Raw genomic sequence first — 42,994 nt, 5'->3', positions numbered from 1 at the left:
GCTGGTGGCAGGTTGAGGGCGCACAGGGATGTGCGCTCCGAGACCGGTCGGCCAAACGGCTCGGTAAAAAGCGCGCGAGTTGAGAGTCCCCGCGCAACGGGACTCTCATCGGACGCCTACGCCGGTAGCTTCATAGAAATGCAAATGCTCGCAGGCGTTCGAAACCTTACGTATAGCTATAATATTTAGATTGTCTTGTATGAACTTCAGTACAGACATACTCGGCGTTCGAAATCTTACACATATCTATCTACATTGCCCAAAAAATCACCGCCAGTAGCTGTGGCGACATAATCCTTAAGAACATCGCGAGTGGATAAACCGTCGCATACGAGAGCGCCGCTGCGCCGCTAGTTGGATGTAGCCCGTTGGCGAAGGCCAACGCAGGAGGATCGGTCATCGAGCCAGCCAGCATGCCGCAGATTGTTAGATAGTTCATCTTCGCCATCGCGCGAGCGAGTATCCCCGCAGTGAGCAATGGAATTGCGGTAATTAATATTCCATAGCCAATCCACGACAAACCGTCGCCATTAAGCAATGTATCAACGAAATTGCCACCAGACTTCAGACCGACGACGGATAAAAACAGTACGATGCCGAGTTCGCGCAGGGCAAGGTTGGCGCTAGGTGGCATAAACCAATACAGCTTACCAATACTGCCGATGCGCCCTAAAATCAGCGCGACCACCAATGGCCCACCGGCTAAGCCTAATTTCAATGCGGCTGGGAATCCGGGGATGAACAAGGGAATGGAACCGAGTAAAACGCCGAGCCCAATGCCGATAAACACCGGCAGCATTTGAACCTGTTGCAGTTTCTGCTGGGCGTTGCCGACGATATCTGCCACGCGGTCGATAGATTCGGGTCTTCCCACCAGATTTAAAATATCGCCAAACTGTAGGCTTGCATTGCTACTCGCGACCAACTCAACACCAGAGCGATTAAGGCGAGAGATCACCACGTCGTATTTCTGTTTTAAATTCAGATCGCGGATTTTTTTACCTAACACCTTCTCGTTCGTCACCACTACGCGACTCACTTGAAGCGCCGTACCGCGTGTAGACAGTGATGTATCGACCTGATCGCCGATGACTAAACGCGCGTTTTCTAAATCCTGTTTTTGCCCAACCAGATGGATAAGATCGCCTAACTCCAGCACCGTATCGGGCAGCGGCACCATGAGATGTTCGCCACGTTTTAAGCGTGAACAGACGATTTCATCACTGTTGATAATAGGGATGCTATGAATCGGCATTCCCGCCAGATTGGGGTTACGCACCGAGATATTCATGGTTTGCAGCAGCTCATGCTTCAAGCCATTTTTAGCGTCAAAATCTCTGGCTTCAGCATCTACGCTGATACGAAATATCAAGCGTAGCAGCCACATCACCAGCAAAATGCCACATATCCCAAACGGATAGGCCATGGCATAGCCCATGCCCATCTTATCGACTAGCGCAGGATCGGAGCCTAAATCGGTCAGAATTTGCTGTCCGGCTCCAAGCGCAGGGGTATTGGTCACTGCACCTGAAAATACGCCCAGTATTACTGGAAGAGGAACACCAAACAGTTTGTGGATCAGCGCCGTCACGACACCGCTCAGCACCACCATCAGAACGGCGAAGCCGTTAAGCCTGAGCCCCGAAACGCGTAGCGAGGAGAAGAAGCCGGGGCCGACCTGAATCCCGATGGTATACACGAATAAAATCAGGCCGAATTCTTGGATGAAGTGCAGCATATCGCCGTTAAGGTCGAGTGCGTACGTCTGAGCAAAATGGCCGACGATAATTCCGCCAAAAAGCACGCCCCCGATGCCTAAGCCAACACCATAAACGCGCCAATTGCCGATCCACAAACCCAGCACGGCAACGAGCGCCAGCAGACTAACCGTAAGGGCGATATCGCTCATCGTACACATCCTTGATTCTACTGCTAATAAAAGGCGGCATCGAACTCGCTCGCCGTTGATCAATGGTTAACGTCTAGCTGCTTACAATTACTGTGGATTCTCGCAAAAGCATCATCGCACATCTGTGGGGTAAGCCACATAACCGTAGTCATTATGAAACGATTCACCTATTACGTTTGTGTATTGGATGTTTTGTCGCCCATTCAAGTCATCGTGATGATGTGTTTGACGTTTTCTGGCGATAGGCAGAAGTACGCTTTGTGCCCAGTGAGCTCTTTAAGATAACTCACTACTAGTTTTAGTGGTTATTATTACTCTATATGTGTATTTTTTTGTTTGATTTAAAACTAAGCAATAACGGTCTGCGTGAATGGATTTTTACACGAGGGGTTGATATGGCATCGCGAGCAGAATTAGAAGAGTTTCAGCGTTGGTGGGATACAGAAGGCGATTGGGTTGAAGAGCCTAATGAGCGCCGCAAAGGCATGAGCGGCGTTCAGCGCATTGAACGTGATGGTAAAACGCTTTATGTAAAACGTCAGGTGATGCACTTATTCCACTCTCTTCGTTATCCATTTGGGCGTCCAACAATTGTGCGCGAAATTCAGGTGATCAACGAACTCTCTGCGGCAGGCGTGATTGTCCCTAAAATCGTATACGGTAAAGCGCTTCAAATTAATGGAGAATGGCGCGCCCTACTTGTAACGGAAGACATGAAGGACTTTGTTTGTATTGGTGATTGGTATACGCAGAAACAGAATCAAGCCTGTGAGCCTGAAGTGATGAATGAACTTCTCAAGCAGATTGCCGTTGCCTTTAAAAAAATGCATAGCGTAAATCGGCAGCACGGTTGCTGCTATGTTCGGCATATCTATGTGAAAAGTCATGGGGATGTTCAGGCTGGATTTTTGGATCTTGAAAAGAGTCGCCGCCGTTGGGTGAGAGAAAAAGCGGTACGGCATGATTTTAAACAGTTAGAGAAATACTTAGAGCCGATCCCTCCCGAAGATTGGCTGCGTGTAAAAGAGCACTACTATTCTTTATAACGTATTCTTTAACGCCTCCTATTCTTCGCTGAAATATGGGCAGACTATCCTGCCCATCGATGATTTATACGTCTAGTTTTTGGCCGCAATCTGAGGGTTGATGCAGTTTTCCTTCACCGTACCGTTTAACGCAGCAATCAGATTATCGACGGCGCACTCCGCCATACCATAACGGGTTTCATGAGTGGCTGAGCCAATATGCGGTGCTAAAACCACATTTTTGAGTTTCATCAGCTCTGAATCATGAGGCAGCGGTTCACGTTCAAACACATCTAAGCCCGCCGCGAGAATGGTGCCGTCTTTCAATGCCTCGACCAAGGCATCTTCATCAATAACAGGCCCGCGACCCGCATTGATTAAAATGGCGCTTTTTTTCATTTTGTCTAGCTGCGCACGTCCAATCATATGGTGAGTTTGTGACGTCAGCGGTAGCGTTATGCAAACAAAATCGGATTGAGCAAGTAGCGTATCTAAATCGCAATGTTGCGCCTGATATTTTTGATTCGCCTCTGGGTTTGGGGTGCGGGTGTTATAAAGCACTTTCATGCCAAAACCAAAGTGAGCGCGCTGCGCCAGCGCCATACCAATGCGCCCCATACCAAGAATACCCACGGTTTTGTGGTGAACGTCTGTTCCGTAATGATCGGCTCCAAGGCTATCATTCCAGTGTCCGTCACGGATCCATGCATCTAATTCTGGAATGCGGCGCGCAGTTGCTAGCATCAACCCCATTAACGTATCCGCGACGGTTTCTGTTAACACGGTGGGTGTATGCATCAGCAAGATGTTACGCCGGGTCATCTCGTCGACGTCAAAATTATCGTAGCCGACTGAAATGGTTGAAGCGGCTCGAAGCTTAGGCGCTTGTGCCAGTAAGTCAGCGTCAATACGCCCGCCAGAACCGATTAATCCTTCTGCGTTTTTTAATGCCTGTAAAAATGCAGGGTAGGTTTGATGAGAAAGCTCGTCAAAGGCGGTAACGCTGAAGTGTTCGTCGAGCTTTTGGCGCAGGTCTGCGGGCAGAGTTTTATAGAGAACGATGGCAGGTTTCATGTTTGCTCCTAGGAGATAGGCGTCAGGATTGGCTGATAATTCAGGCTCTTTCATTTCAGCATAACAGCGAAAGATGCAAACAGGGTTCTGAATTGAGTCTTAATCGTGATGAGTTTTAAGGATTCAGCCAACAAAAAAGGGCGTTGTTAGAACAACGCCCTTTCTCATGAGAGGGGAGTAAACGGATTAACCTAAAAAACTCAGCAGCGCGGCGCATAGCACGGCGGCAAATGCCGTCTGCGATGAGTGTCCGGCGGCGGTAGCGAGCTCAGCACCCTGCGAGATCAAGCTCAGCAATGAATCGATCATCATAACCTCCAAAAACTGTGCCGATGATCATACCGATCCGCGGTGTACTGTGAAAGATCGACATAGCCGATTTTTTGTGCGCCAGATTGTATTTTTATTAACCAGATACAGCACGCTAACAAACCTCTAATGATCGGCTAACGATTACTCCATTCCCAGCTCTTTTAGCTTACGAGTGAGAGTATTGCGTCCCCAGCCGAGGAGGCGTGCGGCCTCTTGCTTATGACCATGGGTATGACGCAGCGCGGTCGTCAGCAAAATACGCTCCATCTCTGGCTGTGCCTCAGACAACAGGTCTTGATGCCCAGATCGCAAGGCATGCTCTGCCCACTGAGCCAAAAGCGCAGACCAATGATCGGGCGAGGCGGTTCCGCTGGTGGACTCCGGTACGCTGGTTTCAAACAGTTCGCTTGGCAAGTCTTGAACCAGCAACTCCTGTCCGGCGGCCATAACGGTAAGCCAACGGCAGGTGTTTTCTAGCTGACGCACGTTACCCGGCCACGGAAGGCGTGTGAGCGCCAACTCGGTATCAGGGTGAAGAATTTTGGCTTCAACGCCTAATTCGGTGGCGGCCACTTTCAAAAAGTAACGCGCGAGGCGAGGGATATCTTCACGGCGCTCGCGCAATGGAGGCAAGTGCACGCGAATAACGTTGAGGCGATGGAATAAATCCTCACGGAATTTTCCTTCCTGCACCCGTTGTTCAAGGTTTTGATGCGTTGCGGCAATAATGCGTACATCGACTTTGACGGGAGCATATCCGCCAACGCGATAAAACTGGCCGTCGGCTAACACGCGCAGCAGACGCGTTTGCACATCGAGCGGCATATCTCCAATTTCATCCAGAAACAGCGTGCCGCCGTCTGCCTGTTCAAAACGGCCCTGACGAATTTGATTCGCGCCGGTAAAGGCTCCTTTTTCGTGGCCAAACAGCTCTGATTCAATGAGGTCTTTAGGGATGGCGGCCATATTCAGCGCAATGAACGGCGCTTTGCCGCGCGGGCTGTGGCGATGTAGCGCGTGCGCTACCAGTTCTTTACCCGTACCCGATTCACCGTTAATCAATACGCTGATTGAAGAACGCGACAGTCGGCCAATAATGCGGAATACATCCTGCATCGCCGGTGCTTCACCGATGATATCTGCCGCCGGATCGTTAATGGGTTCGCTGCGTGCGGGATGCTGCTGTTCCTGATAGTGGCTGATCGCCCGCTCTACAAGGGCGACTGCTTCATCAATATCAAAAGGCTTAGGCAAGTAATCAAAGGCACCTTGCTGATAGGCGCTCACCGCGGCATCTAAGTCTGAATGCGCTGTCATTATGATGACCGGAAGCATTGGATGGCGCTGTTTTATCTGCTTGAGTAACGCTAAACCATCCATGCCTGGCATGCGGATATCGGATAACAAAACGTCCGGCGTTTGGCTGGCTAAAGCATTCAGCACCTCGTTTCCGTTCTCAAACGTGACGCAGCGCAAACCCGCGCCGGTCAGTGCACGTTCCAGCACCCAGCGGATGGAACTGTCATCATCAACGATCCAGACGATTCCCTGTTGCGTTGTCATAATCACCTCTGTTTACGGAAGGCCGCTTAGTGAATGTTGTAAATTACTTGCGAATAGGCAGATAAACCGAAAATTCGGTATGCCCCGGCCAGCTATTAAATTCAATTTTACCCTGATGTTGGTCGATGAGATTTCTGGCAATCGACAGGCCGAGTCCGGTGCCGCCTTCGCGGCCACTGACCATCGGATAAAACAGGGTATCGTGCAGATGGGCGGGGATCCCCGGACCATCATCTTCAATATCAATACGCGCCGCTAAGCGATAGCGCTCCCCATGCAGCGTAAGCTGAAATGCGGTTCGAGTGCGCAACGTAATCGTACCTCCCGCGTTTCCTAGCGCTTGGAGCGCATTGCGGGTGATATTTAGCAGCACTTGTTCAATTTGTTCTGGATCGTGCTCAAGCTCCGGCAAGCTCGGATCGTAATCCCGAACCAGCGTGACGTTGTCGGGGCATTCGAGCGAAACCAGCTGGCAAACACGTTCTGCCACCTGATGAATGCTTTGTGTGACGTGTTGACCGGGGCGCTGAGGGCCCAACAGACGATCGACCAGATTTCTCAGACGGTCTGCCTGCTCGATGATGACCTTGGTATATTCGGTCAGCGAAGGATCGGGCAATGCTTTAGCTAACAGCTGCGCTGCGCCGCGTAATCCCCCGAGCGGGTTTTTAATCTCATGAGCTAATCCACGCACCAAATCGCGGGCGGCGACCTGCTGTGCATGCTGTAGCTGTTCTTGGCTGAGGCGGCGCTGGCTATCCATCGGAGAGAGTTCCAACAGGATAAAGTCATCACTCATGGGTTGTGCCGTGAGCGCCATAATATGAGCATGACCATCGATAACCAGCGTGACTTCATTATCGGTAAACCCCTGTCCGGCGTGCAGGCTATCGTGCATCAGCCGAATATTCAGCGAGAAGTAGCCTAATAAGTCTGGGAGCGGGGTGCCAAATAGTTTGCGAGAACTTTGAGCCAACAGCTGTTGCGCGGCTGGATTGGCGTAATGAACCGCCAGATTGCGATCGAGCAACAATACGCAGGTAATCAGTGAATTGAGAATTTGCCCAGAATCGGGCTGCTTGCGTGCGGTTTGCGCATCGGTCATGGATTGGTCGGCCATATTGCGGGCTCCTGCACTGTTTTGGTGCAAATAAGATAAATGCACTTTAGCATGCTTTCAAAACCGTGGGATTTGGCGAGTAAAAAAATTTCTCCGCGGGTGCCCATCAGTTAGGTGCTCAAAAAAAGTGGAGAAAAAAACCCATCCGAAGATGGGTATAAAGTTTCCACGGCAACAAAAAATCGACGAACCAATTTGAATCTTTTAGCGGCACGCCATAAGACGTGCCAAGCGTATGAGCGTGTTTTAAACGCCGGTTTTAGACGCCGGTTTTAGACGCTGTAGTACAGTTCAAACTCAACAGGATGCGGCGTCATGCGAACACGTTCCATCTCTTCCTGACGCAGTTTGATGTAAGCATCGATCGCGTCATTGGTGAACACGCCACCGCGGGTTAAGAATTCACGGTCAGCATCCAGACAGGCCAGCGCTTCGTCCAGAGAGCCTGCAACGGTTGGGATCTCTTTCGCTTCTTCTGGAGGCAGATCGTACAGGTTCTTATCCATCGCATCGCCAGGATGGATTTTGTTCACAATACCGTCCAAGCCTGCCATCAGCAGTGCCGCGAAGCACAGGTATGGGTTAGCCGCTGGGTCAGGGAAGCGAACTTCAATGCGGCGTCCTTTCGGGCTGGCGATCACTGGAATACGGATAGAAGCAGAACGGTTACGGGCAGAGTAAGCCAGCATAACTGGAGCTTCGTAGCCTGGGACCAAACGCTTATAGGAATTGGTGGTTGGGTTTGCCAGCGCGTTGATCGCTTTAGCATGTTTGATTACGCCGCCAATGTAGTACAGCGCCATTTCAGACAGACCAGCGTATTTGTCGCCTGCGAACAGGTTAGTTCCGTTCTTAGACAGGGACATATGGCAGTGCATACCAGAACCGTTATCGCCAAACATTGGTTTTGGCATGAACGTTGCGGTTTTGCCGAATGCGTGAGCCACGTTGTGAACCACGTATTTGTAAATCTGAATTTCGTCAGCTTTTTTGGTCATGGTATTGAAGCGGGTTGCCACTTCGTTCTGACCTGCTGTTGCAACTTCATGGTGATGAGCTTCAACCACCAAACCCATGTCTTCCATGGTCAGACACATGGTAGAGCGGATGTCCTGTGAAGAATCGACAGGAGGCACTGGGAAATAGCCGCCTTTAACCGCTGGACGATGGCCTTTGTTGCCGCCTTCGTATTTGGTGCTGGAGTTCCATGCGCCTTCGATATCGTCAATGGCAACGTGGGAGCCACGAATGCTGCTGCCGAAACGAATGTCATCGAACAGGAAGAATTCGGGTTCAGGCCCAAACAGAACGGTATCTGCGATGCCTGAAGCGCGCAGGTAATCTTCTGCACGTTTAGAGATGGAGCGCGGGTCGCGGTCATAGCCCTGCATGGTGCCTGGCTCAAGAATGTCGCAACGGATAATCAGAGTCGGTTCTTCAAAGAACGGATCCAGAACCGCAGTGCTTGCATCTGGCATCAGCACCATGTCGGATTCGTTGATACCTTTCCAGCCGCCGATAGAGGAGCCGTCAAACATTTTACCTTCTTCAAAGAAGTCGGCATTGACTTGATGAGCAGGGATCGTAACGTGCTGTTCTTTACCTTTCGTATCAGTAAAACGCAGGTCTACGAATTTGACTTCATGCTCATTCAGCATTGTTAATACGTGTTCAGCGGACATACTCTACTCCCGGTTGCCTAAGGTCGTCGTGGAACGAATCTGTATATATAAATGGTTTCTTCACCATAAATTTATACAAGCTAAAACCATGCCAACTTTACAAATCGCTCGGAAAGCGCATAATTGGCGTATCTGGTGATAGGAGACTATGCACCAGAATCGAATTCCGCACCAGAATGGTGCAGTGTAAGATTTCATATGCACCATTCCAGTGCAAATTGTTCATTCCCGCGCCGTTTGGCATCGTGAATAGGATCACAAACTCACCTTTTTACGGTTGTTTATAAGAGATGCTTGTGATCTTGTTTAGTCCCTCGCTTATTACGTGTACAATAGCGCGCTATTTCTAATGCCTGAGGCAAAGCTGTGATCGAAAATCTGCGTAACATCGCCATTATTGCGCACGTTGACCATGGGAAAACTACCCTGGTTGACAAGTTGCTACAACAATCCGGCACGTTCGGTGAACGTGAAGAAGCAACTGAACGCGTAATGGACTCCAACGATTTGGAGAAAGAGCGTGGGATTACCATCCTCGCGAAAAACACCGCCATTAATTGGAAAGACTACCGTATCAACATCGTGGATACCCCGGGGCATGCTGACTTCGGTGGTGAAGTTGAACGTGTAATGTCTATGGTTGACTCGGTACTGCTGGTTGTTGACGCAATGGATGGCCCTATGCCGCAGACCCGTTTCGTGACCAAAAAAGCATTTGCTAACGGTCTGAAACCAATTGTGGTTATCAACAAAGTTGACCGTCCGGGCGCACGTCCTGACTGGGTTGTCGATCAGGTATTCGACCTGTTCGTTAACTTGGACGCAACCGACGAGCAGCTGGACTTCCCAATCGTTTACGCATCTGCGTTGAACGGTATCGCGGGTCTGGACCATAACGATATGGCCGACGACATGACTCCGCTGTATCAAGCGATTGTTGACCATGTATCTCCGCCACAAGTTGAAGCTGATGCACCTTTCCAGATGCAAATTTCTCAGCTGGACTACAATAACTACGTTGGCGTTATCGGTATCGGCCGTATCAAACGCGGTAAAATCAAACCTAACCAACAGGTTACTTTGATCGATAGCGAAGGCAAAACTCGTAACGGTAAAGTCGGTAAAGTTCTGACCCACATGGGTCTGGAGCGTATCGAAGCTGACGTTGCTGAAGCTGGCGACATCATCGCAATCACCGGTCTGGGTGAACTGAACATTTCCGACACCATTTGTGAAGTGGGTAATGTTGAAGCTCTGCCTGCGCTGAGCGTTGATGAACCAACTGTAACCATGTACTTCTGCGTAAACACCTCTCCGTTCTGCGGTAAAGAAGGTAAATACGTGACCTCCCGTCAGATCCTGGAGCGTCTGCAGAAAGAACTGGTACACAACGTTGCTCTGCGCGTTGAAGAAACTGAAGATGCTGACGCATTCCGCGTTTCAGGCCGTGGTGAACTTCACCTGTCGGTTCTGATCGAAAACATGCGTCGTGAAGGTTTCGAGCTGGCAGTATCTCGTCCTAAGGTTATCAACCGTAAGATTGATGGCCGTATGCAAGAACCGTTTGAAAACGTAACTCTGGATATCGAAGAGCAGCACCAGGGTTCAGTCATGCAAGCCATGGGTGAACGTAAGGGCGACGTTAAAAACATGGTTCCAGATGGCAAGGGTCGTATCCGTTTGGATTACATCATCCCTGCGCGTGGCCTGATCGGCTTCCGTACCGAGTTCATGACTATGACTTCTGGTACTGGTCTGCTGTACTCCACCTTCAGCCATTACGACGATGTACGTCCAGGCGAAATCGGCCAGCGTCAGAACGGCGTGCTGATCTCTAACGGTCAGGGTAAAGCGGTTGCGTTTGCTCTGTTCGGTCTGCAGGATCGCGGTAAGCTGTTCTTGGGTCACGGTGCAGAAGTTTATGAAGGCCAGATCATCGGTATTCATACTCGTTCTAACGACCTGACCGTTAACTGCTTGACCGGTAAAAAACTGACCAACATGCGTGCGTCTGGTACTGATGAAGCAACTACCCTGGTTCCTGCGATTAAAATGTCTCTGGAACAGGCTCTGGAATTCATCGATGACGACGAATTGGTAGAAGTGACTCCGGTTTCTGTACGTATCCGTAAACGTCACCTGACTGAAAACGACCGTCGCCGCGCAGCTCGTGGCCCTAAAGAAGACTAATCTTCTTTAACGATTGTTTAAGTCTGATATGAGGGCACCTTTGGGTGCCCTTTTTTTATATCTAAAAATCAGATCCAGTTTTCATCATCTAGCGTTTCAGCTGCTTTTACTGTTGCTGAGCTTTTTGACGTCGTTGCGGTTTGACCATTAATTTGAAAGACGGCAACGGCCTGCGTTAAGGTTCCTGACAGATCCTCAACGTTCGCCGCTGTGGTTGCGACCTGCTCGACCAAGGCCGCATTTTGTTGAGTGACCTGATCCATCTGGGTGATGGCTACGCGTATTTGTTCTACACCGCGGCTTTGTTCTTCAGAGGCGTAAGAGATGCTGTCCATCATCGTGCTTGCCTTCGAGATAGCGCTGGTCATTTCCGCGATTGTTGATCCCGTTTTATCTGCCAGTTCCGCACCTTCTTGAATTTGGTAAGCAGATTCAGAAATCAGGCTGTTAATTTCTTTGGCTGACTGCGCTGAGCGTTGGGCAAGATTGCGCACCTCGCTGGCGACAACGGCAAACCCACGCCCAGCTTCACCTGCTCGAGCGGCCTCCACGGCGGCGTTCAGAGCTAGGATATTGGTTTGGAAAGCAATGCTGTCGATGACGCTAATGATATCGCCCATCTTTTGCGCATTGGTTTTAATCGTGTGCATTTTGGTGGTCATGTTTTTCATCTGCTGCTCGCCTTCATGAGCGATAGAGGCTGATGTTTGAATCATGGAGGAGGCTTGCACGGCGTTATCCGCGTTGAGCTTAACCGTAGACGATATCTGCTCCATGCTGGCGGCTGTTTCTGCTAGCGCGGATGCCTGCTCTTCCGTACGGCTGGAGAGGTCGGTGTTACCGGCTGCAATTTCTTGAGTGCCAATATTAATCGACTCTACACCGTCGCGAATAGACTTCACGGTTTCAATCAGCTCATATTGCATCTCTTGCAGCGCAGCACATAACTTACCGATTTCATTATTGTTTTCAACGTCAATCGGGTGACGAAGATCGCCTTTACCAATTTGAGCAAAATAGCCGGATACCTTGTTCAATGGTTTCACCAAGATGCGATCCAACCAGAAGTAAGCAATGATAAATAGCACCACCACGGCGGCTAAAATAGCGCACATGATTTGAATGGAGAACGTGTAAGAGGCTGTGCTATCGGCACTCGCCTTGACCAGATTTTCCTGACGTAGGCTCACATAGTTTGTGTACTGATCATCATATTCTTTACGTACCTTTAGGCGAGATTCTTGATGGCTTGTCATCGACTGTTGGAGCTGTTCTGGTGTGGTGAAATTCTCCAATAAGCCAATATTTGCCAACGCGCTTGAAACCTGATCCGCCTGCGCTTTCTCCATAATTCTACCGATTTCTGGTCGGCTCATGGTTATGCCAGGGATCTTCATAAACAAGTCAAAGTTAGTCTGCGAGGTTTGTAATTCTTGGCGCAGTGCTTTGACGACCTGAGGCACATTAACCGGCATATTATTGGTCAGTTGGATAACCGTGCTGTCAATAATCGAACGCAGGCGTAAGACAGCATCACGTGAATCAGAGAGCGCTTTTTGTTCGCTTGCGGTGACTTCCAGAAAGTTAACGTCTTCATCGTTCTGGTGAAGAAAATACATCCCGATTCCACTGGACGTAAATTGAAGTAAGGCAAATACGGCCAATAAAATGAGCAGCCCTGTTCTGATTGTTAGATTTTTAAACATAATTTCCGGCCTTATTTTGGGTAATAAATATGCGATGTTTGATTTTCTATCGGCGGAAGTTAGAAAATTCTTATACCCACAGGGAAATAAAGGTTTTGCTGCTATTGAAATAGTCATACGTAGTGAGGAATTGTGATCTATGTCCAATTTTTGCGCGCTTTAGTAGGGAGTTCTACTATCAGGGTGTTGTGCAAAGCTTCAGAACAGCGGATTTTGAATGTTCTGTATTCGTTGCGGCGTTTAGAGACGGTGCCTATTTCAGCGCACGATTTCAGGTTAAAGTAAAAATTCACAAAAAAATCAGGAGCGGCACATGTTGTACATCTTTGATTTAGGGAATGTGATTGTAGATATTGATTTTAAGCGCGTGCTCGGTGTTTGGAGCAAATATAGCGGTGTGCCGCTGGCAACGCTGTCCGAAAGGTTCAAAATGGGCGAAGTTTTCCAGCAGCATGAGCGTGGTACGATTACCGATGAAGAGTTCGCGCACAAACTCTGTGCTGAAATGGGGATAGCACTCAGCTTCGAACAGTTTGAGCTAGGCTGGCAGTCGGTATTTGTTGGTCTACGTCCAGAAGTGATTGAGCTCATGAAAAAGTTGCGTAGCTACGGTAATCGCGTGGTTGTGCTCTCCAACACCAACCGCCTACACAGCAACTATTGGCCAAAGCATTATCCTGAAGTGGAAGCTGCCAGCGATCACATGTACCTCTCTCAAGATCTTGGTATGCGCAAACCTGACGCGGAGATTTACCAGCACGTGTTGGCTCAGGAACATTGTCCAGCCAGCGATGCGGTATTCTTTGATGACAACGCTGAAAACGTTGCGGCCGCGGCGGCGTTGGGAATTAAGTCTATCCTCGTCACGGATAACCAAGTGGTGCCCGCGTATTTTGCCTAACCTATCTATGGGGTAGGCAATAAGAGGGGCAGGTAATGGGATAATTCGTTTTATCCTTCGCATTTTTTTGCGCAACCCCAAGAAAACGTTAACATTAAAAGATGTTTAACCGCTCAGGCCGTAATGTCATGGTCTGAGCGTTGTTTTCAGGAGGGGGCATGACCCTTTTTTCTTGGCAGTCAGCAAAGTCCTGCGTCTCATTTGGGCGTCTCTTGTGGGCTAGAGTCAATCACGACCGAGTGAGCATGATGGCGGGTAGTCTGGCCTATGTTTCTTTGTTATCTCTTGTTCCTCTCGTTACGGTGGTCTTCTCGCTGTTTGCCGCTTTTCCCATGTTTGGCGAAGTTTCTGAACAGCTCAAACACTTTATTTTTACCAATTTCGTTCCCGCTGCCGGCGATGTCGTGCAGTCTTATATCGAACAGTTTGTCGCAAACTCCAGCAAGATGACCGCCGTGGGTGCCGTTGGGCTGATTGTCACAGCTCTGCTGGTGATATCCTCCGTTGACGGTGCGCTAAACCATATTTGGCGTAGCCGTACCCAGCGGCCAATCGTCTATTCATTTGCGATCTATTGGATGGTCTTAACCCTAGGACCCATTTTAGTGGGGGCTAGCATGGCGATTAGCACCTATCTGCTTTCTATTCGCTGGCTGGCAATGACCGGCGTGTATTCGCTGGTGGATCAGGTACTACGGATTTTCCCCCTATTGTTGTCCTGCGCCAGTTTCTGGCTCATTTATTGCGTCGTGCCCACGCAGCGAGTCCCCGCCAGAGATGCGCTTATCGGCGCGGTGGTGGCAGGGCTATTGTTCGAACTGGGTAAAAAAGGCTTTGGGCTATACGTCACGATGTTTCCATCGTATCAATTGATTTATGGCGTACTGGCCGTGATACCGATACTGTTTGTCTGGGTCTACTGGAGCTGGTGTATTGTGTTATTAGGCGCAGAGATTACCGTCTCGCTAAGTGAATACCGAGCCATGCATCAGCGCGCAAAACGAGAAGAAAACCAGAGAATTCAAGCGACATCGCCAGAAAACGATAAGGAAGAGAAGAACTAAATGATAGCGTTAATTCAGAGAGTAACTCATGCCAGCGTTGTTGTTGAAGGCACAAACGTGGGCGAAATCGGCCCAGGTCTGCTGGTCTTACTGGGCGTTGAAAAAGAAGATAACGAACAAAAAGCCCAACGACTGCGTGACAAAGTATTGGGCTATCGCATTTTCAGCGATGAAAATGACAAGATGAATCTTAACGTTCAGCAAGCCGGTGGCAGCGTACTGGTAGTTTCCCAATTTACCTTAGCCGCAGACACCCAAAAAGGGATGCGACCAAGCTTTTCAGGTGGCGCCGCTCCCGATGAAGCAGAACGCCTGTATGAATACTTCGTGGGTCAGTGCCGTGAAACCGGCATCAACACCCAAACTGGGCAGTTTGCAGCCGATATGAAGGTTTCACTACTCAATGATGGACCGGTTACGTTCTGGCTCCAAGTTTAGGCTATCTTGCTTGCCATTTTGAGGTTGGGCAGTGCTCAGAATCCTCACGTACTATTGTACGCTCCGGTTCTTGCGCGCTGTCCGCTCTCAAAATGACTGCGCCGATAACGCCTAAACCACGATGACTATCTGTACCTTTGCGATTGTACGATGAGAGAGAGCAAGTTATGTATCACCTGCGAGTTCCGGTTACAGAGCAAGAGCTAAAAGATTATTACCAGTTTCGCTGGGAAATGCTGCGTAAGCCGCTGCATCAACCGGTGGGATCGGAGCGTGATGCCTATGATGCAATGGCGCACCATCAAATGGTGGTTGATGAGTCGGGTAAACCGGTTGCCATCGGGCGCTTATATATCAATGCCGATAATGAAGCCTCTATCCGCTTTCTGGCGGTTGACCCAACCGTACAGGCCAAAGGGTTAGGAACGCTGGTGGCGATGACGCTGGAGTCTGTAGCGCGTCAGGAAGGGGTTAAACGCGTGGTGTGTAGCGCACGTGAAGATGCGGTGGAGTTTTTTGCCAAACTGGGTTTTGAAAATCAGGGTGAGATTACCGCGCCGCAAACCACGCCGGTGCGTCATTTCCTGATGATTAAACCAGTAGCAACGCTCGATGATATTTTGCATCGTCCCGATTGGTGCGCTCAGTTGCAAAAAGCATGGTACGAAAACATCCCACTAAGTGAAAAAATGGGTGTGCGTATCAGCCAATATACCGGCCAGCGTTTTGTGACCACCATGCCGGAGTCAGGCAATCAAAATCCACATCAAACGCTGTTTGCAGGCAGTCTGTTTTCACTGGCGACGTTAACGGGTTGGGGGCTGATTTGGCTGCTGCTACGTGAACGCCATTTAGGTGGAACCATTATTCTTGCCGATGCACATATACGCTATAGCGCACCGATTACCGGTCGGCCGCGAGCGGTTGCTGATCTCAGCTCCGTCAGCGGCGATCTGGACAGGCTTGCCCGTGGGCGCAAAGCTCGCGTTCAGCTTTCCGTGAATTTATATGGTGATGAGCATCCAGGTGCGGTGTTTGAAGGGACGTATATGGTACTGCCTGCGACCGAAGATGATGATGAGGGCAGTATTCAGTAAGGCTTGGTGATAGCCCCACCCTAACCCTCCCCTTCGCAGGGGAGGGAACCGCTCGGTGATGCGTGGAATTTCTCCGCGCGGCTTCGACCAATGCGAAGGGCGGCCAAATTATGCCGCCTGCGGCATTCCGACCTGTTTGTTACGCAAGAATAGCACCACAAGCGTTAGCCAAATAATACCGCTCATCAGGTTAAATAGGCTGAACCAGCTATTGCCGCCGAGCAGATAAGCGTGTTTGGTTAACTCAATGCCGACGGTAAAAATCAGCATGCTCAGCATACCCATTGCCGCCGACACGGTGCCTTTGCTCATATCGCTGGAAAACAGCGTTAAACGATATAACCCTGCGTTAGCGATTCCGATCCCGAAGGCATAGATACTCAGCCCCGCCGTCATCCACAGATAAGCATGAGAAGCGTGTACCGTTGCAACCGCCGCGATTGCCAGTCCCAGCATCATTGGCCATGCGCCTAGTTTTATCAGGGCGCGAACGCTGCGAGTACTGGTCAGCTTCGCCAGCGTAAAGTTGCCCAGAATCAGGGCGCCAAACACTGGAACCTGTAGAAGTCCGTAGTCATAACTACTTAAACCTTCGCCGCTAATTATGATGACCGGAGACTGCGCGATCCAGGCTAAAAGCGGCAAACTGGCGAAACCGGTCGCGAGCGCACCACACAGAAAATGGCGGTTCGATAGCACCTGTTTATAGTCTTGCCCTAGCGCTTTCAGCGACAGCTTTTCACCGCGACGCGTCGCGGTTTCAGGCATCGCGCGCCACAATCCATAGAAAGAGAATGCGGCGAGTGCGGCAAACATCACAAACATCATTTGCCATGGCAAAATATGCACCCAAGCGGCACCGGCTAATGGCCCCAGCAGGGGAGCAATCAAAGCCACGTTTGCCATCAGCGCGGTGATTTTTATGCACACCGATTCTTCAAAAGACTCTTGAATGGCGGCATAGCCTACTGCGCCGATAAAGCACAGGCTCACACCCTGCAAGAAGCGCAGCAGCGTAAATTGCTCAATCGTCTGTGCCAGCAAAATGGCTAAACACATCACGACAAAATAGGCCACGCCCGCCAACATAACTGGACGACGCCCGATGCGATCCGACAATGGCCCCAGCAGCCATTGCAGGAACATGCCGCCAGCCAGATAAGCGGTCATTGACGTTGGTACCCATTCTTGGCCAACGTTAAATTCTTGCACCACGGTCAACATACCGGGCTGGATCATGTCGTTGCCGATATAGGTGGTGAATTCATACAGAACCAGACAAAGCGGAAACAGCAGCGCCTGTCGGCCCAATCGCCCTGCGGCGGAGAGAGACTTTTGCATATTTATTAGTTATTTGTTTATTCAGAAAAGGGAAAAAAAACCGGCGATGTGTCGGTGAACAGATTATGTTTTACGAACAACGTAAGGCTGAGTGGCTATTTTGCCGTCAATTATCACGCTTGGCAATCAGTGATGTGTAACTCAAAAATATAAATCACGATTAGCTTAGGCATTCTTCTGATTGCTGACGGAGGGGTCGGAAGGTTAACCTGTTTTTAACAAAAACACCGTCGGTGTTATACGGAATTCTGGTAAGGGCTTGGCGCAAAACATGAGTCAGAAAATCATTTGGATCGATAACTTACGCGCCACGGCTTGCCTCATGGTAGTGATGATCCATTCAACAACCTACTATGTCACCAGCGGTTTTAGTATTGGCCAAATAAATTGGGATGTAGCTAACCTCCTTAATTCGGCATCTCGGGTATGTGTACCCTTATTTTTCATGATTTCTGGCTATCTATTTTTTGGCGAGAAGTCAGCTCAAGGGCGGCATGTGCTGCATGTTTTGCGTTGTTTGCTTTTTTACAGCGCGCTAGGGCTGCTGTATATCAGTTTGCTAACACATATTAATCCGTGGCTTTCTATTCGATATTTCCTCGTGAAGCCGGTGTTTTATCACCTGTGGTTTTTCTATGCGATATTGGCGCTGTATATCATTTCTCCATTGATTAGCGTACGTGCGGTGAGTGCGCGATATTTGGCGATAGTGGTTGCTGTGCTAGCGGTTATCGCAAACCCTAATTTGCCGCAATACAGCTATCAAGGGATCAAGCTGTTCCCTATTAATCTGCATATCTCTGGCGACATGTTTTACTACCTGCTTTATGCGCTGATAGGCCGTTCTCTTGGGATGTTACATACTGAGCAGCGGCGTGTCTCTTGGGCTGCCGTGCTAACCTTTGTCGGCTGTGTGGCCGCGATTGCATTTTCTACCTATCGCCAAACACAGCACAACGGTGGATTTGCTGATACCTACTATATGTATTGTGGCCCGCTGGTGTTTATTGCGAGCTGCGCCATTTTTCTATTCTTTAAGAATAACTTTAACCAATCCCAATCTCGGTGGATGGCGTTTATTTCGCGCCATTCGTTGGCAATTTATGGATTCCATGCCTTTTTTATCCACTTCATTCGCACCCATCACCTAGACGCACGCAGCTGGCCGCTGATGGATATTTTTATGGTGTTTTTCTTAGCGTTGGCGGGAAGTTTGCTGTGCAGTTGGGCTCTGGGGAAAATCGATAGAAAGGGCTGGGTTTCATAACATTTATACCCCATTCTCACGGTGGCAAGAATGGGGGCTAGATTGCTTTGGCTACTTCTCTAAAAAATGAAGTTTCCACGACGCCAACGTTCTTGGCATCATTTTTTCATCCTTATTTTTTGAGCTGTAATAGCGCATGGCCAGTTGGCCATTTTTGTCTGGCACAATCAAACCTGCCCACATATCGCCTTCTGGCGTGTACATGATGATAGCGGCTTTATTATTTGATGCGCCACGCACCCACATCGAAATGACTCGTGCGCCAATGTTGTCGAGATCTTCACTATAAATATAGACGTTCGCGGTATCGACAAAGCGCTGGTAATCATTACCCACAAGCTCACGGAATTGCTGGTCGCGAGCGGCTTCCGTAATAATGCCAATGGATAACAAGGAAGGCTTTGGACGAGGATCCTTGGTGGCTTTTGTATATTTCCCATCGATGAATACGCCATCAGGCATAGACATTCTGCATCCCCAGTCGGCATTGCTATGAATTTGCAGCGAGCCATCCTTTTTAGGAATCAGCAGCAGTTTACAACTGCTGGTATCCGTCACGCGATCGACGATACCGATGCCGTAAAGCTTACGGGCTTCAGCGGTATATTCATCACCGTTCATACCTGTCCAGGCATGGATATCAATGTTAAAGCCCCATTCGTTATTGCGACTGAACTGAACGGTGCCCCCGCTCATATTACCCGCGCTGAGATTCCACCACTGCCCATCCCATTGGAAGTTAGTATCGGCATCAGAAAGGGTGCTGATACCCTCATAATAAGCGCGCTCTATACAATTATCGCTGGTGCATTTTTCGAGCGATTTTTCCCAGTTTTCGTACTGGCTATGCACTTTCAGCGAATCTTCTTTAACCAGCATGGCACGATAAATAATGGTCATCGTGGTGTCTAGCCAATGCAGGCCATCGTTACTACAGATGGTATTTTCCAGCGGCGTAGTAGCACGCTGGCAGTTGACTGCCATGGCTTGGCAACTGGTCAAGCCAACGAGCAGAACCCAGAAAAACTTAATTAATGTGTTTCTAACACACATATTAAAACCTAATGAGAGTAAATCGGATTAATCAGCGCCAGTATATTTGGCAAAACATTAACCAACAAATTATTTATCATCTTTGTGTTTATTTTTTGCGCTTAAGATTTTTCTAACTCATGTCGCTTTTCATAAATGTTCTTTCTTTTATTGCTTGAGGGTGTCATGAGAATAGAAAGTAATAATTTTGCTTACTTATCAACTGAACTTATATCTCAGAATCAAAACGAAATGACACGGAAGCCGCTCGGGATCCAGCGAGCAAGCGGACATGAATGTCCACAAACTGGGGTATGGCGGATGATGAATTCATCTTCACATCCTGTTCTAAATATCCGAAAAGGCACCATTATGCCTTACTACCAAGGTTCGCCCGTTAATTGGCAGTTAGCTGATTATATCTTGAGTGACGAGATAGACAGATAGCTGTTCCCGCCGCTTTGATATTAACGCCAATTCATTTTGGCTGACTTTAAAAGCGGCGGTTTCAGTCAGAGATGGCTAAGATTTTTCTTATCAAGTTACTGTTTTATTCACCAATGTTTCGTTATCCAATATTGTCACCAAAGCGATCGCGATAATCCTTCGGCGTCATGTTGTATCCCTTCTTAAATACTGAATAGAAATATTGCAGCGACGGATAACCGCACATCTGAGAAATTTCATTGATCGATAGCGAAGTGGCGATTAAGAGATTGCGGGCGCGATCCAACTTTTCTTCATGGATCACGGCATGAATGGTTTGCCCTGTTTCATCTTTAAACCGCTTCTCTAGATTTGAACGAGACATGCCCACGGCATCCAAAACCTGCTCAACCTTGATCCCTTCACAGGCATGGTGACGAATAAAGTGCATGGCTTGAATCACAGACGGATCGCTTAGCGAACGGAAATCGGTCGATCTCCGCTCCACTACCTTTATTGGCGGGACTAGAACACGTTGAGGAACCGACGGTTTTCCGCTTGATAGCAGCTGATGCAGCATTTTAGCTGCGCGATAACCCATCTGGCGCGTGCCCTGTGCGACCGACGAAAGCGCTACGCGCGACAAATATCGCGTGAGCTCTTCGTTATCGATACCGATAACGCTGATTTTTTCAGGCACGGCAATATCAAGATGCTCGCATACCTGTAATAGATGACGAGCACGCGCATCGGTAACGGCAATAATGCCGGTTTGTGGCGGCAGCGTTTGCACCCAGTCAGCCAGCCGATTCTGTGCGTATTGCCAGTTATCTGGCGTGGTTTCCATTCCTTGATACACCACGCCTTGGTATTGCTCTTTGGCGACCAACTGGCGGAAAGAATACTCTCGCTCTTGCGCCCATCGTTTATCGCTGCTGGTTGGCAGGCCATAAAAAGCGAAGCGATTGATGCCTTTTTCTTTGAGATGCAAAAATGCGCTTTCAACCAGCGCGTGGTTATCGGTGGCGATGTAAGAAACCGGTGGATAATCCTCTTCGCGATGATAAGAACCACCGACGCCGACAATCGGTACTTCAAGGTTGTTCAGCAACGCTTCGATTTCGCGGTCATCAAAATCGGCAATCACGCCATCGCCCAGCCAATCTTTGATATTGTCGATACGGCAACGAAAGTCTTCTTCGATGAAAATATCCCAATCACACTGAGAAGCCTGTAAATACTCACCCACACCTTCCACAACCTGACGGTCATACGCCTTGTTGGCATTGAATAACAATGTAATACGATAGCGTTTGGCAAACATGCTGACTCCATTAAACGATGATGAGTAAGGCGCAAACAGGGAAGCAAAATCGGGTGTGAAGGGGAGAGTTCATTATTTCAGAGTACTCATCCGACTTTACGCCGGATGAGTATGAAGGATTTTAGATTTTAATGTCTTGATCCTGTGAGCGAGGACGATGAGTCCACAGCGATTCGAGTTCCTCGAGTGATTTTCCTTTGGTTTCTGGAACATATTTCCACATGAATAATGCGGCGAGAATGCCCATGACGCCGTAAATCCAGTAGGAAAATCCATTATGGAAATGCGCCACCAGATAGGAGTTTTTATCCATCATTGGGAACGTCCAAGAGACAAAATAGTTGGCTACCCACTGAGCCGCCACGGCGACTGCTAGGGCTTTGCTACGGATTGCATTAGGGAATATTTCTGCAAGCAGTACCCAACAAACCGGCCCCCACGACATGGCAAAAGCCGCTACGTAAAATAGCATTGATGCGAGCGCCACCACGCCAGAAAGCTGGGCATAGAAAGCGGTACCTAAGCCAAACATCCCAAGCGACATACCCAACGCGCCGATAATCTGCAAAGGTTTACGACCAAATTTATCGACCGTCATAATAGCTACGACGGTGAAGGTTAAATTGATAACCCCAACGATGATGGTTTGTAGCAGGGCGATATCCGTGCTGGCACCCAAGGTTTTAAATACTTCTGGCGCGTAATACAGCACCACGTTGATCCCAACGAACTGCTGGAATACTGAAAGCATGACGCCGATAACGATGACTCCCGCACCAAACATCAGCAATCGCGCATTGGCATGTTCTGGATTATTGAGTGAGCGAGTAATTTCTTTCAGCGCGGGTTCGGCCTGTAATTTCCCCATGATGCGAGTCAGAATATCGCCTGCCCGCTTGGTTTCACCACGAGCGATGAGCCAACGAGGACTCTCTGGCACGGAAAACAGCAAACCAAAGAATAAAATTGCCGGAATAGCCTCTGACGCAAACATATAGCGCCAACCGATACTATTGAGCCATAACGCATCGCCAGAGCGCGCGATAAAATAGTTAACGCAATAAACCATTAGCTGACCAAAAATAATAGCAAACTGGTTGAATGAAACTAATTTACCTCTTATTTCTGCCGGTGCAATTTCCGCAATATACATAGGGGATAGCATTGAGGCCAACCCTACACCAACACCGCCAATGATTCTGTAAATAACAAATTCAGGGATGTAACCTGATAAATAAACGGGTATGCCTCCATCTGGATTAATAGTGCTTAATCCTAATTCTGGCCACCCAGAACCGATAGCAGAAATAAGGAAAAGCAGCGCAGAGATCATTAATGAGTTTCGACGACCAAAGCGATTGCTGAGATAGCCACCCATTGCACCGCCGATGATGCATCCAATCAGCGCACTGGCAACACAGAAGCCCAGTAGTGAGTTTGCTGCGGCTTCGCTGAGGCCTTGCGGCTGTACAAATACTTGATTTATCGAATCAACCGTACCTGATATGACCGCCGTATCATAGCCAAAAAGGAGTCCTCCCAGTGTGGCAACCAGCGTGATTCTAAAGATATAGGATGAGTTATAGTGCTGTTTCATAGTAATTGCCCTGCCTTACTTTTTAGACATGCAACATCTGATTTCTAATAAAAAAGCTCTTTTTTATTTCTATCCGTAGAGTGATACTGAACTTCTAATAAAAATCAGATAAGAGGTTTAGCCTGAAGATAAAACGGAGTTAATCCTCTAGTGGCAATCGTTTTAAAACAATTGTCATATTTTGCTTCTGAGTTATGAATTGTGTTTTTTATGACAAACATCATACTTCACCCCTTTGAGGATTATTTTTTGAGACTTTGAGATATAGAGCACAATTAATAATTCTCTTAATGGCGGTGTGAGATTTCGTAATTGATATGGTGAAGTGAGACTTCCAAGATGGTGACGTCAACGCACACTGAACCTACTTAGAGGGTATCGCCATGCAATCGTATTTTGATCAACTAGAACGTGTTCGTTTTGAAGGAACTCATAGCACTAATCCTTTAGCTTTCCGCCATTACAATCCAGACGAAATTGTTCTTGGTAAACGCATGGAAGAGCACTTGCGCTTTGCGGCGTGCTACTGGCATACCTTCTGCTGGAATGGTGCGGATATGTTTGGCATCGGTTCATTTAACCGCCCTTGGCAGCAGCCCGGCGAAGCGCTGGAACAGGCCAAGCGCAAAGCCGATGTCGCCTTTGAATTCTTCCACAAGCTGAATGTGCCGTATTACTGTTTCCATGATATCGACGTGTCGCCCGAAGGCGCTTCGCTTAAAGAATACGTTAATAACTTTGCTGTGATGACCGACGTGCTGGCTGAGAAGCAAGAAAGCAGCGGCGTGAAGCTGCTGTGGGGTACGGCAAACTGCTTTACGAATCCGCGCTACGGCGCAGGTGCGGCCACTAACCCAAATCCAGACGTTTTTGCTTGGGCTGCCACACAGGTTTGCCAAGCGATGCAGGCGACCAAAAAGCTGGGTGGTGAAAACTACGTGCTGTGGGGCGGGCGTGAAGGCTATGAAACTCTGCTGAACACCGATTTACGCCAAGAACGCGAGCAGTTAGGGCGTTTCATGCAGATGGTGGTCGATCACAAACACAAAATTGGTTTCCAAGGCACGTTGCTGATCGAACCTAAACCACAAGAGCCAACCAAACATCAATATGACTATGATGTTGCGACGGTTTATGGATTCTTAAAACAGTTCGGTTTAGAAAAAGAGATCAAGGTGAACATCGAGGCCAACCACGCCACGCTGGCGGGTCATACGTTCCACCACGAGATTGCCAGCGCAATTGCACTGGGTATTTTTGGATCGGTAGATGCCAACCGAGGCGATGCACAGCTCGGCTGGGACACCGATCAGTTCCCGAACAGCGTAGAAGAAAATGCGCTGATCATGTTTGAAATCCTCAAAGCAGGCGGCTTCACCACCGGTGGTCTGAACTACGACGCTAAGGTTCGTCGCCAAAGTACGGATAAATATGATCTGTTCTACGGCCATATTGGAGCCATGGATACGATGGCGCTGTCGCTGAAAATTGCGGCCAAAATGATTGAAGACGGTGAGCTCGATCGTCGCGTTGCGAAACGTTATTCCGGCTGGAACGGCGAATTTGGTCAGCAAATCTTGCAGGGAAAACTCTCTCTGGATGGTATTGCGCAGTATGCACAGCAAAACCAGCTCGCGCCGCAGCACCAGAGCGGACATCAAGAGCTGCTGGAAAATGTGGTTAATCGTTATATTTTTGGTTGATACTTTCCCCTGCTAACCTCCCCCTCTATTGGGGGAGGAACCGTTTGAGAACAGGAGCTACGCCATGTATCTGGGTATTGATTTAGGGACCTCCGGCGTAAAAGCCATTTTGCTCAGCGAAGAGGGCGAAGTGATAGCCAGCCATGGCGAGCCGTTACAGGTTAATCGTCCACATCCATTATGGTCTGAGCAAGATCCCGCATCATGGTGGCGTGCCACGGACGCGGCGGTGCTGGCGCTGGGGCAAAAGCATTCACTGAGCAACGTGCGAGCGGTAGGGCTGACAGGCCAGATGCATGGGGCTACGCTGCTCGACAAACAGCAAAATATTCTGCGACCGGCAATTCTTTGGAACGATGGGCGCAGCGCGCAAGAGTGTGGAGAATTAGAGGCCAGTGTGCCCAACTCTCGTCAGATTACCGGTAATTTGATGATGCCGGGCTTTACCGCGCCGAAGCTGAAATGGGTGGCAAAGCATGAGCCCGATGTGTTTGCTCAGATAGATAAGGTGCTGTTACCCAAGGACTACCTCCGCTGGAAGATGAGCGGTGTTTTTGCCAGTGATATGTCCGATGCAGCAGGAACGATGTGGCTAGATGTAGGCCTGCGTGATTGGAGTGATGAGCTGCTGACGGCAACGGGGCTTAATCGCAGCCATATGCCTGCGTTGTTTGAAGGCTCGCAGATCACAGGTGAATTACTGGCATCCATTGCGCAGCGTTGGCATATGCCGGTTGTGCCAGTGGTGGCGGGCGGTGGTGATAACGCCGCGGGTGCCGTGGGCGTGGGTTTATATCGTTCAGGTCAGGCGATGCTTTCGCTTGGCACATCCGGCGTCTATTTTGCCGTCAGTGATGGTTTCTTAAGTAATCCAGAAAGCGCGGTACACAGTTTCTGCCACGCCTTGCCGAATACGTGGCACCTGATGTCAGTGATGCTCAGCGCGGCATCGTGTTTGGATTGGGTCGCGAAACTCACGGGGCTTAGCAGCGTGCCTGAGCTGCTAAAAGAGGTGGAAAGCAGCGCTCCGGCAGAGGCTCCGCTGTGGTTTTTACCTTATCTCTCCGGTGAACGTACGCCGCATAATAATCCTGAAGCCAAGGGCGCATTTTGGGGACTGACTCATGAGCACCAGCGTGCCGATTTATGCCGAGCTGTATTAGAAGGCGTGGGCTTTGCGCTAGCGGATGGGATGGATGTTTTGCACGCCACGGGCTTAAAACCACAGGGTATTACTCTGATCGGCGGCGGTGCACGCAGTGCATATTGGCGGCAGATGCTGGCTGATATCAGCGGCCAAACCCTTGAATACCGAACCGGCGGCGACGTTGGCCCCGCGCTAGGCGCTGCACGTCTAGCCCAAATCGCACTACATCCGAGCACGCCGCTTGCCGAACTGCTCCCCGAACTTCCGCTGGAACAGGTACATCAACCTGATGCGGCACGATATGAGAGTTATCAAGAAAGACGACGTGTTTTCAGAGAGTTATATCGGGCGTTGGAGGTGTTTACATTGCCTAAAATCTAGGGTGAATATTTGCAGAGTGAGAAGCGTGATTTCGTCCGCCGGTCAGATTCGATATTTATATGCAAATATTATTGTTGGCGTCCGACGAAAGGTCGCTAGCGCGCGACCTCTCGACTCTCGCGCTTTTGTCCTGCGTTGTTAGGCCGACCGGTCTCGGAGCGTGCATCCCTGCACGCCCTCAACCTGCCGCCATCTTCCTGACGGCGGCTCTATATTGAATTTTACTTGAAGCTTTGGTAGGAAGAGCCACGCAGACAGGACGTCTGCGTGGAGTTTGGGGCGGCCTGGATGGCCGATACCAAACCGGAGCGGAGATGGCGTCGCGGATAAAAGCGCGCGGGTGTTGGGTGCGCGCGCTGGCGCACCCGACTCGAACGCCTTCGAATGAGGCTAAATGTGCATGCCGTAATTGAGAGGCGGTCGAAACCTGACATCATCCGCTTACAAGATATAAGCTTATTAAACAAAACCTAAGCCAACGTCCCCACAATACTCAAATCACTATCATCCGGCACTTCGTTATACGAAAGCACCTGCAACCCTACGGCGAATAGGCGTGCGTAGCGTGAAAGGATAGGGCGAAGCTGCGGAGCAACCAGCAAAATAGGCGCGTGCCCTTGTGCCTTCATCTGCTCGTGGATCATTGGCATGGTATTTTGTAACTGCGACAAAATATTTGGATCAACTGGGAAGCTATCTAGCGCCACTTTGCCTGCCTGTTGAGACTGATTCAGGGCACTCAGCAGCAAGTTTTCCAATTCATTATCAATGGTATATACCGCTAGAGAGCCTTTATCACCATTGACGCTATTAATAATGGCGCGGCGTAATGCGTAGCGCACGTCTGCGGTCAGCAAGATAGGGTCTTTGGTTACCGCGGCGCTTTCTAACAGCGTCGAGGCAATGGTGACAATATCTTTTAGCGAAACGTGTTCGGTCAGTAGCTGACGATAAATTCGCAGCAGTTGGCTGAAGTTAAGCGCACCAGCCAGATCTTCCGCCAGTTTGGGGGCCTGTAAGCCCAAACGCGCATGAAGATGGGTGATGTCGTCATAGTTGAACAAATCTGGCAAATAGTGACGCGCCACTTTATTCACGTGGGTCGCAACCACGCTGGCGCAATCCACAACCTGATAGCCCAGATTTAACGCCTTGGCTTTTTGTTCTGGCACGATCCAGATGATCGCCATGCCGTAGGCCGGATCGGTATCTAATACGCCGTCAATTTCGCCATACAGTTCAGCGCCCGGAATAGCCATTAACTTGTCGGAGTGAACTTCGCCGGTTGCCACTTTTATCCCGTTGATATGAATGGCGTATTGGGCTGGCTTCAGGCGGAAGTTTTCGCGAATCCGAATTTCGGGTAGCAATACGCCACAGGTTTCAGATATCACCTGTCGAACACCGCGAATACGCTGGGAAAGCGGGCTGCCTTTGGCGGAATCAACCAGCGTGACCAGCTTATATCCTAAGTTCAAACCGATAGGCTCGATAAGCGGGATACTATCCCAGCTCACGACCGGCGTATTGTCTTTGGAAATGGCTTCGCTGATAGCCTCCATATCGGTGACCGGCTCGGCTTTTTGCACCTTCTTGCTCTGTTTCCATCCGGCGAACAACAGCAAACCGGTGAAGCTGAGGAAGGCAATATGCGGCATGCCTGGCACCACGGCCAGAATGAACATCACAAACGCAGCGGTATAGAGAACGGTCGGTTTTGCTAACAGCTGAGTTTTGATTTCATCGCTAACGTCTTCACCATCGCTCACGCGGGTCACGATAATTGCAGCGGCGGTCGCCAACAGCAGGGATGGGATCTGACCGACCAGACCATCACCAATCGTCAGCAGAACATATTGCTGGAACGCATGGCTGGCATCCAAATCGTATTTAAAGATACCAATACAGATACCGCCGATCACGTTGATAATCAGGATCATGATCCCAGCAACGGCGTCACCACGAACAAACTTCGATGCACCGTCCATCGCACCGTAGAAATCGGCCTCGTTGGCAACGTCTTTACGGCGTGCTCTGGCCTGTTCCTGATTGATCAAACCGGCGTTCAGATCGGCGTCGATAGCCATCTGTTTACCCGGCAGGGCGTCTAGCGTAAAGCGAGCAGAAACCTCGGAAATACGTTCAGCACCCTTGGTAACAACCACGAAGTTGATGATCATCAAAATAACGAAGACCACAAAACCTACGACGAAGTTACCGCCAATCACGACCTGACCAAAGGCTTCGATAACCTTACCGGCAGCGCCTACGCCTTCATGACCGTGAAGTAAAACCACACGGGTTGATGCCACGTTTAGCGTCAGTCGCATCAGCGTGGTTATCAGCAAAATCGTTGGGAAAACGGCGAAGTCGAGTGGACGCTTACTGTTGACCGCAACCAAGAGCACCAACACCGCCAGCACGATGTTGAAGGTGAATAGGATATCCAGTACCAGCGGTGACAAAGGCAAAATAACCATTGCCAGTACGCACAGCAACAGGATCGGGACGCCGACGTTTCCCTGCCTTAATGTTGTAAAAGCCAGCTTTAACTTACTGTTTGCCATGCGTCTTTAGCACCTCTTTCGGGATCTCGATTTGCGTATTCAAACGGGGTTTAAATTCGGTTTGGCCTGAACGCCAAGATTTAATCTGCATCACATAGGTCAATACGTGAGCGATAGCGCGGAACAGCTGCGCTGGGATCTGTTGATTCACGCGGGTGGTGTGATAAACCGCACGCGCCAGCGGCGGAAACTCCACCACTTCAATGTTATTGGTCATCGCCACTTCACGGATATAAAGCGCAATATCATCTACGCCTTTAGCGACAATAAAGGGCGCTTGGGCTTTATCGGGGTCATACTTTAACGCCACCGCATAGTGCGTTGGGTTAGTCAAAATCACGTCGGCGGTGGGTACGGTTTGGTTAATCTGTCCCATTGCCATTTGCCGCTGTAGCTGACGAATACGCCCTTTAATTTGCGGATTACCGTCGTTATTTTTGTACTCTTCTTTCACTTCCTGCTTGGTCATGCGCATCTTTTTGGTGAACATGAATTTGCTAAGCGGCACGTCAATAAAGGCAAATATGACGATAATGGCCACGAAATAGCTGAGAACGTGATGCAAAATGTCGAAGCCAGCCATAATGGCCTGACGCAGATACATGGTTTGCAGTTGTAACAGCGGTGTCAGGGAGTCATGCACCATCATGTAGAGCGTTATTAGCAATACGCCACATTTCGCCAGCATTTTTCCCACGTCCACGTAGTGGCTGGCAGAAAACATGCGTTTTACACCGCTGATCGGATTAATTTTTTTAAAATCAGGAATTAATTTATTTGGCGTAAAAATCCAGCCGCCTGGCACCAAACTGGCAACAATACACGCTACCGGGATCGGGATCAGCGTGGCGATAAACTTCAATAAGATAAAAACGTTACGCAGTAAAAACTGCTCAATCACGCCATCATCATCCAGCTTGTTTCCCATGATGCTCACCGACATAAAGGATTCGCTGATCAGGTGCTTATAAAAAGGGAAAAAAACCGTCATGGTGATAAACGAGGCCAGTAAACCGGTCGCCATCGTCATATCTTTGGAGCGGGGGATATCACCTTTGCCGCGGGCTTTTCGTAATTTGCCCGAGGTGGGTTTTTCGCTCTTATCACCTGAACTGGCAGACATCAGTTCACCCTCATATTGTCGAGGCGCGCCAAGATCTCGTTGGTTAGATTGAGATAATGGTCGGGGACGTTAGCGATAATCAGCGTCATACACAGCAGGCCAAACAGCATGCTGATGGGGAAACCGAGCGAAAACAGGTTCAACGTGGGTGATACGCGGTTTAGCAGACCAAATCCGCCCTGCACAATCAGCATCACGAAGGTGGTTGGCAAGGCAATTAGCGTGGCTGACGACATTATCCAGCCCAAGCTCAGTGCCAGCGTGCGCAGTGAAAATTCATTGATGGCTTGCCCGATAGGCCAATAGACAAAGCCTTTGTACAGGATGGTCATAAACAGCAGGTGTCCATCCATAGTGAAAAATAGCAGGGCACAAAATACAAAAATAATCTGTGAAATTACCGTGGTGGAGGAGCCGCTGCTGGGATCGTTCATCATCGCCATACCGAGGCCCATATTCATCGAAAGAATATGCCCCGCGGTTTGCAGCGCAACAAACACCAGCTGTAGGGTCGCACCGAACAGAAAACCCCACAGAATTTGCTCGCCCATCAAAATCACGCTGCGCATCGACATCAGTTCGGTGAGCACCACGTTATTGTGCAGCATGGGGGTTATCAGAATAGAAAGCCCCAGCGCAGTGCCAATTTTGATGCGGCGTGAAAACGACTTCTGATCGAAAATTGGGCTGAAATGCAGAAAAGATAAAATACGCACGAAAGGCAGCCAAAGCGCCAACAGTGGCGTAATTAACGTCTGAATATCAATGCCCATAGCGATTTATCCAACCAGTACCGCAGCTTGGTGGAAGATATCGATGGTGAAATCGGATAGCTGAGTCAGCATCCATTTTCCACCAAAGATCAGCACCAGTAGCGTCATGACTAGACGAGGCAAAAAACTCAGCGTTTGTTCGTTAATCTGCGTGGTGGCCTGAAAAATACTCACGCACAGGCCAATCAACAGGCTGGGAATAATCGCCACCACAGAGATCATCAGCACAAGGCGAATACCGCTGGCCATGATGTCGCCAGCAACGTCCATCGTCATCATGGCTATAACCCCTGTACGCTAGAAGTTAGTGTGCCGACGATAAGCGTCCACCCGTCACACAGCACAAACAGCATCAGCTTGAACGGCAGTGAGACGATCAGCGGCGATAGCATCATCATACCCATCGCCATCAGAATGCTGGCGACGATCAGGTCAATGACCAAAAATGGAATGTAGATCATAAAGCCAATCTGAAACGCGGTCTTAAGCTCGCTCAGAATATAGGCTGGCGTCACCACGGTCAGATCCTGCTCTTCGGCCGCTCCAGTCACCTGAGCGATACCCATCATCTGCGCCATCGCTTTTTGGCTGGTTTGCGCCAGCATATATTTTTTCAGCGGCGCTTCAGCCTTCACCAATGCTTCTTTCATGGTGATCTGATCGCTTTGATACGGTATGACGGCATCGTTATAGACCGTGGTCCAAACCGGACGCATAACCAATAGCGTTAAGGCCAGCGCGATGCCGGTCAGGATTTTATTGGGTGGACTTTGCTGTAGACCTAACGCCTGACGCAAAATGGCCAGCACGATAATAAAGCGGGTGAAGCAGGTCATCATCAGCACCATGATTGGCAGCAGGCCAAGCAAGGTCATCAGGATCAGGATTTCAATTTTGACGTTGTAATCCTGACCGCCGCCGTTATCTGCGGTGCTAAATAGCGTCACGTCTCCGTTTGCGGCAAGCAGCAGTGGAGAGAAAAGCAATCCGATGGTGAGCAGTAGCGTTAAGCCACCGGAGCGGATCAGGCGATTCATCGTGCCAGCTCGCCTAAATCTTTGCTGTTGAACTCGATAATGCGCAGGCCGTATTTATCATTAAGTACCACGACTTCTGCCTTACCGAACAAAATGCCGTTCACTTTAATATCCAGTGGTTCGCCTGCGAGCTTGTCGAGTTCGATCACGGAATCGTTGTTAACCGTCATCAGCTCAGCCAAAGAAATCTCTACGGAGGCAACTTCTAAAGTCAACGTGACGGGAATGCGGCTAAAGAGCGACATTTTGCGCATCTTATCCAGCGGGCTTTCGGCGTTGCTGTCCTGCTGCAAATCGTAGCGAGGGACGTTGTCGCGATTCTGGCTTTCTGTCGTATCAGTCTGAGGGGCTTCTGACAGATTGAAATCGTCGAAGTTAAGATCCTGCGCCAGGTCGGTTTGTTGATCACTCATAGTTCATCTCGGTGGTTTTATCGTTGAATTCAGACAAGAACAATTTGCCGCGGTCTTCTGCTACCACGGCGCTAAACATCTGCTCTTTACCGATAAAGATAGGAAGCTGCTCATTCAACGAAATAGGAATGACATCACCAGCTTCAATATTTAATAATTGGGAAACCGTTAGATTTAAACTCGCCAGTCGGCCATTCAGTTTCAACGGTAAACCATAAAACATGCGTTCAATTTGAACAGGGGTAATATTTTCACGCGGCTGAGTTTCTTCGATTGGCCCACGCATATTAGATAGCATTTTATCCACGTGATGGTTATCTAATAGAATAGAGAACCCCCCTTTCTCGTAGCCTTCTAACCAGAACGTTACGCAATAAGACCACTGGCTAATTACCGTTGAGTAATCATTTTTTATTTCTAATGATTCACCAAACGTTTCCTGATTGATAATTAATTGCGTTAATTCTTGCGCCAGTTTTGTTTTTAGTCGTTCTTCTGTTTTTGTTGTAGGTTGTTCTAAATCAGGAGATAGACGCGTGTTGTCTTTGCTTAGGCCGTAATAATCGTGAAGAATATCGAGCAATAAAATACGATCGATATCAAATGCAATATTTCCATAAGGCGTAGAAAAAATTTGCGCGTTCTTGTAATTACAGTCCATTTTAAATGTCATTTTATTTAACGCGACATTAACACGATATTTCTTCAAGAAATAAATACTCAGTTTGGCATCTAAGATGTCAAAACAGTCGTTCATAATCTTTGGCAGTTTATGATAAGGACGTCCAAGCTTATTCACTTCCAGCTTAACCAAGTCAGGATGCTGGTTTTTGTTGTGTATTCTGATTCTGTTTGCTGAAGGCTGCATTTTTATTCCAAGTGTGACTTTCTTCTGGCAGCTTAAGCTTCTTCAGTCATACCCTGAATCGTGAAATATCTTGGGTACATCAAGGTTCGAATAGTGCTTGCCAAAAAATGTGTAAAAAAATTCATTTGTTACTTAAGTTATGATTTCAGTGAGTCGTACTATTTATTTGAGAGCTACAACTCTAAACCGATAACGCTCGACAATCTTCACAACACATCCTTTTTCACGGGAATAGGATTAAACCTGCATTCCACTTTCTATACAAGGGGTGTTGGCTTATTAATCTATTATTTTTATTAGATTAATATCCATTAATAACTTTGTATCTTATTGATTATAGTGCCTTTATTTTTTAATACTCATTAAAAACAAGACAATGATTAAGGTATCTATATACTCCGTTTTATTGAATCGTCACCTAAGTAAACTAATAACTATGTTTATTATCTTTAAGGCGATACGACTAGATTATAAATATGTTTTCTAATTGTTAACTAGAACGGATTACCGGTAACAAAGAGGGTTTTAGATATTTTCTCTCTTTTAATGTGTCATTGCTTGTATAGAGATAAATACTCTATTGTTATCACCTTTGCAGCACACATTAATACGGTATGAAGATACCTGCATATTATATGTAGGCCACTCTCGGTTTATAGAGGCTGCAATACACCATGAATATTATCGTCGATCACAAATCTCACAATGAGAACGGATTTATTGCTAATGCGCCATCTAGTGTTAGCGTGTTTTCATTAGCCCGTCGCGTGGCCAACTTTAATGTTTCTGTACTCATTACGGGTGAGACCGGTACGGGTAAAGAGTGCGTCGCCAAATACATTCATCACCATGCGCTTGGTGAGAATGCACCTTATATCGGCGTAAATTGTGCAGCGATTCCAGAAAGTATGCTGGAAGCTATTTTATTCGGTTATGAGAAGGGTGCTTTTACCGGTGCAGTAACCAGTGTTCCAGGTAAATTCGAACAAGCTAACGGCGGAACTTTATTGCTTGATGAAATTGGAGATATGCCACTTTCGTTACAGGCTAAATTATTACGTGTATTACAAGAGCAGGAAGTTGAGCGTTTAGGTAGCCATAAACGTATCCCTCTTGATATTCGTTTAATTGCATCAACCAATAAAGATTTGCAAGTTGAGATTGCGGAAGGGCGTTTTCGTCAGGATCTGTTCTATCGTTTATCCGTGGTGCCTATTCATATTTCACCTCTGCGTGAACGCACCCAAGACATTATTCCTTTGGCGCTACGCTTCATTCAAAAATATCAGGCTTTCCATGCGGGTAAAACTCAGCTGACTGATGAAGCACGTCAGGCATTGTTGCAATACAACTGGCCAGGCAACGTACGTGAATTAGAAAACGTTATTCAGCGCGGACTGATTCTGAGTAATAACGGCGTGATTAAAGGCAGTGATTTTGGCCTAGCCGCCACACCAATTCCAGCCGCACCGGGAATGCCGATGTTGCCTGCCTATGATGAAAATGCGCCCGTTTCAGCAAGCGGTGCCGTTCCCGCTATGCGTAACGTGAAGCTGCATGGCCGTATGGCTGAATTCCAGTACATCGTCGATCTGCTGAAACGCCATAAAGGCAACAAATCTAAAACAGCTGAATTTTTAGGTATTACGCCGCGTGCGCTGCGTTACCGACTCGCCTCAATGCGCGATGAAGGCATTGATGTGGAATGTTATTCGTAATTGCGAAGCTGGGGTGAGCTGACCTTGTCATTCATCCCCACCCAAACCCTCCCCTTAGCAGGAGAGGGAACCGTTCAGCGTAGGTTGCGAAAACCTAGATCGGCTCCTCCCCCTGAGAAGGGGGAGGCTGGGAGGGGGTTGGTAAGGTCCCGCTCACCCCGTAAAGGAAATAAGTGATGGATAAGATTGAAGGTTTAGGTATGCCAGCGTCGCAGATGCAAATGATGCAGCGCATGCAGCAAACCGCGGCGGCAGCGTCGGCGGGCATTGCGCCAAACATGGCTATTGCGCCAGCGAACACGTCTTTGTTCTCTTCCGCGCCGCAGTCTGTTTCGTTTGGTCAGGTGATGAATAACGCCATCAACCATGTCGATCAAATGCAGCATGTTGCCAGTGCGAAACAAACGGCGATTGATACCGGCCAAAGTGATGATTTAACCGGCGCAATGCTGGAAAGCCAGAAAGCCAGCGTGGCCTTTTCTGCCATGGTGCAGGTGCGCAATAAGCTCACCACGGCGCTGGACGAAGTTATGAATATCGCCCTCTAAAGGTTAGTCAGTGTTAAACAAAATCAAAGCAAAAATCCCCGCGTTGCCGCAGGGTATCAATAAAAATATGGTGATGATTGGCGCCGCAGCCGTTGTGCTGACCGGCGCTATTGTCATTTCTTTATGGCGCAGCAATCAGGGCTATGTCGCGCTATTTGGCTCTCAGGAAAACATACCGGTTTCACAGGTGGTTGAAGTTCTGGGGGCAGAGAATATTGCTTACCGTATCAATCCTGATAACGGCCAACTCCTGATTGATGAAAACAATCTGCCAAAAGCCCGCATGGCGTTGGCTGCCAAAGGTATTTCAGCGGTAATGCCAAGCGGCTACGAGCTGATGGACAAAGAGGAGATGCTGGGCAGCAGCCAGTTTATCCAGAACGTTCGTTACAAACGCAGCCTCGAAGGTGAGTTGGCGCAAAGCATCATGGGTTTGGATCCGGTTGAGCATGCGCGCGTGCATCTTGGCCTGATGGAATCCAGTTCGTTTGTGATGAGCAATAAACCCGACAGCAGCGCTTCCGTGGTGGTGCGTTTACGCTATGGCAAAGAGCTGAACGATCAGCAGGTTGGGGCGATTGTGCAGCTGGTTGCCGGTAGCATTCCCGGCATGAAAGTCGCTAACGTGCGCGTTGTCGATCAGAACGGCGCTTTGCTGTCTGAAGGCTTCCAAGCGGGTAATTCCAACATTGCCGGTATCCGTCAGGGCAACGACGTGATCAACCGTCTAAAAGCCGACACCGAAAAGAATATTGCGAACCTGCTGAGCTCCGTGGTGGGTACTTCCAACTACCGTATCAGCGTCGTGCCACAGGTTGATATGAGCAGCGTTGAAGAAACGCAGGAACGTCTGGGTGGCGATCCGCGCATCAGTAATGAAAGCGTGAATCAGGAAAACACCACCAACGAATTAGCGATGGGCGTTCCGGGTTCCTTGAGTAACCGTCCGGCTCCGCCAGCTCCTGCGGCAGGTGCAGCCCCCGCCGATGCGAACAACAACCAACAGGCACTTTCCACGCGCAATCAGGCTCAGCGTAATTACGCCTACGATCGCGACGTGCGCCATATCCGTCATCCGGGATACAAGCTGGAAAAAATGACGGTCGCCATTGTGTTGAATAAAGCGGCTCCGGCGTTAGCCGAATGGACGCCAACTCAGGTGACTGGCCTCACTAAATTAATTGAAGATGCGGCGGGCATCAGCCGCGATCGCGGCGACTCGCTCACGCTCGACATGATGGCATTTACGGCCCCGGCTGATATCGATATGCCGGTGATGACGTGGTGGCAAGACCCATCTATTCAGCGCTGGGGTGAGATGGGCGGAATCGGCTTCTTGGCTCTGCTCGCCGTGCTGTTTGGTGTGCGTCCGGTTGCGCGTCGATTCAGTCAGGTACGTGAGCCAGTGACCGTCGATGCCATCGCCGATGAAATGCCAGATAACAAGCTACTTGAAAAAGATATGGTGACGACGGATGAGGGACTTACCCAAGGGCTCCCTAATGCCATCGCTTTCCAAGAAGACAACAATCTGCCGCCGCAAAGCTCCGGTCTGGAGACCAAGGTGGAATATATGCAAATGCTGGCTCAACGTGAAACCGAGCGAGTGGCTGAAGTATTGAAACAATGGATTAACAGCAATGAGCGTGATGGCACAAAACAATAGTAGTCGAATCGGTTCGAACGCCAACAGCGAACGTAGCCGCATAGAACAAGCCGCTATTTTGATGCTGAGCATTGGCGAAGCAGCGGCGGCGACCGTGATGCAAAAACTCAGCCGTGAGGAAGTGATTCGCATCAGCGAAACCATGGCGCGTATGCACGGCGTTAAGGTGGCGCACGCTCGTCAGGCGATTAATAACTTCTTCCAAGATTATCAGGAACAAAGCGGCATTAACGGTGCTTCGCGAACTTACCTGCAAGGGATCTTGGAAAAATCACTCGGCGGTGAAATTGCCCGCAGCGTGATCAACGGTATTTATGGCGATGAAATTCGCTATCGCATGGCGCGTTTGCAGTGGGTGGATATTCCCCAGTTGGCTGCGCTGATTGAGCAAGAGCACTTGCAGTTACAGGCCGTGTTCTTGGCTTTCCTGCCACCGGAAGTGGCTGCTGGCATCCTGACTTACCTGCCTGAAGAGCGTCAGGACGAAGTGGTTTACCGCATCGCTAAGCTGGACGACGTGAACCGCGACGTCATTGATGAACTGGATCGACTGATTGAACGCGGCGTTGCCGTGCTGTCAGAACACGGTTCGAAGGTCACCGGTATTAAGCATGCGGCAAATATCGTGAACCGTATTCCTTCTAACCAGCAGATTTTGTTAGACCAACTGCGTGAACGTGACGAAGAAGTGGTGGATGAGCTGAAAGATGAAATGTACGAATTCTTCATTCTTAGCCGTCAAAACACCGCCACGTTGCAGCGTCTGATGGATGAAATCCCGATCGAAGATTGGGCCGTGGCGCTGAAAGGAACCGAAACCGTTTTACGCCAGTCCATTTTCAACGTGATGCCAAAGCGTCAGGTTCAACTGTTGCAAAGCACCACGGCCCGCTTGGGCCCAGTGCCGGTTAGCCGTATCGAGCAGGTTCGTAAAGAGATCATGAGTTCAGTGCGCTCGCTGGCTGAAGATGGCGAAATTCAGGTACAGCTCTTCGCTGAGCAAACGGTGGAATAACGGTCATGCATAAAGAAAACCAAAAATCAGTTTTTGCGCCGCTGAATAGCCGCCGTGCCGCTGCGCGCCAAAGTGCCGTTCCACGCCAGCATAAGTTTCCGCCTTTGCGGAAAAGCTGGCAGAAAGCCAATGGATTAACGGGCGAAAGCGGCGACTTAATGCAGGCGCTCGATCCGGCAGAGTACCAAAAGCAACTGATGGATGGTTTTCAGGACGGATTGAACCGTGGCTTTGCTCAGGGTCTGGAAGAAGGCAAAGAGGAAGGCTATCAGGAAGGCGTAAATACGGGTTTTGAAGAGGGAATGCGCAAAGGTTTTGCCGAAGGCAAACTGGCGGGCAAACAGCAGTTTATCGATGCCGCTGAGCCGCTCGATTCCCTCACCGCTCAGCTACAGCGTTATCTCGATGGTTATGAACTTCGTCGCCGTGAAGAACTGTTGCAACTGGTAGAAAAAGTGACACGCCAGGTGATCCGCTGCGAGCTGACATTACAGCCAACTCAGCTATTAACGCTGGTGGAAGAAGCACTCAGCAGCCTGCCGCAAATCCCCGATCAGCTCAAGGTGTACCTCAACCCAGAAGAATTCCGCCGCATTAGCGAAGCCGAGCCTGAGAAGGCGCGCGAGTGGGGGCTGTGTGCGGACGCGGATATGGCACCGGGCGAGTGTCGGGTAGTGACCGACACCTCCGAAATGGATGTTGGCTGCCAGCATCGCCTCGATCAGTGCATGGACGTGCTGCAAAGCAGTTTATTGCCTGATACCGCTGATGAGCTAGTTGCATGATAAATACCGACTTTGAGCAGGCGCTAAAATCCATTGAAAACATCAATCTGGCACGCGTGGCCGGTCGTTTGGTGCGAGTAAACGGCATTCTGCTGGAGTGCGTTGGCTGCCGCTTAGCGGTAGGGCAACTTTGCCGCGTAGAAAGCACTGAACATGAGTTGATGGATGCGCAGGTTGTCGGTTTTGACCGCGATGTCACTTACCTGATGCCGTTCAAACACCCCGTCGGTTTAATTGCGGGCGCGCGTGTATTTCCGGCTGAAAAAGATGAAGGCGTACTGATTGGCGATCAGTGGCTAGGCCGCGTGGTGAATGGATTGGGTGAACCGCTTGATGCCAAGGGCAAACTTGGTGGCGATACCTTATTACCTCAGCAAATTGCGCAAATTCACCCGCTGACGCGACGTCCGGTTGAAGAGCCATTAGACGTTGGTGTGCGCGCTATCAATGGTTTGCTCACCATCGGCAAAGGGCAACGTGTCGGCCTGATGGCCGGCAGCGGCGTGGGTAAAAGCGTGCTGCTGGGCATGATCACCCGTTATACCCAAGCAGAAGTGGTGGTGGTTGGGTTAATCGGTGAACGTGGCCGCGAAGTGAAAGAGTTTATTGATAATTCGCTGGGCGCTGAAGGCATGGCGAAATCTGTAATCGTTGCGGCACCGGCGGATGAATCGCCGCTGATGCGTATCAAAGCTACCGAACTTTGCCACTCTATTGCCAGTTACTACCGCGATAAAGGCAAAGATGTACTCTTGCTGGTGGATTCACTCACCCGTTACGCGATGGCGCAGCGTGAAATTGCGCTGTCATTGGGCGAGCCTCCGGCAACCAAAGGCTATCCGCCTTCGGCGTTTGGCATCATTCCCAAACTGGTGGAAACCGCAGGTAACAGCACTGGTGCGGGCACCATGACGGCAATATATACGGTTCTAGCCGAAGGCGATGACCAGCAGGATCCGATAGTGGACTGCGCGCGAGCGGTGCTCGACGGACATATCGTTTTGTCTCGTCATTTAGCAGAAGCAGGGCACTATCCGGCTATCGATATTGGTCAGTCAATCAGCCGTTGTATGAGTCAGGTGACACAGCGCGATCACCAACGTGCGGCTCGCACCCTCAAACAGCTGTATGCCGAATATATGAGTATCAAACCGCTGATCCCCCTTGGGGGCTACGTGGCGGGAGCCGATCCCACGGCCGATCGCGCGGTAAAACTCTCTCCGGCAATCCACAATTTCTTGCAGCAGGAAGTCTCAGACGCCGCGCTGCTTAACGGCACCATCAGCGATCTTTGCCTGCTGGCACGGGCTTAACCGGATAGGTATCCCTATGAGCAAGATGATTTCAACGCTGGAACAGCTGCGTCAACTGCGTAACCGTGCGGTACAGGACATCAGCGGGAAGCTCTCTTCGCAGAAGCAGCTTTGCCAGCGCTATGAACGCAATATTGCCGCACTGACCGAGCTTTCGGCCGGAGTGCCGCAGCTACAGGGAAGTTCGGCATTGCTGATGAATAACCAGTCTGGCTATAAGAAAAACATTCAACGCGTGATCGAATGGCAGAGACAGGAACAGGCACTGGCGGATATTCAGGCTAAGCAGCTACAGGCAGATTTAGTTCATGAAGCGCGACGTGAGAAAAGCGTGGAGCTGGTACTCGAACAGCGCCGTGATTTCGTGGCGCGTGAACGTGAGCGGCAGGCGCAAAAAGTGACTGATGCGATCTCGACCCAGTGCTGGCTGCGCCGTCAGGCCGCGACGCGTTAATCAGATACGGTACATAAGTGTGAATAACAAACTGAATAATAAAAAAAATACCTCGTCGAATTTGATGAACCATCTGCTCCAACGCCAGGGCAGTCAGCGGGTTGAAGGCGAAAAACCTTTTGTGAGCGTGGTGTGTCCAAGCTACAACCGCCGCGAGTTTTTACCTTACTTGCTTTATATCTATCAATATCAGGATTACCCCGCCGATCGCCGTGAACTGATCATCGTGGATGATTCACCACACAGCAGCCAAGATCTGGTGGATATGCTGGTCGACCCTAGCATGGAGAACGTCCGCTATATTCACAGCGATCGCCGTCTGATGCTGGGTGAAAAGCGCAATATGCTTAACGATCTGGCTAAAGGTGAATATATCGTCTGTTTCGACGATGATGACTACTATTCGCCGCAAAAAATCTCTTATCAGGTGGATGAACTCCAGCGCAACAACGCGCTGTTTTCAGGTTCCGATCAGATCTACGTTTGGTACAGCCATCTCAATAAAATCTACCGCACTCATCCTTTTGGGCCGAAGCATGCGCTCAACGGCACTTTTGCCTACCACAAAAATTTTCTGAGAAAGCATCGTTATGAGCATGACGCGATGCTGGCTGAAGAACAGGGCTTTCTGAATAATTTTAGTGCACCGGTATTACAAATTGACCCCAAGCGCGCCATTTTGTGTGTATCGCACAGTGCTAACACCTATGACAAAGACTACATCATGTCGAGCTGTGAACCGGTTGATCTGACGCTGGAAGACTTCGTTCAAGACACTAATCTGCTGGCGCATTACCGCCGCCTAAGCCTGACGCCTTCGACCCAGCCTGTTTATTGGGAATGCTTTGAGAAAGTAGCGGTGCTGTTTGATCCCGCCAGTGAAGCTGACTTGTCCGATCGCTGTCAGGCGCTGGTGGCGTTTGGTATCCCTTCTGAACGGCTGGTGTGTTTGCCTAAGCAGATTGAATCAACGCGAGAAATTTCAGAGCTCACTACGCATTGCCACGTTCTGGAGCAGGCGCAGCAGCAAGGATGGCGCAACGTATTGATTTTGGACGCCGATATTCAGTTCGTGAAAAAAGAAAATACGGTCACCAACGTCAATGGTTTGCTCAAAGCGTTACCCAACATCGAATGGAACGTCGTGCTGTTAGGCGCTAAGCATTTTGAGATGCACCTGATGGAAAGCTTGCCGTCTGTTGGCCGAGTTTATGACGCGCTTTGTGGCTGCGCGTATGCCATCAATAGTAGTTATTTCAATACATTACTGACCCACTACCGTGAATGTTTAACCTCGTTGCAAGCGGGTGCTGAACCCAAAGCCGCACGCATGGATATGCGTTGGAAAGAGCTGATGCAGCAACATTGCTGGCTGGCATTTCACCCCAGCTTCGCTTACCTGAACCGTGATTGGGATTACTTGCAGGATAAAGAAATTGACTGCACTCACTGGTTCTTTAGAAAACCTAAGTAAAGAGCAGCGCGTGAGCGCGTTGTTCTGGAGAAGATTGAAATGCAACTGATTGAAAGTTATCAGCCTGAATATGTGGCTCGTTTTGTGGCTCTTCAGGAAACGTGCAACTGCCCTAAGTGTAAAACTGAGCAGGGCGAATATCCGCGAGTCACTCAACGCTTCCAGAATCAAGAGCGTGAAAGCCTGATGCTGGGCTGTGAAAGCGCGGTGCGTGAGACATTGCTCAACCCTGAGGCTTTTGTGCTACATCCGGTTCAAACACAGGCTATGGCGAAAGACGCTCTCAGCCCGTGGCTGGAGCAGGTGAACCAGCAGTGTATCAATTTAACCATTCAGCGTGCCATGAATTTGGAGTGCAGCCTGTATGCCATCGGCGTGCTGTTGAGCAAGGCGCAAACTTTGTCAGAGCAAGGCGATGAGTCCTGTGAGCAGATTGCTTCCATGGGTGAACAGCTGATGTTGCTGGCCGATCAAAATATGCTCCAGCAGCAACTGGGGATGCTGCCGCCGATTGTTGAGAGCCGGCTGGAAGCGCTGCAAGGAATGGGCGCGCTGCGTTTGAATCTGAACCTGCCTTTACCGCAAAAAATGCCGATGATGCTGAAACTCAGTGAGCTAAGCATTATGCAACCGGCACGCTTAGCAGAACGCCTACAGGAGTTAGAGGCCGCTTGGCAGACCCAAACTCTCTTTACAGAACAGCCGCATATTCTGCGCAATGCGCTGCTGTATAGCCTATATCACCACGTGTTCCCTGGCATTGATGCCAAGAACTATGGCGAATCATTCTTGGCACTGGTGCGCCATTTCTTCCGCCTGAAAATGCTGTGCGCGATGTGGTTAACCGATAACGAGCAATTAACCGAAGAAAACGTGGTGACGCTGTTCAGCGCCTATTTTGCGTGGCAGGCAACGGAAACAGCCCAGTTCAATGCCGATCA

36 protein-coding genes are annotated in these 42,994 nt (G+C 49.4%); 18 read left to right on the top strand and 18 right to left on the bottom strand.

Annotation, left to right across the window (positions count from 1 at the left end; all coding sequences use genetic code 11):
* Positions 1-250 precede the first annotated feature (250 nt).
* The gene (locus RSC70_RS18475; RefSeq protein WP_040044553.1) at positions 251-1,909 is read right to left on the bottom strand and encodes a putative transporter; all 1,659 of its coding nucleotides are present in this window, start codon (positions 1,907-1,909) and stop codon (positions 251-253) included.
* A gap of 395 nt (positions 1,910-2,304) precedes the next feature.
* On the opposite strand from RSC70_RS18475, the gene inaA reads away from it, so the two are divergent.
* Positions 2,305-2,955, top strand: coding sequence for a lipopolysaccharide kinase InaA (gene inaA, locus RSC70_RS18470; RefSeq protein WP_046360831.1), 651 nt, complete (start codon positions 2,305-2,307; stop codon positions 2,953-2,955).
* 72 nt (positions 2,956-3,027) lie between these two features.
* On the opposite strand, the gene ghrB is transcribed toward inaA, so the two are convergent.
* From ghrB to glnA, 5 genes are all read right to left on the bottom strand, one after another.
* On the bottom strand, positions 3,028-4,008 hold the full coding sequence (ghrB, locus tag RSC70_RS18465; protein ID WP_304188585.1) for a glyoxylate/hydroxypyruvate reductase GhrB: 981 nt from the start codon (positions 4,006-4,008) through the stop codon (positions 3,028-3,030).
* Between the two features lie 186 nt (positions 4,009-4,194).
* Entirely contained in the window at positions 4,195-4,317 is a 123-nt protein-coding gene (locus RSC70_RS18460; protein WP_139130970.1) for a YshB family small membrane protein, read from the bottom strand.
* Positions 4,318-4,461: 144 nt separating this feature from the next.
* Complete coding sequence (glnG, locus tag RSC70_RS18455; RefSeq protein WP_025799738.1) at positions 4,462-5,883, bottom strand: nitrogen regulation protein NR(I); 1,422 nt, start codon at positions 5,881-5,883, stop codon at positions 4,462-4,464.
* A 43-nt stretch (positions 5,884-5,926) separates the two neighbouring features.
* Positions 5,927-6,988 (bottom strand): nitrogen regulation protein NR(II), encoded by a 1,062-nt coding sequence (gene glnL / locus RSC70_RS18450; RefSeq protein ID WP_025799737.1) that lies wholly within the window; start codon positions 6,986-6,988, stop codon positions 5,927-5,929.
* A gap of 287 nt (positions 6,989-7,275) precedes the next feature.
* Positions 7,276-8,685 (bottom strand): glutamate--ammonia ligase, encoded by a 1,410-nt coding sequence (gene glnA, locus RSC70_RS18445; protein ID WP_040044551.1) that lies wholly within the window; start codon positions 8,683-8,685, stop codon positions 7,276-7,278.
* Positions 8,686-9,051: 366 nt separating this feature from the next.
* Between glnA and typA the strand changes: the two genes are divergently transcribed.
* Entirely contained in the window at positions 9,052-10,875 is a 1,824-nt protein-coding gene (gene typA / locus RSC70_RS18440) for a ribosome-dependent GTPase TypA (protein WP_025799735.1), read from the top strand.
* A gap of 68 nt (positions 10,876-10,943) precedes the next feature.
* Here the strand turns inward: typA and RSC70_RS18435 are convergent, their stop codons facing one another.
* Positions 10,944-12,581 (bottom strand): methyl-accepting chemotaxis protein, encoded by a 1,638-nt coding sequence (locus tag RSC70_RS18435; protein WP_040044550.1) that lies wholly within the window; start codon positions 12,579-12,581, stop codon positions 10,944-10,946.
* 313 nt (positions 12,582-12,894) lie between these two features.
* On the opposite strand from RSC70_RS18435, the gene yihX reads away from it, so the two are divergent.
* From yihX to fabY, 4 genes are all read left to right on the top strand, one after another.
* Positions 12,895-13,482 (top strand): glucose-1-phosphatase, encoded by a 588-nt coding sequence (yihX, locus tag RSC70_RS18430; RefSeq protein WP_040044549.1) that lies wholly within the window; start codon positions 12,895-12,897, stop codon positions 13,480-13,482.
* 158 nt (positions 13,483-13,640) lie between these two features.
* Entirely contained in the window at positions 13,641-14,546 is a 906-nt protein-coding gene (locus tag RSC70_RS18425; RefSeq protein WP_025799731.1) for a virulence factor BrkB family protein, read from the top strand.
* Positions 14,547-14,984, top strand: coding sequence for a D-aminoacyl-tRNA deacylase (gene dtd, locus RSC70_RS18420; RefSeq protein WP_130998210.1), 438 nt, complete (start codon positions 14,547-14,549; stop codon positions 14,982-14,984). It begins immediately after the preceding gene.
* 167 nt (positions 14,985-15,151) lie between these two features.
* Positions 15,152-16,081: a fatty acid biosynthesis protein FabY gene (fabY, locus tag RSC70_RS18415; RefSeq protein WP_040044547.1), complete on the top strand. Its 930-nt coding sequence runs from the start codon at positions 15,152-15,154 to the stop codon at positions 16,079-16,081.
* A gap of 108 nt (positions 16,082-16,189) precedes the next feature.
* On the opposite strand, the gene RSC70_RS18410 is transcribed toward fabY, so the two are convergent.
* Entirely contained in the window at positions 16,190-17,422 is a 1,233-nt protein-coding gene (locus RSC70_RS18410; RefSeq protein ID WP_040044546.1) for an MFS transporter, read from the bottom strand.
* A 271-nt stretch (positions 17,423-17,693) separates the two neighbouring features.
* On the opposite strand from RSC70_RS18410, the gene RSC70_RS18405 reads away from it, so the two are divergent.
* Complete coding sequence (locus tag RSC70_RS18405; RefSeq protein ID WP_332543136.1) at positions 17,694-18,689, top strand: acyltransferase; 996 nt, start codon at positions 17,694-17,696, stop codon at positions 18,687-18,689.
* 51 nt (positions 18,690-18,740) lie between these two features.
* Here the strand turns inward: RSC70_RS18405 and RSC70_RS18400 are convergent, their stop codons facing one another.
* From RSC70_RS18400 to xylE, 3 genes are all read right to left on the bottom strand, one after another.
* Positions 18,741-19,742, bottom strand: a complete 1,002-nt coding sequence (locus RSC70_RS18400) for a lysozyme inhibitor LprI family protein (protein WP_130998297.1) — start codon at positions 19,740-19,742, stop codon at positions 18,741-18,743.
* Between the two features lie 547 nt (positions 19,743-20,289).
* On the bottom strand, positions 20,290-21,471 hold the full coding sequence (gene xylR, locus RSC70_RS18395; protein WP_234618339.1) for a D-xylose utilization transcriptional activator XylR: 1,182 nt from the start codon (positions 21,469-21,471) through the stop codon (positions 20,290-20,292).
* Positions 21,472-21,592: 121 nt separating this feature from the next.
* Positions 21,593-23,068, bottom strand: coding sequence for a D-xylose transporter XylE (gene xylE / locus RSC70_RS18390; RefSeq protein WP_040044542.1), 1,476 nt, complete (start codon positions 23,066-23,068; stop codon positions 21,593-21,595).
* Between the two features lie 383 nt (positions 23,069-23,451).
* Here xylE and xylA point away from each other — a divergent pair, with 383 nt between their 5' ends.
* Together xylA and xylB are read left to right on the top strand one after the other, a co-directional pair.
* Positions 23,452-24,771, top strand: coding sequence for a xylose isomerase (gene xylA, locus RSC70_RS18385; protein ID WP_130998299.1), 1,320 nt, complete (start codon positions 23,452-23,454; stop codon positions 24,769-24,771).
* 64 nt (positions 24,772-24,835) lie between these two features.
* Positions 24,836-26,299: a xylulokinase gene (xylB, locus tag RSC70_RS18380; protein WP_332543135.1), complete on the top strand. Its 1,464-nt coding sequence runs from the start codon at positions 24,836-24,838 to the stop codon at positions 26,297-26,299.
* 470 nt (positions 26,300-26,769) lie between these two features.
* Here the strand turns inward: xylB and flhA are convergent, their stop codons facing one another.
* The 7 genes from flhA to RSC70_RS18345 are packed head-to-tail and all read right to left on the bottom strand — an operon-like array spanning position 26,770 to position 33,080.
* On the bottom strand, positions 26,770-28,866 hold the full coding sequence (flhA, locus tag RSC70_RS18375; protein WP_282814834.1) for a flagellar biosynthesis protein FlhA: 2,097 nt from the start codon (positions 28,864-28,866) through the stop codon (positions 26,770-26,772).
* Entirely contained in the window at positions 28,853-29,989 is a 1,137-nt protein-coding gene (flhB, locus tag RSC70_RS18370) for a flagellar biosynthesis protein FlhB (RefSeq protein WP_130998301.1), read from the bottom strand. The genes flhA and flhB overlap by 14 nt, the downstream gene beginning before the upstream one ends.
* Positions 29,989-30,762 carry a flagellar biosynthetic protein FliR gene (fliR, locus tag RSC70_RS18365; protein WP_040044539.1) on the bottom strand — a complete coding sequence of 258 codons (774 nt, stop codon included), beginning with the start codon at positions 30,760-30,762 and terminating at the stop codon, positions 29,989-29,991. The genes flhB and fliR overlap by 1 nt, the downstream gene beginning before the upstream one ends.
* A 6-nt stretch (positions 30,763-30,768) precedes the next feature.
* Positions 30,769-31,041, bottom strand: coding sequence for a flagellar biosynthesis protein FliQ (gene fliQ, locus RSC70_RS18360; RefSeq protein WP_025799703.1), 273 nt, complete (start codon positions 31,039-31,041; stop codon positions 30,769-30,771).
* Between the two features lie 2 nt (positions 31,042-31,043).
* Positions 31,044-31,799: a flagellar type III secretion system pore protein FliP gene (gene fliP / locus RSC70_RS18355; protein ID WP_052439861.1), complete on the bottom strand. Its 756-nt coding sequence runs from the start codon at positions 31,797-31,799 to the stop codon at positions 31,044-31,046.
* Positions 31,796-32,212 carry a flagellar motor switch protein FliN gene (fliN, locus tag RSC70_RS18350; protein WP_234618341.1) on the bottom strand — a complete coding sequence of 139 codons (417 nt, stop codon included), beginning with the start codon at positions 32,210-32,212 and terminating at the stop codon, positions 31,796-31,798. The genes fliP and fliN overlap by 4 nt, the downstream gene beginning before the upstream one ends.
* Entirely contained in the window at positions 32,205-33,080 is an 876-nt protein-coding gene (locus RSC70_RS18345) for a FliM/FliN family flagellar motor C-terminal domain-containing protein (RefSeq protein ID WP_332543134.1), read from the bottom strand. The genes fliN and RSC70_RS18345 overlap by 8 nt, the downstream gene beginning before the upstream one ends.
* Positions 33,081-33,754: 674 nt before the next feature.
* Between RSC70_RS18345 and RSC70_RS18340 the strand changes: the two genes are divergently transcribed.
* From RSC70_RS18340 to fliB, 9 genes are all read left to right on the top strand, one after another.
* Positions 33,755-34,798, top strand: a complete 1,044-nt coding sequence (locus RSC70_RS18340) for a sigma-54 interaction domain-containing protein (RefSeq protein ID WP_046458864.1) — start codon at positions 33,755-33,757, stop codon at positions 34,796-34,798.
* Positions 34,799-34,974: 176 nt separating this feature from the next.
* Entirely contained in the window at positions 34,975-35,346 is a 372-nt protein-coding gene (locus RSC70_RS18335) for a flagellar hook-basal body complex protein FliE (RefSeq protein ID WP_025799693.1), read from the top strand.
* A 10-nt stretch (positions 35,347-35,356) separates the two neighbouring features.
* Positions 35,357-37,012 (top strand): flagellar basal-body MS-ring/collar protein FliF, encoded by a 1,656-nt coding sequence (gene fliF, locus RSC70_RS18330; protein WP_040044537.1) that lies wholly within the window; start codon positions 35,357-35,359, stop codon positions 37,010-37,012.
* Positions 36,987-38,027 carry a flagellar motor switch protein FliG gene (locus tag RSC70_RS18325; protein WP_025799690.1) on the top strand — a complete coding sequence of 347 codons (1,041 nt, stop codon included), beginning with the start codon at positions 36,987-36,989 and terminating at the stop codon, positions 38,025-38,027. Before fliF ends, RSC70_RS18325 begins: the two co-directional genes overlap by 26 nt.
* Positions 38,028-38,032: 5 nt before the next feature.
* Entirely contained in the window at positions 38,033-38,812 is a 780-nt protein-coding gene (gene fliH / locus RSC70_RS18320; protein ID WP_115104182.1) for a flagellar assembly protein FliH, read from the top strand.
* Positions 38,809-40,125, top strand: coding sequence for a flagellar protein export ATPase FliI (gene fliI, locus RSC70_RS18315; RefSeq protein ID WP_130998302.1), 1,317 nt, complete (start codon positions 38,809-38,811; stop codon positions 40,123-40,125). The genes fliH and fliI overlap by 4 nt, the downstream gene beginning before the upstream one ends.
* 16 nt (positions 40,126-40,141) lie before the next feature.
* Positions 40,142-40,579, top strand: a complete 438-nt coding sequence (gene fliJ, locus RSC70_RS18310) for a flagellar export protein FliJ (protein WP_025799682.1) — start codon at positions 40,142-40,144, stop codon at positions 40,577-40,579.
* A 19-nt stretch (positions 40,580-40,598) separates the two neighbouring features.
* Complete coding sequence (locus tag RSC70_RS18305; RefSeq protein WP_227741631.1) at positions 40,599-42,053, top strand: glycosyltransferase family 2 protein; 1,455 nt, start codon at positions 40,599-40,601, stop codon at positions 42,051-42,053.
* 39 nt (positions 42,054-42,092) lie between these two features.
* Positions 42,093-42,994 (top strand): flagellin lysine-N-methylase (gene fliB, locus RSC70_RS18300; protein WP_332543133.1); only part of this gene is annotated, 902 nt, incomplete at its 3' end.

This window comes from Hafnia sp. (genome assembly GCF_036648275.1).
Classification (GTDB): domain Bacteria; phylum Pseudomonadota; class Gammaproteobacteria; order Enterobacterales; family Enterobacteriaceae; genus Hafnia; species Hafnia alvei.
This window is presented reverse-complemented; position numbering and strand designations above follow the sequence as displayed.

Coding starts and splice junctions, on each gene's coding strand:
- RSC70_RS18475 (WP_040044553.1), bottom strand. CDS start 1,909: ATGAGCGATATCGCCCTTACGGTTAGTCTGCTGGCGCTCGTTGCCGTG.
- inaA (WP_046360831.1), top strand. CDS start 2,305: ATGGCATCGCGAGCAGAATTAGAAGAGTTTCAGCGTTGGTGGGATACA.
- ghrB (WP_304188585.1), bottom strand. CDS start 4,008: ATGAAACCTGCCATCGTTCTCTATAAAACTCTGCCCGCAGACCTGCGC.
- RSC70_RS18460 (WP_139130970.1), bottom strand. CDS start 4,317: ATGATCGATTCATTGCTGAGCTTGATCTCGCAGGGTGCTGAGCTCGCT.
- glnG (WP_025799738.1), bottom strand. CDS start 5,883: ATGACAACGCAACAGGGAATCGTCTGGATCGTTGATGATGACAGTTCC.
- glnL (WP_025799737.1), bottom strand. CDS start 6,988: ATGACCGATGCGCAAACCGCACGCAAGCAGCCCGATTCTGGGCAAATT.
- glnA (WP_040044551.1), bottom strand. CDS start 8,685: ATGTCCGCTGAACACGTATTAACAATGCTGAATGAGCATGAAGTCAAA.
- RSC70_RS18435 (WP_040044550.1), bottom strand. CDS start 12,581: ATGTTTAAAAATCTAACAATCAGAACAGGGCTGCTCATTTTATTGGCC.
- yihX (WP_040044549.1), top strand. CDS start 12,895: ATGTTGTACATCTTTGATTTAGGGAATGTGATTGTAGATATTGATTTT.
- RSC70_RS18425 (WP_025799731.1), top strand. CDS start 13,641: ATGACCCTTTTTTCTTGGCAGTCAGCAAAGTCCTGCGTCTCATTTGGG.
- dtd (WP_130998210.1), top strand. CDS start 14,547: ATGATAGCGTTAATTCAGAGAGTAACTCATGCCAGCGTTGTTGTTGAA.
- fabY (WP_040044547.1), top strand. CDS start 15,152: ATGTATCACCTGCGAGTTCCGGTTACAGAGCAAGAGCTAAAAGATTAT.
- RSC70_RS18410 (WP_040044546.1), bottom strand. CDS start 17,422: ATGCAAAAGTCTCTCTCCGCCGCAGGGCGATTGGGCCGACAGGCGCTG.
- RSC70_RS18405 (WP_332543136.1), top strand. CDS start 17,694: ATGAGTCAGAAAATCATTTGGATCGATAACTTACGCGCCACGGCTTGC.
- RSC70_RS18400 (WP_130998297.1), bottom strand. CDS start 19,742: ATGTGTGTTAGAAACACATTAATTAAGTTTTTCTGGGTTCTGCTCGTT.
- xylR (WP_234618339.1), bottom strand. CDS start 21,471: ATGTTTGCCAAACGCTATCGTATTACATTGTTATTCAATGCCAACAAG.
- xylE (WP_040044542.1), bottom strand. CDS start 23,068: ATGAAACAGCACTATAACTCATCCTATATCTTTAGAATCACGCTGGTT.
- xylA (WP_130998299.1), top strand. CDS start 23,452: ATGCAATCGTATTTTGATCAACTAGAACGTGTTCGTTTTGAAGGAACT.
- xylB (WP_332543135.1), top strand. CDS start 24,836: ATGTATCTGGGTATTGATTTAGGGACCTCCGGCGTAAAAGCCATTTTG.
- flhA (WP_282814834.1), bottom strand. CDS start 28,866: ATGGCAAACAGTAAGTTAAAGCTGGCTTTTACAACATTAAGGCAGGGA.
- flhB (WP_130998301.1), bottom strand. CDS start 29,989: ATGTCTGCCAGTTCAGGTGATAAGAGCGAAAAACCCACCTCGGGCAAA.
- fliR (WP_040044539.1), bottom strand. CDS start 30,762: ATGGGCATTGATATTCAGACGTTAATTACGCCACTGTTGGCGCTTTGG.
- fliQ (WP_025799703.1), bottom strand. CDS start 31,041: ATGATGACGATGGACGTTGCTGGCGACATCATGGCCAGCGGTATTCGC.
- fliP (WP_052439861.1), bottom strand. CDS start 31,799: ATGAATCGCCTGATCCGCTCCGGTGGCTTAACGCTACTGCTCACCATC.
- fliN (WP_234618341.1), bottom strand. CDS start 32,212: ATGAGTGATCAACAAACCGACCTGGCGCAGGATCTTAACTTCGACGAT.
- RSC70_RS18345 (WP_332543134.1), bottom strand. CDS start 33,080: ATGCAGCCTTCAGCAAACAGAATCAGAATACACAACAAAAACCAGCAT.
- RSC70_RS18340 (WP_046458864.1), top strand. CDS start 33,755: ATGAATATTATCGTCGATCACAAATCTCACAATGAGAACGGATTTATT.
- RSC70_RS18335 (WP_025799693.1), top strand. CDS start 34,975: ATGGATAAGATTGAAGGTTTAGGTATGCCAGCGTCGCAGATGCAAATG.
- RSC70_RS18325 (WP_025799690.1), top strand. CDS start 36,987: ATGAGCGTGATGGCACAAAACAATAGTAGTCGAATCGGTTCGAACGCC.
- fliH (WP_115104182.1), top strand. CDS start 38,033: ATGCATAAAGAAAACCAAAAATCAGTTTTTGCGCCGCTGAATAGCCGC.
- fliI (WP_130998302.1), top strand. CDS start 38,809: ATGATAAATACCGACTTTGAGCAGGCGCTAAAATCCATTGAAAACATC.
- fliJ (WP_025799682.1), top strand. CDS start 40,142: ATGAGCAAGATGATTTCAACGCTGGAACAGCTGCGTCAACTGCGTAAC.